The sequence below is a fragment of the Pseudonocardia sp. genome, from assembly GCF_050246655.1.
GTDB lineage: Bacteria > Actinomycetota > Actinomycetes > Mycobacteriales > Pseudonocardiaceae > Pseudonocardia.
On the sequence record NZ_JBFWVQ010000004.1, the window covers coordinates 1 to 57,671 of the forward strand.

The window sequence follows — 57,671 nt, forward strand, 5'->3', positions numbered from 1 at the left end:
ACCGGTCGATATGACGGCTGTCGCATCCACCACGGGCTACCGCCCGAACCACACCCTGCCGCTGCGGGTCGAGCTGGTGCGCCAGCTGCGCCGCCGCCGAACGCAGGTGACGTTCGGGCTGGTCGCGCTGCTGCCGGTGATCCTCTGGATCGCCTTCGAGCTGGCCGACGACGGCCCGCCCACCGGATCGCTCAACCTCGTCGACCTCGCGAAGGGCAGCGCCGCGAACTTCGCCGTCTTCGCGCTGTTCGCCTCGGCCGGGTTCCTGCTGGTCGTGGTCGTGGCGCTGTTCTTCGGCGACACGGTGGCCTCGGAGGCGTCCTGGTCGAGCCTGCGCTACCTGCTGGCGGCGCCGATCCCGCGAGCACGGCTGCTGCGGCAGAAGGCGATCGTCGCGGCGGCGCTGTCGCTGGCGGCGATCCTGCTGCTGCCGGTGGTGGCGCTGCTCGTCGGCTCGCTCGCCTACGGCACGGGCAACCTGGTGACACCCACCGGGGAGTCGCTGTCGTTCGCCACGGCCGCGGGTCGCGTGCTGCTCGGCGGTGTGTACATCTGGGTGCACCTGATCTGGGTGGCGGCGCTCGCGATGCTGCTGTCGGTGTCCACGGACGCCCCGCTCGGCGCGGTGGGCGGGGCGGTGATGGTGTCGATCGTGTCGCAGATCCTCGACCAGATCACCGCGCTGGAGGACCTGCGCAACGTCCTGCCCACGCACTACGCCAACGCGTGGGCGGCGCTCCTCGCCCAGCAGGTGGACTGGGGTGACATCACCCGGGGCGTGTTCTCCGCGGTGCTCTACGCGGCGGTGCTGGGGGCGGTCGCGGTCTGGCGCTTCGGCCGCAAGGACGTCACGAGCTGAGACGTCACGAGCTGAGGGCGAGCGGGGCGGTGGGCCGGCGGCGCCTCGATCGGTGGGACGCGGCGATCGTCGGGTACGCCCTGGTCGCGGCCCTGTTCCGGCCGCTGACGCTACCGGCGGCGGTCGCGGTGCTGGCGGCGGGCGCCGTGCTGCTGGTGGTGCGGGCGCGCCGACCTGTCGGCCCGCACCGGCCCGTGCCGCGGGCGGCGGTCGTCGCCTGGGCGGCGCTGCTGGCCGCAGGCGCCCTGTGGGAGGCCGTCGCCACGGCGTGGGGCAACGACGCCGACCACCCGACGCTCAGCCTGCTGCTCGACCCGGTCCTCGACACCTACCCCGGACGGCTCGCCGGCTACCTCGCATGGCTCACGACCGGCCGCTGGCTGGTGAACCGGTGACCGGGGCGCCGTGCCGCGGTAGGACGCGATGAGCCCGTACCAGGTGATCGCCACGGGCTTCGCCGCCCTGCTCGCGGCGATGCTCGTCCTCGACGCGGTGGGGCGCACCGGGTGGGCGTCCCTGCGCCCGGTGGGCGACGTCCTGCACGCCGCGCTCGCCCGGCGTGCGGTCCGCTGGCTCGTCATGGCCGCATGGCTGTGGCTGGGCTTCCACTTCCTCGCCCGCTGACCCCGGCCGGAGTGCAGGCTCGGCGAGGCGGCCGAGCATCGCGAAGCCAAACCTTGACATCCGATATCCGGGTTATAAGGTTTCCGCATGCGGATGGGCCAGGGCGTGGAGTGGACGCTGCACGTCCTGCTCGCGTTCGCCTGGCTCGACGACGACGAGCCGGTCACCGTGCAGCAGCTCGCGGCGAGCCACGAGCTACCCGTGGCCTACCTCAACAAGCAGCTCCAGGCGCTGGTGCGGGCCTCGATCCTCGAGTCGCTGCCGGGCGCCCGGGGCGGGTTCCGGCTGGCGCGCAGGCCGGAGGCGATCACGCTGATGGACGTCGTGGTCGCGATCGAGGGGACGCAGGCGGCGTTCCGCTGTACGGAGATCCGGCAGCGGGGCGCCGGGGCGGCGATGCCGGCGGCATCGTTCGCCGAGCCGTGCGCGGTCCACGCCTCGATGCAGCGCGCCGAGCTCGCATGGCGCCGCGAGCTGGCCGCACAGACCATTGCGGACCTGCGGGCCGACGCCGACCGGCACGCACCGGCCGCGGGCGCAGCCCTCCGCAGGGCACTCGGTCGCACCCCGCAGCGCACAACCACCTGAGTTCCGCCCGAGCCCGGGCACCGACACGGCGTTCTCCCATGGACGGCGCCGACGAGGAGGGTGAATCTGGATGGCAAAGGTCCTGATTATCGGAGGCGGGTTCGCGGGGATCTGGGCGGCCGCGGGTGCGGTCCGCGCCCGCCGCGCCGCCGGAGCGCCCGACGACACGGTCGCCGTGACCCTCGTCGACGCGGGTGACGACCTCGTGATCCGCCCCCGCCTCTACGAGGCAGGCCCCGAACGGATGCGGGTGCCCCTGGACCGGTTCCTGGGCCCGATCGGCGTTCGCCGGGTCGCGGCGACGGTCACGGACATCGACACCGCCGCGCGGCGGGTCACGGCGTTGACCCGCGACGGTGCCCCGACGCACCTGGACTACGACCGGCTCGTCCTCGCCGCGGGCAGCCGGTTGGTCACCCCCGGGATCGACGGCGCGCAGCACCTGTTCGACGTGGACACGCTCCCGGCGGCCGCCGCGCTGGACGCCCACCTCCGGCAGCTCCCCGGCACGCCAGCGGGCGAGGGCCGGTTCACGGTGGTCGTCGTGGGGGCGGGCTTCACCGGTCTGGAGGTCGCCACCGAGCTCACCGCCCGGCTGCGCACGGTCACCGACGAGCCGGTCCGGGTGGTGCTCGTGGAACGCCTGGCCGTGGTCGGCCCCGAGCTGGGACCCGGCCCGCGCCTGGAGATCTGCTCCGCGCTGGCCGGGACGGGCGTGGAGGTGCTGCTCGGCTCCGGGGTCGCGGCCGTCGATCCGGCGGGCGTCACGCTCGGCGACGGCACCCGGATCCCCGCCCGCACGGTGGTGTGGACCGGAGGCATGCGCGCCAGCGTCCTCACCGGGCGGATACCCGGGACGCGGGACGGGCTCGGCCGGCTGGAGGTCGACGAGCACCTGCGGGTGCGCGGCGCGGACGGCGTCTACGCGGCGGGCGACACCGCCGCGGCGGTCGCCGAGCCCGGCCACGTCGTCATGCAGAGCTGCCAGCACGCGGTGCCCCAGGGCAAGCACGTCGGTGCGAACGTCGCCGCCGACCTGCTCGGCCTGCCGCTCGTCCCCTTCGCCCCCGACCCCTACGTCACCTGCCTCGACCTGGGCCCCTGGGGCGCGGTGCTCACGACGGGCTGGGAACGCACCGTCGCCCTGACCCGCGACGAGGCCAAGCAGCTCAAGCGGAAGATCAACTCCGAGTGGATCTACCCGCCTCTCGACGACGCCGAGACGATCCTGCACCACGCCGACCACCGCACGACCTGGCCGACGGCCACGGTCGCCGGATCCGCGTGACCCCGGCCCGCACCCGGACCGCCGCGGACGGGCGGCACCCGCCGCCGTGACGTCGGCCGGACGGTCCTCCGCGGTGGTCCGGGCAGCGTATTCCGACCCTGCGCCGGAGCGAGGACCATCGTGGGCCGGGGGGCGCCGATGCGGGCACGGGAGCCGAGCAGTCGAGGCACTGTCGTGCGCGACGGGGTCCGGGTCGACTATGACGTGTACGTCGCTCTCGATCCTGCTACGCCAGCAGCGCCGCCGATAGTGCTGCTCACGTCCTGGGCGATCGTCCACATGCGGCAGTGGAAAGCTCAGGTGCCCTACCTCGCGCGGCACTTCACGGTCATCACGGTGGAGGGCCGCGGCAACGGGCGGGCCGGCAGGCCGCAGACCGCCGACGCCTACGCCGACCGCGAGTACGTCGCCGACGTGATCGCTGCGATGGACGCGACGGCCACCGAGCGCGCAGTGATCGTCGGGCTGTCGATGGGCGGGCGGCATGCGCTTCAGCTCGCCGCGTGGCACCCCGACCGCGTCGCGGGCGTCGTCGCCATCGGGACGGCGCTGCCCTGGCCGCTCCCGCCCGGCTTCGACGAGCCGCGGGCGAGCTACACCGGCTGGGAGAAGGCCAACCGGCACTACTGGGCGGCGGACTTCCGCGGCTGGGCCGAGTTCTTCATGTCGCAGGTCTTCACCGAGCCGCACTCGATCAAGCAGCGGGAGGACGGCGTCGGCTGGGCGCTGGAGACGGATCCACAGACGCTCGCGCTCACCACACCCGGGATCGCGGAGCCGTCGGCGGCGGACGCCGAGGCCATCTGCCGGGCCGTGCGCTGCCCGGTGCTGGTGGTGCACGGCGACGAGGACGGCATCGTCCCGTACCGGATCGGGGTGGACCTGGCCCGGTGGAGCGGCGGCGAGCTGGTCACGATCCGCCACGGGGGGCACGCGCCGACGCTGCGCGAGCCTGTGCTGACGAACCGGCTGATCCGCGGGTTCACCGAGTCCCTCGCGCCCGGCACGCGCCGCGCCGTCGAGTGGACCAGGGCCCGGCACCGGCAGCGTCGGGCGCTGTTCGTCTGCTCCCCCCTCGGGCTCGGCCACGTGCGGCGCGACCTCGCCGTCGCCGACGCGCTGCGCACCCGCCACCCGGACCTGGAGATCGACTGGCTCACCCAGCACCCCGTCACCCGCGTGCTGGCCGACCGCGGCGAGCGGGTCCACCCGGCGTCGCGGTGGCTGATCAGCGAGAGCGCCCACGTGGAGTCCGAGGCGGGTGAGCACGACCTCGCCGTGTTCGAGGCCGTCCGGCGGATGGACGAGATCCTGGTCAACAACTTCATGGTCTTCGCCGACCTCGTCGAGGCACAGCATTACGACCTGTGGGTGGTCGACGAGGGCTGGGATATCGACCACTTCCTGCACGACAACCCCGAGCTCAAACGCACCCCGTACGCCTGGCTGACCGACTTCGTCGGGTGGTTGCCGATGCCCCGGGGCGGGGCGTACGAGGCGATGCTCACCGGCGACTGGAACGCCGAACACCTCGAACGGCGCAGGCGGCTGCCCCGGCTGCGCGATCGGTCGATCTTCGTCGGGAACCCCGGCGACCTCGTCGACGACCCGCTCGGCCCGGGCCTGCCCACCGTGCGGGAATGGGGTCTCGAGCGCTACACCTTCGCCGGGTACGTCCACGGCTCGCCGACGCCGGCCGACCGGGAGGCGCTGCGGGCCGAGCTGGGCTACCGCCTCGACGAGGCGGTCTGCGTGGTGAGCGTGGGTGGCTCGGGCGTCGGCGGCCACCTGTTGCGCCGGGCGCTGGCCGCGTACCCGCTCGCCGAGAAGCGGATCCCGGGCCTGCGGATGGTCGTGGTCACCGGGCCGCGGATCGACCCGCGCACGCTGACCGCCCCGGACGGGGTGACGGTGCACGGCTACGTCCCGGAGCTGCACCGCCATCTCGTGGCGTGCGACGTCGCCCTCGTCCAGGGCGGGCTCACCACCACCATGGAGCTGACGGCCGCGCAGCGTCCGTTCCTGTACGTGCCTCTGGAACACCATTTCGAGCAGCAGATCCACGTGGCGCACCGGCTGCGCCGGTACGGGGCGGGCCGCCGGGTGGACTACGCCGACACCGATCCCGAGCAGCTCGCCGAGGCCCTCGCCGCGGAGATCGACCGGCCGGTCGCGTACCGGCCCGTCGAGTCCGACGGGGCGGACCGCGCGGCGGCGCTGCTCGCCGAGCTCTTGTAGGCATGACAGTCAGGACCGCCATGACCAGCAGCACCGCGACCCGGGGCGGCCCGCGTGTGCAGCTGTGCGGTGCGTTCGCCGTCAGCGGCGCGGACGGGCACCCGATCGCGGTCGGCAGCCCCAAGGCGCGGCTGCTGCTGACCCGGCTCGCCGCCGCCCGCGGCGCCACCGTCGGAGTCGAGGAGCTGGTCGAGCTGCTGTGGCCCGGGCAGCGACCGCGCCACCCCGAGGACAACGTCGCCACGCTGGTCAGTCGCCTGCGGGCGCTGCTCGGCGCGGACGTCGTGCTCGGCGGGCGGGCGGGTTACCGGATCGGGCCCGTCAGCGTCGACATCGACGAGGCCGGGACGCTCGCGGGCGAGGCGCGCCGCAGGCTCACCGCGGGCCAGGCGGGGCTCGCGCTGGCCGCGGCCCGCCGCGGGCTGGAGCTCCTGTCGGACGGGCGACCGGCGGCCGGCGAGGCGGCATGGCTGGACGTGCTCGGCATCGAGGTCGGCGAGCAGGTCAGGACGTTGCGCCACCTGGTCGCCGAGGCCGCCCCCGCCGCGGGTGAGCCCACGGTCGCGGTGGACGCGGCCCGCGCGGCCGCCGTCGCGGACCCGCTCGACGAGCGCGCCCACGAGCTGCTCATGCAGGCCTACGTCGCCGCCGGGGAGCCGCACCGGGCACTCGCGGTCTTCGAGGCGTTGCGCGGTGAGCTCGCAGCCGCGCTCGGCGTCGACCCGTGCGCCGCGGTACGAGACCTGCACGTGGCGATCCTGCAGGAGCGCGCGGTTCCCGAGTATCCGCCGAACCCCCAGGCGGCACGGGTCCACGAGGCCCCCGCGGGCCGGGAGGCGGAACTGTCCCGCCTCGCCGCGACCTGGTCCGCAGCCGCCGCAGGACACCCCGCGCTGCTGCACCTCGTCGGCGAGGCGGGGATCGGCAAGACCACGCTCGCCCAGGCCCTCGCGCGCATCGCCGCCGCCACGGGCGGTCTCGTGCTGCAGGCCCGCTGCTACGCCGCCGAGCGGTCGCTGTTCCTCCAGCCACTGCTCGACGCGATCGACCCGCTGCTCGACACGCTGACCGCCACGGAGATCCGGCGGCTGGCCGGGCCCGGCGGCCCCGCCCTCGCCGGGCTGCTGCCCGGGTACGCCGGGTTGCTCGGCGAGGCGCCACACGAGGAGATCGGCGCCGACCTGCAACGGCGCCGTGCCTACGACGCCCTGCGCGGCTTCCTGCACACCCTGGCCACGGACCGGCCGGTCCTGCTCCTGCTCGACGACCTGCACAACGCCAAGACGGCCACCCTCGAGATGCCGCACTACCTCGCCCGGCGGATGGGCGGCTCCCGGCTGCTGCTGCTCACCACGGTCCGCCAGGAGGAGGGCGCGACCGCGCTGGCCGATCTCGGGAGCGCCGGGTCCCGGCTCGACGTCGGACCGCTCGGACCCGAGGCGGTCACGCTGCTGGCCACCCGCGCCGGGATGCCCGGCCACGCCCGCGACCTCCTGCGCCGCACGCGCGGCCACACCCTCTTCGTCGTCGAGACGCTGCGTGCGCTGCGCTCCGGCGAGCAGGGCGTGCCGGCGTCCCTGCGGGACACCGTCGCCGCGCGGCTGCGCCACGCCGGGCCGGACGTCGAGCGCGTGCTGCGGGCCGGATCGGTGCTCGGCGCGTCCGTCGCGCCGGACCTGGTCGCGCAGATGACCGGCATGCCCGCCCCGGCCGTGGTGCAGCTCTGCGAGGCCGCGACCGCAGCGCGGCTCCTGGTCCCGGCGGGCGAACGGTACGAGTTCGCCAACGACCTCGTGCAGGAGGCGCTGTACGTCACGACGCCGCAGCCCACCCGGTTCGCCCACCACCGCAGCGCCGCGGACCTGCTGACCGACCGCCCGGAGAGCCTCGCCGGGCACGCCGAAGCCGTCGCGGACTGGCCCCGGGCGGCCGACGCCTGGCTCGCTGCGGGCCGCCGGGCGATCGAGCGCTCCGCCGTCGCGGACGCGCGGGTGCTGCTGGACCGGGCGTGGGCTGCGGCCCACCGCGTCGACGAGTCGGCGCTCACCGGCCGCGTGCACCTGGCCCGCGCGGACGTGCTCGCCGCGCAGGCGGACTACCCGGCGGCCGTCGCCGACCTGGGCTCCGCCGTGGCGGCGTTCCGGCTGGCGGGAGACCGCGATCACGAGATGGCGGCACTGCGCCGGTACGCGGGGGACCTGGGCGGGGCGCTTCGGCGCAGCGAGCTGGACGCGAACCTCGCCGTCGGAGCGCAGCTCGCCGAGGATCTCGACGACCCGTGCGCCCAGGCCGACCTGTACGCCGGGCAGGCGATCATCGCGGCGAACCGGCTGCGCTTCGTCGACGCCCTGGAGCTGGGCCACCGGGCCGCCGCGGCCGGCAGGCGGTCGGGCAGCGACACCGCGCTGGCCGCGGGTCTGGACGGGCTCAAGACCGCGTACGCGTACCTGGGCGACACCGCGACGCTGCGGGCCGTCCTCGCCGAGCTGGAGCCGCTGGTGCGCCGGCTCGGCAGCTCCTACGTGCTCAGCTGGCTGACGTTCGAGTCGGCGCTGCTCGCGATCGCCGACGCGGACTGGGAGCTCGCCGCCGACCGGATCGACGCGTCGGTGGAGATCAACCGGCGCAACGGGATGCGGGCGCAGGAGGCGTGGCTCGTCGCCCATCGCGGATGGGTGGAGCGGCTGCGGGGCAGGCTCGGCACCGCAGTGGACCACGGCAGGAGGGCCGTGACGATCGGGCGCGCCGCCCCGCACGGCTGGTGGGCCCCGACCGCGAACGCCCTGCTCGCGACGACGCTCCTGGAGCTCGACGAGACCGCGGAGGCGGTGCGGCTGCTCACCGAGGGCCGGGCGGTGGCCCAGGGCGGCGGTATGGAGGCCTACGTGCTGCGCTGCGCCGCGCCCCTCGCCGTGGCCACCGGCTCGCCCGACGACCTCGCCGTCGCCGACGCCCTGCTCGGCGGGATCCACACCCCGCCCGGCGGGGCCTGGCTGGCCGGCGGGGACGCCTACGTCAGCGTCGCGCGGGCCTGGCAGCGGCAAGGTGACGCGCGGCGGGCCCGCGCGGCGCTCGCCCCCCTGCTCGTGGCCGCGCGCCGGCACGGCTGGCGGCCCTGGCTCGATCTGCAGGACGCGAGCGCGACGCCGGGCGGCTGATCCGTGCTGCGCGCGGTCGACCCCGCGCCGCGCGCAATGCCCGCGCAACGGCCGGAGACACCCTCGTCCGGCGGCGCGCACGCGCCCGGACCAGCCTGGACGAGGAGACCGCGATGACGTACTACTCCGAGGAGACGCACGGCCCGCACGAGATCTTCGAGCTCGGGGACTACGAGCTGGAGAGCGGCGCGACGCTGCCCTCCGCCCGGCTCGCCTACAAGGTGCACGGGACGCTCAACGAGGACCGCAGCAACGCGATCCTCTTCCCGCACATGTGGTCGGGCACGCCGAAGGCGATGGAGATGTTCCTCGGCGAGGACCGCCCGCTCGACCCGAGCCGCTACTTCATCATCCTGCCCGGCCAGTTCGCCAACGGGTTCTCGTCCTCGCCGAGCAACACCCCGCCGCCGCTGGACGGCGGCAACTTCCCGAACGTCACGATCGGCGACGACGTCCGCGCGCAGCACCGGCTGGTGACCGAGCGCTACGGCATCGAGCGGCTCGAGCTCGTCCTCGGCTGGTCGATGGGAGCCGAGCAGACCTACGAGTGGGCCGTCCGCTACCCGGACATGGTCAAGCGGGCGCTGCCGTTCGCGGGCACCGCGAAGACGACGCCGCACGACTACCTCTGGGTGCGCGCGCACGAGAACGCCCTGAAGTCCGACCCGGCGTGGGACGGCGGGCACTACCGCGACCAGGCCGACGTGCGCGACGGCCTGCGCCGCCACGCCGAGCTGTGGTCGGTGATGGGGCTCTGCCCGAACTTCTACAAGGTCGAGGCCTGGCGCGGGCTCGGCTTCACCTCGCTCGACGACTTCGTCACGCGCTTCTGGGAGGCCTACTTCGCGCCGATGGACCCGAACAACCTGATCTGGATGGGCTGGAAGTGGCGCCACGGCGATGTCAGCCTGCACACCGGGGGCGACCTGGCCGCGGCGCTGGAACGCATCACGGCACGGACGCTCGTCGTGGCGTTCTCGGGCGACATGTTCTTCCCGCCCGAGGACCTCATGGCCGAACAGAGGCTGATCCGCAACAGCCAGTTCCGCATCGTCGACAGCCTCTGGGCGCACTTCGCGATGTTCTGCCTCGGCCAGACGGACCGCGAGCAGATCGACGCCTGCATCCGCGACCTGCTCAAGGAACCGGCCTGACGGGCGGCCGGGCCGGGCGCTCCCGCGTGCACAGCGTGCGCAAAACCCGCGCAACGCGTGCGCAACCACCTGCCACACGATCTGCGGTGCCCGCGGTGTCCCCCGCGGGCACCCGGACCGACGAGGAGCCCACCATGATCGACGTGATGAGCGAGCTGGACGCCGTCAAGACCAGGACCGGGGCCGCGCTGCGCGCGGCCGAGGCCGACCCGGACGCCTCGGTCGTGCTCGTCGCCGTCGTGCGCGAGTTCGACCAGAAGGCCGCCAAGGCCGGCCGGATCGCCGACGGCGACGGCGCGGCCCGCGACGCCGTGATCGAGCTGGAGCAGGCGGGCGACAGCGCCAAGGCCGCGGCGGAGGCCGACCCGGGACTCGGCGCGGAGGCGCTCCAGGCCGTACAGGACGCCCACCTCGCGATCTGCATCCTCAAGACCCAGGTCTGAGCGACCGCACCCGCCGCCGTGGATGCCGTACGCCGCTCCTCCCCGTCCGGAGGGTGCGCCGGCTGCGGCCAGACGGTAGGCAGGACTGGTCATCGTCGACGGAAGGACCCGCCATGCCCCGCTACGTCATCGAGCGCGACATCCCGCAGATCGGCAGCGCGGAGCGCGCCGCGCTGCGCGATGCGTCGGCCAAGTCCAACTCGGTGCTCGCCGACATGAAGGCCGAGCGCAAGAACATCCAGTGGGAGCACAGCTACGTCGCCGCGGACAAGACGTTCTGCATCTACGTCGCCGACAGCGAGGACCTCGTCCACGAGCACGCACAGCGCAGCGGCTTCCCGGCCACCGTCGTCACGGCGGTGACGGGAATGATCGACCCGGTGACGGCAGAGGGGTAGCCACCTGGTCGAGAGGGTCTGAGGTGCGCGCGCGCGATCCCGATCACGAGGGTGTCGTCGAGCGGGACGGGGTGCGGGTCGGCTACGAGGTCCACGGAACCACCGGGCCGTCGGTCGTCCTGCTCCCGTCCTGGGCGATCATCCACATGCGCCAGTGGAAGTTCCAGGTTCCCCACCTCGCCCGGCGCTTCCGCGTGGTCACCGTCGAGGGACGGGGCAACGGCCGGGCCGACCGGCCTGCGACGGACGCGGCCTACGACGACCGCGAGTACGTCGACGACGCGATCGCGGTCATGGACGCCACCGGCACCGACCGCGCCGTCGTGGCGGGCCTGTCCCTCGGCGGGCGGCACGCGCTGCAGCTCGCCGCGTGGTACCCGCGGCGCGTGGCCGGGGTCGTCGCGATCGGGACGGCGCTGCCGTGGTTTCGACCGCGGGGCTTCGACGAGCCGCAGGCGAGCTACGAGGGCTGGGCGAAGCTGAACCGGCACTACTGGAGCGCCGACTACCCCGGCTGGCTGGAGTTCTTCTTCTCCCAGGTGTTCAGCGAGCCGCACTCGACGAAGCACCACGAGGACGGGGTCGGCTGGGGGCTCGACACCGACGCCGCGACCCTGCTGCACACCGTCCCCGGGCTCTGCGCCCCGACGGCCGACGACGCCGAGGCGATCTGCCGGGCCGTCTCCTGCCCCGTGCTCCACGTGCACGGGGACGACGACCGGATCGTGCCCCACGCGACCTCCGTCCAGCTGGCCCGCTGGACGGGCGGCGACCTCGTGACGATCCGCGGCGGCGGTCATGCCCAGCCGATGCGCGAGCCGGTGCTGACCAACCGGCTGATCCGCGACTTCGTCGAGACCACGGCGTCCACTGTGTCCACTGTGTCCACAGCCCCGGCCCCGGGCCGCACGCGCGTCTGGACCCGGGCCCGCGGCCGCAGCAGGCGTGCGCTCTACGTCTGCTCCCCCATCGGGCTGGGCCACGTCCGCCGCGACCTCGCGATCGCGCGGGATCTGCGTGCCCACCACCCCGACCTGGAGATCGACTGGCTGACCGAACCCCCGGTCTCCGCGGTTCTGGAGGAGCACGGCGAACGGGTGCACCCGGCGGCACGGCACCTGGCCGGGGTGAGCGCGCACATCGACTCCGAGGCGGGCGAGCACGACCTGGCCGCCTTCCACGCCGTCCGGCGCATGGACGAGATCCTCGTGGCGAACTTCTCGGTGTTCGCCGACCTCGTGGAGGACGAGCCCTACGACCTGTGGATCGTCGACGAGGGCTGGGACGTCGACCACTTCCTCTTCGACAACCCCGAGCTCAAGCGCACGGCATACGCCTGGCTGACGGACTTCGTCGGCTGGCTGCCGATGCCCGAGGGCGGGCCCCGCGAGGCGTTCCTGACCGGCGACCGGAACACCGAACAGGTCATGCGGATGCGGCGCTATCCGCGGCTGCGCGACCGGTCGATCTTCGTCGGCAACCCCGGCGATCTTGTCGACGTCCCCCTCGGACCGGACCTGCCGACCGTGCGCGAGTGGGCCCTGGAGCGCTACGCGTTCGCCGGCTACGTCAGCGGGTCCACCCCGCCCGCCGATCGCGAGGCGCTGCGGGCCGAGCTGGGGTACCGGCCCGACGAGCGCGTCTGCCTGGTCACGGTCGGCGGGTCGGGCGTCGGAGGTCACCTCCTGCGCCGCGCCGTGGAGGCGTTCCCGCACCTCGAGAGGCGTGTGCCGGAGCTGCGGATGATCGCCGTCGCCGGACCGCGGATCGACCCCCGCTCGATCCCCGCCCCGGACGGCGTCGAGGTCCACGGCTACGTCCCCGACCTGCACCGCCACCTCGCGGCGTGCGACGTCGCGCTCGTGCAGGGCGGGCTCACGACGACGATGGAGCTCGTCGCGGCCCGCCGGCCGTTCATCTACGTCCCGCTCGGCCACCACTTCGAGCAGCAGGTGCACATCCCGCAACGCCTCGCCCGGTACCGCGCGGGACACCGCATGGACTACGCCGAGACCCGCGACCCGCAGGCGCTCGCCGCCGCGATCGCAGCACAGCTCGACCGGCCGGTGGACTACCGGCCGGTCGAGACCGACGGCGCCGCACGCGCCGCGGCGATGCTCGCCGAGCTGCTCTGATCCGCCGGGTCAGGACGGTCCCACGAGGGCGGCCGCCATCACGCCGACGCCGCCGACGAGCAGGGCGACGCCCACCGGGACGACCAGCCGCACCCCTCGACGGCCGGTCTTCTCGATCACCATCACGCCGGTGAGCAGGAGCATCCAGAGCAGGCCCGCGACACCGGTCACGAACATCACCAGCATCAGCGCCCAGCAACAGCCCAGGCAGGACAGCCCGTGGCGGGCCCCGACCGACCACCCGCCGCCGAACCCGCGGCGGTAGCCGTGCCACAGGAACGCCGCGGGGTTGCGGCACGCCGCCAGGCAGGCGTCCTTCAGCGGGCTGAACTGGTAGGCACCGGCGAGCACCAACGCGACGCCCAGCACCAGCCCGGGCCGGGTCGCGAGCGGCTCCCAGCGGCTCACGAGGGCGTGCACGCCCGCGGCGCCGAGCAGGGCGGCCGGCACGAACGCGGCCCAGACGGCGACGTAGCCCAGGTACAGGCCCGCCCGGGCGCGCCCCGGCTGCGGTGCCCGGGCGCTCACCACCGCGAACATCCGGACGAGTGGCGCGATGGTCGGGAGCATCATCGCCCCGATCATCACCAGCCACGCCGCCGCCGCACCGGCGAGGCCGGCCGCCGTGACGGGCACCGGACCGCCGTGACCACCCCCGTGATCACCGCCGAGCGCGAGGCCGAGGGTGATGGCCCAGCACACCGCCACGACGACGGCGAGCGGCGCGACCGGGTCGGTCACGCCCGGACGCGGCGGCGCCGCGGAGCTCCCGGTCACGGCTCACGCCGTGAAGCGGAAGGAGCCCTGCACCGAGTTCATCCCCGAGATGTCGATGTCCGGCCGGCCGAGCAGGCGCCCGTCGCGACGGTAGACGTCGGCGGTGCCCACGTACGCCGGCGAGCCGGGGATCGTGGAGAACACCGAGTCGGACAGCGTCGTCGGCCGTCCTGTGGCACCCATCAGCGGGGTGAGCTCGGCGTAGGCGACGGGACTGTCGGGCGGTCCGATGCGCAGCGTGCCCGCGCCCTCCTGCACCTCGGCGCTGACCGCCGTCCGCTCGACGGCCACCACCTCGCCGACCAGCGCGGCGAGGTCCGCGATCGCGCCGCCGAGCTTGCCGGTGAAGACGTTCAGCAGCGCCTCCTCCTGCTCCCCGCTGCACCGGTCGTCCACGTAGACGACCGCCTTCCAGTCGCCGGCAAGGACGTTGCCGGGGATGTGCACGACCAGGACGATCACCCGGTCCGACACGTCGACACCCTGCACCGTCCCGCGGTCGACACACCACGCGACGGTGCCCTGGCAGTTGCCCCCGTCCGGGTCCTGCCCGACCCAGCACGGGCAGACGGCGGCGCACGTGCACACCTCCAGCAGCCTGCCCTCGATGTCGTAGGTGGTCTCGACCGACGTGGTCATGGCGGCCCTCCTTCGCGATGTGCTCAGGTGTAGGCCGCGGCGGGCACCGGCGGTATCGGGAGAACCATGTAGGTGCTCAACCGGGGGCCGTCATGACCCGGGCCGCCACCTCGGCCCGGTTCTGGGCGCCGAGCTTGCGGATGATGTTGTGCACGTGCGTCTGCGCGGTCTTCTCGGCCATGCCGAGGGCGCGGGCGATCTGCCGGTTGGTGTGTCCGCGGGCCACGAGACCGGCCACCTCGCGTTCCCGGCGGGTCAGCCGGTCCGGCGGGGCCGCGAGCACGGCCCGGGCCAGCGCGACGGCGGCCTGCTGCGATGCTGCACGCCCGGCGCAGCGTTCCCGGTCGGCCACGTCCGACCCGAGATCGTGACGCACCCGCCGCACGACGGTCCCGTGCTCGTCGCGGTCCTCCTCGGGCAGCGGAGCGGCGATCCGCTCCCGCAGCGCCTCGGCCGCACCGAGCAGGCGGGCGGCGGTCCGTGCGCCCTGGCCGTGCGCGCAGCAGACGGCCGCCGTCGCCTCCAGGCACTGCGCGAGCCCGCGTGCGTCGTCGGCCGCCTCGTGCCCGCCGACGGCCTCGGTGAGCAGCGCCGCCGCGTCGGCGACGCGTCCACGCCGCAGCTCGACCGTGGCGAGCGCCCAGGCCGTGCAGCCGACGGCCCAGGCGTGCCCCGACTCGCGGAAGCACGGCAACGCCGCGCGCAGGTGCGCGAGAGCCTCGTCGGTCCGTCCCCGCTGGCGGGCGAGCATGCCGCGGTCGTACCGGGACCAGGCCACGCCGTTCGCGTTGCCCAGCCGCTCGTGCAGGAGCTCCGCGCGCCGGTAGTGGCGGATCGCAGCCGGGTGGTCGTGGCAGGTCCGGGCGGCATGGCCGAGGAACGCCTCCGCGGTCGCGGTGCGCCGGACATCGCCCGAACGCTCGCTGATCGCGATGCACGCGCCGAGCCGGGTCCGGGCGCGGTCGAGGTCGTCCGCCGCGACTGCGACCACGCCGGAGGCCAGGAGCACGGCCGCGAGCGGGTCGTCCGGCACCGTCACACCGCGGGCGGCCGCGGCCTCGACCGCGTCGACCGCCTGCTCGATCACCACCCGCCCTTCCCCGAGCCGGCCTCGGATGTAGGCGTCCCAGCCGAGCGTCGCCGCGAGCTGCATCATCGGGACGAGCTCGCCCGCCGTGCGGGTCCAGGCCAGCGCCGCCCGGAGGTTGCCCTCCTCGACGATCGCCTCGACGTCCGCCATGCTCTCGTGTGCGGTGTTCAGGCGCGCCTCGACCCGCGCGGCCCGCGCGGCGAAGTGGCGGGCGTGGCGCGCGCGGGTCTCGTCCGTCTCCCCGCTCGCGCCGAGCAGGTCCGCGGCGAACTCGCGCAGGCTCTCCAGCATCGCGAACTCCGCCACCTCCCCACGGCGCGTCCGGCGCTGCAGCAGGCTCTTGTCCACCAGCGACTGCACCACACCCTCGACGCCCTCAAGCGCGCACACCTGCCCGAGCGCGTCGAGGGTGGCGCCACCGGTGAAGACGGCGGCCCGCCGGAACAGCACCCGTTCGCGCGGGCCGAGCAGGTCGTGGCTCCAGCCGAGGGCGGCGCGCAGCGTGCGGTGGCGCTCCGGGAGGTCGCGGGCCGCGTCGGTGAGCACGGACAGCCGGCTGCGCAACCGGAACGTCAGCTCACCCGGGGTGAACAGCCGCAGCCGCGCGGCGGCGAGCTCCAGGGCGAGCGGCAGCCCGTCGAGCCGGATGCAGATCTCGGCGAGCGCGGCGGCGTTCGCCGAGGTCACGCGGAACCGCGGATCGAACGCGAGCACCTCGCCGACCAGCATCTGCACCGCCGGAGCCGCCGCGGTGCGCTCCGGGTCGTCCTTCGCGGCGGGCAGCGGGAGTGGCGGGACGGGCACCTCGTGTTCGCCCCGCAGGCGCAGCCGCTCGCGGCTCGTCACGAGCACCCGCAGCGCGGGGAACGCGGCGAGGAGGTCCGCGACGACCGGTGCCGCGTCGAGCACGTGTTCGAAGTTGTCGAGGACCGCGAGCACGGCGACGCCGCCGGATCCCGCGCCGGGACGGGCCCGGTCCGGCACTCCGAGCGCGCCCAGCACCGCGCCGCGCACGAGGGTCGGATCGCGGATCGTGGTGAGGTCGACGAACACCGCGGGATCGGGCGCCGCGGCCGCCGCCGCGATCGCGAGGCGGGTCTTCCCCACGCCGGGCGGCCCCGTGACGGTCACCAGCCGCCGCTCGCCCAGCACCCGCGCCAGCGCGGCGCAGTCCTCGGCGCGCCCGACGAGCGGGCCCGGCGGCACCGGCAGCCCTTTCCCGGGCGGCCTTCGACGGGCCGTCACGGCAGGTCCCCCCGGCTGGACGTCGCGGCCGACGCGAACACCCCGCCATTGCATCCGCCCGGCGGGCCCACCACATCCGCCGTCCGGCCGACACCGGCTCGATTCCGCACCCTCACCCGTCCGGGCGGCTCGACGGTCGGCTCGTGGCGGCCGGGGCGTGGCGACCGGGGCGTGGCGGCCGGGGCGTGGGGCCCGCCCGTCCGGCTGGTGGCACACACCCCGCCGCGCTCACACACACCGTCGGCGCTCGCACACACACCGTCGGCGCTCGCACACACCCCGCCGCGCCCGCACACACCCCGCCGCCACACCCGCACACACCCCATGGCGCTCGAACACACCCCGCGGCGCTCACACACACCCCGTCGGCGCTCGCACACACACCCCGCCGCGCCCGCACACACCCCGCCGCCACACCCGCACACACCCCATGGCGCTCGAACACACCCCGCGGCGCTCGCACACACCGTCGGCGCCCGCACACACCCCGCCGCGCCCGCACACACCCCGCCGCGCCCGCACACACCCCGCGGTGCTCGCACACACTGCCGGCGCTCTGTGCGAGCACCACCAGCACTGTGCGACCCACCGAACACACGTGCGAGCGACCGGGCCGGTGGCGGAACCGGCCCGGACCGGCGGCCCGGAACGGCGGCCCGGAACGGCGACAGGCCGCGGACGGCGCCCAGCCGGGGGCCTCCCCACGCCACCGGCACATCTCACCCTGCCGGCCATCGCGGCCCCATCGCCCGTGCCGCGATCGCCGTCTCCCCGGCACACCCACCCCGCGGCGCCCGCACACACCGCCGGCGCTCTGTGCGAGCACCACCAGCTCTGTGCGACCAACCGAACATATGTGCGAGCGCGGCGGGGACGCCGACGGCGCCGAGCACCGGGACCCGGGACGGGCGGGACGGGCGGGACGGGACGGGACGGGACGGGACGGGACGGGACGGGAACGAAACCCGAACGAAACCCAGGAAGTGAACCCGGGGACGAAACCCGGGAACGGAACGGCTACCTGACCCCAGAAACCCGGCCCGAGGCTGCCGTTACCGACCACGGTGGACCAATAAGTGGGTCACTTTAGGTCAGGATAGCCTATGGAGAATCACCCAAAGATGTGATCTCCTGTCGGGCGTTCGACCACGCCCGGTACTGACGGGCATGTCTCCGATGAAGGAGGCCATGTGCCGCTCGCTCCCCGCTACCGCCGGTCGGCGGGCCGCCGCCGCGTCCCCAACGGCGTCGTCCCCACCCGCCGCGTCCCCAACGGCGTCGTCCCCACCCGCCGCGTTTCCACCCGCGTCGTCCCCGCCCTCCTCGGCACCGCCCTCGCGGGCGCCGCTCTCGCCGGCTGCGCCACCAGCACGGCGACGGTGCCCCCGCAGGGCGTCGACGAGCAGCTGCGCTACGCCACGGAGCTCGACGGAGCGGCGACGACCTACCGCGCCTACGTCGCCGAGCAAGCCGACTTGCTCAGTACCCGGACGGCCCGGTTCGTGGACGCCGTCGAGGCCGGGGACGTCGGCACGGCCAAGTCGCTCTACGCTTCCGCGCGGGCCCCCTGGGAGCGCATCCAGGTGGCCGCCGAGGACATCGAGCTGGACTCTGCGATCGACGGCAGCGGCATCGGCCTGGACGCCGGCGAGAGCTTCACGGGCTTCCACCGGCTGGAGCAGGACCTCTGGGTGGACGGGCTCCAACCGGACAGCGACGACGTCGCGCGGGCCCTGCAGAAGGACGTGGACACGCTCGTCGCGGGCGTCGCGGACCTGGAGCTCGACGGGCACGCGCTCTGCGGCGGCGCCAAGGAGCTGCTGGACTTCGCGGTCGTCACCACCCTGGCCGGCGCGGAGAACCCGCACGCCGGCACGGACCTGTCGGACATGGCCGCGCGGGTCGAGGGCTCGCAGGCGGCGGTCGAGGCGATGCGCCCCCTGCTCACCCAGGTCGACCCGGCGCTGCTGGCGACGATCGACCGGCGGTTCTCCGAGCTGCGCACCGTCCTCGACACACACCGCAGCGGCACCGGCTACATCGGCTACGAACGGCTGACACCGGCGCAGCTGTCCGAGCTGGCCCACGCACTGGACGCCGTCGGCGAACCTGTCAGCAAGCTCGGCGGGACGGTGATGGTCTGATGACCGGGATGTCACGACGCACGGTGCTCGGCCTGGCCGGGGCGGGCGCGGCGATCGCGGGTGCGGGTGTCGCGGTGGGAGTGGGGATCGACCGGGCGGTGTCTGCGCCCGGGGGCCGCTCGGATGTCGTGCCGTTCCGCGACCCCCACCAGGCCGGGATCACCACCGAGGCTCAGGACCACCTCTACATCACCGCGTTCGACGTGAGCACGGCCGACCGCGCCGAGCTCGTCGCTCTGCTCCAGCGCTGGACGGCCGCGGCGGAGCGGATGACCCAGGGCGCCGAGGCGGCTCCCGACGGGGCGATCGGCGGGCATCCCGAGGCGCCGCCGGACGACACCGGTGAGGCGCTGGGCCTGCCACCGGCGCGGCTCACCCTCACGTTCGGCGTCGGGCCGAGCCTGTTCACCCGGTTCGGGCTCACCGCCGACCGGCCGGCGAAGCTCGCGGAGCTCCCGCTGTTCCGCGGCGACCGGATCGACCCGGCCATCAGCGGTGGCGACCTCGTCGTCCAGGCCTGCGCGAACGACCCGCAGGTGGCGGTGCACGCCGTCCGCAACCTGGTGCGCATGGGCTTCGGCACCGTGACCGTGAAGTGGTCGCAGCTCGGCTACGGCCGCACCTCGGCGACCGTCACGGGCCAGGAGACGCCCCGCAACCTCTTCGGCTTCAAGGACGGCACCCGCAACCTCCTCGCGGAGGACACGGATCTGCTGGAGCGCCACGTGTGGGTGCAGCCCGGCGACGGGCCGGACTGGCTCGCGGGCGGCAGCTACCTCGTCGCCCGCCGCATCCGCATGATGATCGAGCCCTGGGACCGCACGTCGCTGGCCGAGCAGGAGGAGATCATCGGCCGCTACAAGGGCAGCGGCGCGCCGATCGGCCAGGACGAGGAGAAGGTCGAGATCAACTTCGCCGCACTGCGGACGGACGGCGAGCCGAACATCCCGATGGAGGCGCACGTCCGGCTCGCCCACGCCGACAACCTCGGCGGCGTGCGGATCCTGCGCCGCGGCTACAACTTCGTGGACGGCGCGGACCAGCGCGGGCACCTCGACGCGGGCCTGTACTTCATCGCCTTCATGCGCGACCCGGTGGCGCAGTTCGTCCCCATGCAGCAGGAGCTGTCCACCAAGGACGTGCTCATGGAGTACATCGTCCACACCAGCTCGGCCGTGTTCGCCTGCCCGCCCGGACCGGCGGCGGGCGGGTACTGGGGCGACACGCTGTTCGCGTGACCGGGTCTCCCGCCGGCACCCGTCCGGCGGGAGACCCCGGCGGCGCTACAGCGCGGCGCGGATCGCGCGCACCACGTCGTTCGCCGCCTCCATGTGCAGCATGTGCCCGGCCTCGACCCGCTGCAGGTCGACGCCGTCCGGCACGGGCAGGATGCGGTCCGCGGAGCCCCAGACCACGGTCACCGCAACCCCGGAACCGGCGAGCAGGCCCGGCGTGTCGATGGCCTGCCGGTCGCCGTCCAGCAGGGTGGCGAGCAGGGCCGCCAGGGCCTTGTCCACCCCGTCGATGCGCTTGTAGCGCAGCAGGTCGTCCACGAGCTGGCGGGTGACCAGCGCGTCGTCGGCGAACAGGCGCCCGAGCAGGGGCTTGAGCTCGCGCCGGGACGTCGCCGCGGCGAAGCCGCGCAGGTACTCGGCGTCCGCGTCGGCGGTGTAGCCCACCGGGGCGAGCAGCGTCAACGACGCCACCCGCTGCGGCGCCGCACCTGCCGCCGCGGCGACGACGGCACCGCCGAGGGAGTGCCCGACCAGGTGCGCCCGGTCGATCTCGAGCGCGTCGAGGAAGCCGACCACCGTGTCGGCCAGCATCCGCAACGAGCCGTCGCCCACCTCCTTGTCCGACGCACCGTGCCCGGGCAGGTCGAGCGCGTGCACGGTGTGCACGTCGGCGAGCGGCTGCTGGACGAACAGCCAGGAGTTCTTGTCCCCGCCGAAGCCGTGCACGAGCACGACCGGGTCGCCCGACGGCGCCTCCGCGGCGAGCGTCAGGTACGAGATCGACCGCCCGCCGATCTCGACGACCTGCGGCGCAGGCTCGTCGGAGACCTCCAGCGCTCCGGACTCGACGGCCGCCCGCGCCTCCTCGACGACGGCGTCGATCTCCTCGTCGGGCACCTCGGCCGGAGCGAGGACGGCGAGGACGGCGCCGACCGGGAGATCGGCCCCGGGCTCGGCGACGATCCGGCGGAGCAGCCCGCCGACGGGCGACTCCAGCGTTCCGGCGATCTTGTCGGTCTCGATGTCGACGACGTCGTCGCCCTTGGCGATCTCGTCCCCGGGCGAGACGAACCACTCGACGATCTTCCCGGTGGTCATCGAGAGGCCCCACTTCGGCATCGTCACCCGCTGGATGCGCTCGTCGCTCATGAGCACCTCCGCAGGCTCGGGTCACCGGCCATCGGCTGCGTCACCCCCGGTACTCCACGGCCGTCTTCACCGCGTTGGCCACCCGCTGGGCGTCCGGGATGAACAGGTCCTCGAGCGCGCCGGTGAACGGCACGGGCGTGTGGGGCCCCGTCACCAGCTGGACCGGCGCGCGCAGCGAGGAGAACGCGTCCTGCGCGACGACCCCGGCGATGTCGGTGGCCAGCGAGCAGCGCGGCGTGGCCTCGTCGACCACGACCAGCCGCCCGGTGTTCTCGAGCGACTCGAGGATCGTGTCCCAGTCCATCGGGCTCACCGTCCGGGGATCGATGATCTCGGCCTGCACACCCGCCGTCGCGAGCTCGTCGGCGGCCGCCTGCGCCATCGCCACCATCCGCCCGATCGCCACGATCGTGACGTCCGACCCCTCGCGCACGATGTTCGCCTCGCCGAACGGGATGGCGTAGCTCTCCTGCGGCACCTCGGCCGCGGTGTCGTAGAGCATCTTGTGCTCGGCGAAGATCACCGGGTCGTCGTCGCGGATGGCCTGGATCAGCAGCCCCTTGGCGTCGTAGGCGTTCGACGGCGCCACGACCTTGAGTCCCGGGATGTGGGTGAATACCGACAGCAGCGACTGCGAGTGCTGCGCCGCCGCCCTCAGGCCCGCGCCCCACATCGTGCGGATCACGACCGGGGTGACGGCCTTTCCCCCGAACATGTACCGGAACTTCGCGGCCTGGTTGAAGATCTGGTCGAAGCAGACGCCCATGAAGTCGATGAACATCAGCTCGGCCACCGGCCGCATCCCGCCGGTGGCGGCGCCGATCGCCGCCCCGATGAACGCGGACTCCGAGATCGGGGTGTCGAGCACCCGGCCGGGGAAGCGGTGGTAGAGGCCCTTGGTGACCCCGAGCACCCCGCCCCAGGCGTCCATCTCCCCCGGCGAGCCCTCGCCGCCCGCGTTGTCCTCCCCCATCACGATGACGGACGGGTCGCGCTCCATCTCCTGGGCCAGTGCCTCGTTGATCGCCTCGCGGTAGGTGATGCTCCGATGTGCCTGTGTCATCGCTGCGCTCCCTTCAGTACGAGACGTAGACGTCGGTGAGCAGGTCGTCCGCGCCCGGCTTCGGCGCGGCCTTGGCCTCGGCGACCGACTCGTCGATCAGCCGCGCGACGTCGGCGTCCACCCGGTCGAGGTCGCCGTCGGAGACCTGGCCGCCCTCGGTGACCCGGGCGCGGAAGCGCTTGAGGCAGTCCAGCTTCTCGCGGGCCTCGGCGACCTCCCTGCCTCGGTAGAGCTGCTGGTCGCCCTCGAAGTGCCCGTAGTAGCGGGTGAACTTGACCTCGATCAGCGTCGGGCCGCCGCCCTCGCGGGCCCGGGCCACGGCCTCGCCCGCCGCCTCGTGCACGGCGAAGAAGTCGAAGCCGTCCACGATCACGCCGGGCATGCCGAACGCGGCCGCACGGTCGGCGATGTTGTCGCTGGCCACCGACCAGGACGACGACGTCGACTCCGCGTAGCCGTTGTTCTCCGCGACGAAGATCGCCGGCAGGTTCCAGATCGTCGCGAGGTTCATCGACTCGAAGGTCGTGCCCTGGTTGGAGGCGCCGTCCCCGAAGAACGCCACGGCCACGCCGCCGTCGCCCTTGTACTTCGACGCGAGGGCACGCCCGCAGATCAGCGGCGGCCCACCGCCGACGATGCCGTTGGCGCCGAGCATGCCCTTGGCCACGTCGGCGATGTGCATCGAGCCGCCCTTGCCGCGGCACGAGCCGGTGGCCTTGCCGAAGATCTCGGCCATCATCTCCTTGACGTCGACGCCCTTGGCGATGCAGTGGCCATGCCCCCGGTGGGTGGAGGCGACGGCGTCGCGGCCGTCGAGGTGCGCGCACACGCCCGCCGCCGAGGCCTCCTCCCCCGCGTACAGGTGCACGAACCCGGGGATGTCGCCACCCGCGAACTCGTCGTGCACCCGCTCCTCGAACGCGCGGATGGTGCGCATCACCCGGTAGGCGTCGAGCAGTTGCTCCGCCGACAGGTCGGTGCCGGTGGACAGCGTGCCGGTCATACCATCACGATCCCTCCGTCGATCACGACCGACTGCCCGGTCATGTAGTTCGAATCCGGTCCGGCGAGGTAGGAGACCAACCCCGCGACGTCCTCGGGTGTCTGCACCCGGCCCAGCGTGATGAGCTGGGAGTACTGCTTCATGGCCTCGCCCTTGGCGGTGCCGAGGTAGCCGCCGAGCTGGTCGTCGATGAGCTCCCACATCGCGGTGTCGACGATCCCGGGGCAGTAGGCGTTGACGGTGATCCCGTGTGGGGCGAGCTCCTTCGCCGCGGCCTGGGTGAGGGCGCGGACGCCGAACTTCGTCGCGCTGTAGTGGCCCAGCCGGTCGAACCCGGAGTGCCCGGCGATCGACGCCGCACTGATGATCTTGCCGCCCGTGCCCTGGGCGATCATCTGTTCGGCGGCCGCCTGCAGGCACCAGACGACGCCGAAGACGTTCACCTCGAACATGCGTTGCAGGTCCGCGGCCGTCAGCTCGCGCAGCGTCTTGACCTGGGCGATCCCGGCGTTGGCGACCATGACGTCGACGCTGCCGAACGCCGCGACGGCGCTCTCGACCATGCCGAACACGGCGTCCCGGTCGGTGACGTCGCCCGCCACCGTGGCGGCCCTGCCGCCCGCCTCGGCGATCTCGGCGGTGACGGCCTCCGCGGTGGCCTTGTCCACGTCGTTGACGGCCACGGCGTGCCCGTCGGAGGCCAGGCGCAGCGCGATGGCGCGGCCGATCCCCCGGCCCCCTCCCGTGACGACGGCGGTACTCACGCGACCTCCTCGCCGACGCTCGTCGCGCGCGTTCGCGGAGCTGCTGTGTGGGACGGTGAGCTCGCGAGCTCGTTCACGTCATGACCTCCTCGATGGGTCCTCGATGGGTTCTCGATGGGGCTCTGGCCCGCTGCTCCCGTTGTGGACCTCGACCGGGCCGGCGCGGCGAGTCGCCGCGGAGACCAGCAGCCGCCCGGCCGCGGCGGCCGCCAGGACGGCACGCACGTCGAGGACGCGGGGCCCGTCGTGCGCGAGGGTGACGGTGACGGGGGTCGCCGGGCCGAACTCGATCTCGCGCTCACCGTCGACCGCGACCGTGCCACGCTCGACCGCGACCCGCTGCGGCTGCCCGGCGAGCAGGCTGCGGATCTCCTGGATGCGCACCGGGGCGATGACCCCGGGCGCGATCGGCGCCAGCACCGTCGACGTGGCGGCCTCCGGCCCGGCCAGGCGGACGGCGACCCCGGAGGGCGCCGTGCGGGTCACCGGGTGCATCAGCCCCGCGATGCTGGACAGGCCGATGGCGTGCGGCTCGGCGAACGCGCAGTACAGCTCGCGGAACGTGGCCGGCTGCCACAGCGCCCGCGAGCCGACGTGCGTCACCGTCGAGACGCACACGTCGACCAGCGCCGTCTCGCGCGCCGGGCCGGCCTCGACGCGCAGCACCTTCGCCCGGTAGGTCGCCTCGTCGGCGGCGACCCGGCCGGTGGCGAGCAGGCCCGCCGCGGTGCCGGCGACGGTGGCCTCCCACATCTCGGGGAAGGCGTTGTTGGTGCCGGTCGACAGCGGCAGCAGCGCGACGTCGCCGGAGGCGTCCGACGCGGCGCGCACCGTCCCGTCCCCGCCGAGCAGCACGATCACCGTCGCACCGCGATCGCGCATGGACCGCACGAGCGAGCGGGTGTCCTCGGCCGTCCCGAGGATGGGGGTCAGCTCGACGAACTCGACGTCCGGGCTGCGCCCCTCGCCCGCCCGCCGCCGGTCGTGGGCCCGCAGGACCCCGCCCGCGACGCCCATCGCATCGGTCGACATGAGGATCCGGTCCACGCCGGTGGCGCCACAGGCTGCCACCAGCCGCAGCACCATGTTCGTCTTCTCCGTGTTCGGGAAGACCGACGCCTGGGCGACGAGCCTGCGGATGTCCCGGCCGGACATCGGGTTCGCGACGATCCCGACCGTCGCACCGGGCACGACCGGCAGCGTGCCTCCCGGCACGACCTGCCCGTTCGCCGCCTCTGGCTGCACGCCTGCCCTCCGTCGTCGACCCCGCACCGGATCGGGAGCACCTTCGCGTGACCCACCTCACCGCTCCTCGCCGGTGCGGGCAACCGTTGCAGCGAGGTTGCGAACGCGTGGGCACGCTGCGGCGTCCGCGGCTAGGACGGCAGCCGCTCCGCCACGGCACCGGGCACGCCGCGCAACCCGGGCGCCGTGGAGCTCTCCAGCAGGGCCGAGCCGGCGAGCCCGTGCACGATCACCTCGGTGTCCGGGTCGAGGCGGTACGGCCGCGCCAGGAGCAGGCCCCCGAAGGTGCGCCGCAGCCGCGACATCTCCGCCCGCACCGTGATGACGTGCGCCCGGTCGCCGTACAGGGCCGCGGACAGCGCCGCCGCGTCCATCCCCGGGACACCGGCCCGGGCGAGCAGCACCAGCACCTCGGCGTGGCGCGTCGAGAGCGGGTGCACCCAGCGGGTGGAACCGTCCACCACGGCCCGCGGTGGACGCGACGCCAGGTCGAGGGTGAGGCGGATCCGGTGCGGCTGCGTGCCCGCGCGCAGCAGCCACCCGCCCGGCACCGGCTCGGGCACGCACACCCCGATCCCGTGCACCGAGATCGGGCGGTCCGGGCGGGGTGCGGCGATCCGCTCCACGCTCGGCATCCCCGTCACCGCCGCGACCCATCCGTGATCGTCGACCACGAGCCCGGCACCGCGGACGCCGGCCAGCAGGGGTGCCGCCATCGTGCGCAGCGCCTCCAGCCGCGACTCGTGCTGGCGCCACAGGCTCGCCTCCGCGAGCTTCACGGCGGTGCCGACCAGCGCGACCGTCGTCGGGTGCACCGTCTCGGCCGGGCCGCTCACGTCCACCACCCCGAGCAGCTCGCCGGTGCGCGGGTCGTGCACCGGGCACGCCGTGCACGTCCACACGTGGTGGCTGCGGACGAAGTGCTCGGCCGCGAACATCTGCACCGGCGCGCCCTCGGCGAGCGCCGTGCCGATCGCGTTGCTGCCGACGACGCCCTCCGACCAGTTCGCGCCCTCGGCGAAGCGCAGGTGGTCGGCCCGCAGGCGCACCGAGGTCGCACCCTCCCGCCACAGCAGCACGCCGTCCGCGTCCGTGACGACCATGATGTGGCGGGCGTCCTCGGCCACCGACGTCAGCGCCGCCCGCAGCTCCGGCAGCACCCGCCCGAGCGGCGAGCGCGCCCGCCGCCGTTCCACCTCCGCCGGGCCGAGCGGGTCCGGAGGATCACCGAGGTCGGGGTCGACGCCCTGGGCGCGCACCCGTTGCCACGAGCGGGCCACCAGGCGACGCGGATGCGCGGGCGGGCGGTCGCCCGAGAGCAGGGCGTCGTGTACCCGGGCGAGCAGGTGCGCGTACCGGGCGACGTCCATACCCGGCCGGATCGCGCAGACGGCCTCGTCCACCCTCGCTCCTCCGCTCACCTCCGGCCAGCGTAGGCACGGGTGAGGGCGGGCACCACAGCCACGCGGACGAGGCTCGGCGCCGGATCAGCCGACGGAGCCGGCCGCCGCACCGTCCGGGCGGCCGGGAGCGGCCGGGGCGGGCGCGGCAGGCACGCCGGCGGCCACGGGGGCGGGCCGCCTGCGCCATGCGAAGTACAGCGCGACGAGCAGCAGCACCGTGAACCAGGTGAACGTCGATCCCCACACCTGCTGCAGCGGCGTCCAGGCCAGCTCGCGCCCGTCCGCCCGCGGCAGGCCCCACACATGGGGGGCGCCGACGAACACCCCCACCGACAGCAGTGTCACCAGGACCCAGCGCCGCGACCGGGTGCGCCACGCCGTGACGGCGAGCACCATCATCGCGGGCGCCACCCACACCCAGTGGTGCGACCACGACGTCGGCGATACCAGGAGCGCCACCGCGGCCGTGGCGACCATCGCGAGCGGGGCGGGCGCGCGCCGGATCGCCGGGGCGGCGAGCAGCAGCACGGCCAGCGACAGCACCAGCCACGCCGCCGTCCGTGCCACGCCGTCCACCCCGGCGCGCACGAGCACCGCCTGGAACGTCTGGTTCGTGTAGAACGGCGCCGCGCTGACCCCACCGGCCGGGTTGTCCAGCCAGAACCGCAGCGACGCCGTGGGTGCCAGCGCGAACGCGACCAGCGTGGCGATGCCGCCGCTCACCGCGGCGGTGACGGCGGCCTTGCGGTCCCCGCGGAGCAGGAAGAACAGCACGAACGCGGCCGGGGTGAGCTTGATGGCCGCGGCGATCCCGACCAGCACGCCGCGCGGCCAGCGCGGACGGGCGACCAGACAATCCGCCGCGACCAGCGCCATCAACAGAAGGTTGACCTGCCCGAAGTCGATCGTCGAGTGCACGGGCTCGAGCGCGAACGACAGCGGCAGGGCCAGCGCCGCCGCCCCCAGCGCGCCCCGGCGCCCGCCGGACGGCCACAGCGCCCGCGCCGTGACGTAGAGGGTGACCGCGAGCGCCACCGTCGACGCCGCCATCAGCGCGGGCCACGCCACCTCCCACGGCACCAGCGCGAACGGCATCAGCACGAACGCCGCGAACGGCGGGTAGATGAACGGCAGCACGGCGCCGACCGCGGTGGGCGGCAGCGTCACGTACGGGTCGCCGCCGTCCAGGAGCGCCCACACCCCGAACCGGTAGACCTCCAGGTCGATGTGCCGGCCACCGAACTTCTCCACGAGGACGACCATCGCGACGGCGAGCAACGCCGCTCCGATCGGGAGCGCGAGGCGTGGACTCCGGGCGATCCGGAGCAGACCCGCCCCGGCGATTCGCGACCCGGGGCGTGTCGCGACGTCCGTCACCCTGCCTCCCCTTCGATGTGGGACCTCCGACGTTGGCCCGTCGACGTGAGCCCTGCCGGACCCCACGGTAACCGGCCGCCTCTGAATCCATCCGGGCGGGCGCGGCACCCGGCCCGGATGTCGCGTCCGCCATGACGGAATGCCGCCGCGACCGAGCACGCTCACCTACACCTCGGGAGCGACACCGCGCACCCGGGACGATCCGCCCGCACTCGCGGTGTCCGCGGCCGCGGCGCCTCCTGCGACCTAGCGCCCGGCGGCGCCAGGGGAACGTCCTGCAGCCCCGGTGTCCCCGGCGGGCTCGGCGCCTCCCGCTGTCCCGGTTCCCCGAGTGGCCCCAGTGCCGGCGGCCGGTTCGGTCTCGTCGGTGACGGCTGCGCCGTTCCCGGCCCCTGTGTTGTCAGCCCCCGTGTCGTCGGCCCCCCTGTCGTCGGCCCCCCTGTCGTCGGCCCCAGCGTCGTCGGCCCCAGCGTCGTCGGCCTCCGTGTCGTCGGCGCCCTCCGCCGGCTCCAGACCGGACCGGTCCACGTGGCTCTTCTGGCTGTTGCAGGCCTGCCGTGCCGACGCCTCGTCCGGCGAGCTGCCGAGCCCCAGCCCGGCCAGCGGCGACCGGGTCGGCGCGGGCTCGGTGCAGGCCGCCTTCTCGGGCTCGCCGTCCGTCGACGACGCCGCGAGCGCGGGGACGCTCCACAGTCCTGCAGCGGCGATGCTCACCGTCGCCACGGCAAGAAGCCGGCGTGCGAACCTCCCGGTCACGAGATCTCCGATCGGTCGATGATGATCTGCCGATCGGTTCAACGGATAATCGGTCGTCGAGATACGACCGATATCTGCCGAATGCCCTATTCACCACGACCAGCCGGCTTCCGCCGCGGAGCTGCCGACCCCGGCCGGGTGTCAGCGGATGCCCGCCGCGTCCATCCCGCGCAGCTCCTTCTTGAGATCGGCGATCTCGTCACGCAGCCGCGCCGCCAGCTCGAACTGCAGATCCCGCGCCGCCGCGAGCATCTGGTCCGAGAGCTGCTGGACGAGATCGGCGAGCTCCGCACGGGGCATCGCCGAGGTGTCCCGGCCGGCCACGATGCCCGAGCTGGCCGACGCCCGCCCCGGCTCCCCCGCCGCCCGCTTGCCCCGGGACTGGTTGCGACCCGACCCGCCGACCGGCACCTCGTTCTCGTCCGCCTCGCGGTACACCTGGTCGAGGATGTCCGCGATCTTCTTGCGCAGCGGGGTGGGGTCGAGCCCGTGCTCGGTGTTGTAGGCGATCTGCTTGGCGCGGCGACGCTCCGTCTCGTCGATGGCGTGGCGCATGGACTCCGTGACCGAGTCCGCGTACATGTGCACCTCGCCGGACACGTTGCGGGCCGCGCGCCCGATCGTCTGGATCAGCGACTTGTCCGACCGCAGGAAGCCCTCCTTGTCGGCGTCCAGGATCGCGACCAGCGACACCTCCGGCAGGTCCAGCCCCTCGCGCAGCAGGTTGATGCCGACCAGCACGTCGAACTCGCCCAGCCGCAGCTGGCGCAGCAGCTCGACCCGGCGCAACGTGTCGACCTCCGAATGCAGGTAGCGCACCCGGATGCCCAGCTCCAACAGGTAGTCCGTGAGATCCTCGGCCATCTTCTTGGTGAGCGTGGTGACGAGGACCCGCTCGTCGCGCCCGGTACGCACCCGGATCTCGTGCACGAGGTCGTCGATCTGGCCCTTCGTGGACTTGACGACCACCTGGGGGTCGAGCAGGCCGGTGGGCCGGATGACCTGCTCGACGAACTCGCCGCCGGTGCGGGAGAGCTCGTAGTCGCCGGGTGTGGCCGACAGGTACACCGTCTGCCCGATCCGGTCGGTGAACTCCTCCCAGGTGAGCGGCCGGTTGTCGACCGCCGACGGCAGGCGGAACCCGTACTCGACGAGGTTGCGCTTGCGCGAGATGTCGCCCTCGTACATGCCGCCGATCTGGGGCACCGTGACGTGCGACTCGTCGATGACGAGCAGGAAGTCCTCGGGGAAGTAGTCCAGCAACGTGGCGGGCGCCGAGCCGGGGCCGCGGCCGTCGATGTGGCGCGAGTAGTTCTCGATTCCCGAGCAGGACCCGACCTGGCGGATCATCTCGACGTCGTACTGCGTCCGCATCCGCAGGCGCTGCGCCTCCAGGAGCTTGCCCTGCCGCTCCAGCTCGGCGAGGCGCTCGACCAGCTCGGCCTCGATGTCGCGCACCGCGCGCTCCATCCGCTCCGGGCCCGCGACGTAGTGCGTGGCCGGGAAGATCCGCACGTCCTCGACCTGACGCAGCACCTCTCCGGTGATCGGGTGCAGGTAGTAGAGCGCCTCGATCTCGTCGCCGAAGAACTCGATGCGGATCGCGAGCTCCTCGTAGGCGGGGATGATCTCCACCGTGTCGCCCCGGACCCGGAACGTGCCACGGTTGAACGCCATGTCGTTGCGCACGTACTGCACGTCCACCAGGGCCCGCAGGAGCTGGTCGCGCTCCACCTCCTGGCCGACCGTCAGCTGCACCGACCGGTCCAGGTAGCTCTGCGGCGTGCCCAGGCCGTAGATGCACGACACCGACGCCACCACCACGACGTCACGCCGCGAGAGCAGGTTGGACGTGGCCGAGTGCCGTAGCCGCTCGACGTCCTGGTTGATCGAGGAGTCCTTCTCGATGTAGGTGTCGGTCTGGGCGATGTACGCCTCGGGTTGGTAGTAGTCGTAGTACGACACGAAGTACTCGACGGCGTTGTTCGGCAGCATCTCGCGCAGCTCGTTCGCGAGCTGCGCCGCCAGGGTCTTGTTCGGCGCCATGACCAGTGTGGGCCGCTGCATCCGTTCGATGAGCCACGCCGTGGTGGCCGACTTCCCGGTGCCCGTGGCGCCGAGCAGCACCACGTCCTCCTCGCCCGCCGTCAACCGGTGTTCGAGCTCGTCGATCGCCGCGGGCTGGTCGCCCGCCGGCTCGAACTGGCTGACCACCTGGAACGGCTTCCCGGTGCGGGGGATCTCCCCGACCGGGCGGAACTCCGAGTGCGCGGTGGGCACGCCGTCGTGGGGGCCGACCGCGGCACTCCCGGGAACCTCAGTCGCGAACGCCACGGGAACCACTGTACGAGCGGGCACCGACAGAACCGGGCGCGCGGCTGGGACGATGCCGGACGTGCACCCGCCGAAGTTCTCCACCTTCGACGTCCCCGGCCACGTCAACATCGACAACAAGGGAATCGTGCGGGCGGTCGACGAGTACCGCGTCACCTCGTTCGGCCTGTACATGAGCCGCGCGATCGTGCAGCGGCCCACCGCCCACTGGATCGAGTCCTGGCTGCTTCCGGACCTGGGCCTGTGCGTGAGCGACTGGTGGTGGAACCCCGGTCACGAGCGCGACCAGGACTTCTACCTCGACGTGTGCACGATCGAGCGGGGTGGCGGGCGGTGGACGCTCACCGACCACTACCTCGACATCGTGGTCCGCAGCGGCCGGGACTCCACCGTGATCGACGTCGACGAGTTCGTGTCGGCCGTTGCCACCGGTGTGATGCCGCCCGCGACCGCGGAGGCCGCCCTGCACACCACGTACGCGGCGGTGGCCGGCCTGGCGGCCCACGGCCACGACCTGGACGCGTGGCTGGCAGGGCTGGGGATCAGCCTGTCCTGGCGCCCGCGGGAGTGAGCGCGGGCCCCGTCAGCGAAGGCCGCGGGCGCGCAGGTTCGCGAGCAGCTCCGCGATCTGCTCCTGGGTGAGGCCGGCCGGGAGGTTCTCCGGGTTGAGACCCCGAGGGAGCACGACCTCGTCGTCGTCAGGCGCCGAGGTGCGGGGAGACGAGGTGCGGGGAGACGTCGTCCGCGGTTCGGTCGTGCGCGGATTCGTCCGGGAAGTCCGTGGGCCGGTCACCCGAGGCCTCGACGACCGCGGCGACGTCGCGCTCGGCGGCGAGGGCTGGTCGATATCCTCGCTGGTCGGCAGCTTCGGGATGTTCGGCACGTTCGGCACGGTGAAGTCCGGCAGGTTCGGGACCGTCGTGTTCGGGACCGTCGGGCGCGTGGTGGTGCCGCCCTCGTCGTCACCGTCGTTGTTGCCGCCGCCGTTGTTGTTACCGCCGCCGCCGCCGCCGTTGTTGTTACCACCGCCGCCGCCATTGTTGTTGCCGCCGCCGTCACCGCGGCCCCCACCGTCGCCACGGCCACCACCGTCACCACGGCCACCGCCGTCACCACGACCGCCGCTACCGCTGCCGGAGTCGTCGGACTCCTGCGAGCCGGTCTCCTCGTCCGTGTCCGGCGCAGGACGCGGCTTGACGGACGTGGACTCCGGCTCGGACTTCGGCTCGACCTTCGGCGCCGCACGGACCACGGTCTTCGGCGCCGCCGGTGCGGGCGGAGGCACCGCGACGGGCGCGGGGAGCGGAAGCGCGAAGAGGGGGAACTGCGGCGCCGCAGCCGGCGGCGGGCCGGCCTGCGGGCCGTCCGCGACCAGCTCCGTCGCGTTCGCCTCGTCGCCGAGGGATGCAGCCTGCGCGAACGCGGTGACGGTGCCGAGCGCGCCGACGGTGAGCACGGCGGCCGCGGCCGCGGTGCTCGCCCGGTTGAGCGTTCCGGCACGCCTGATGACGGCGTCCACCGACGGAAGGGTCACGCTCTCCGACAGCGAATCGTCCAGCCACCGGAAGTCGTCGGTCATGCGGTCGAAGCCCGCGCTCATCGCCTGTCCTCGCTGTCGCCCTCGGTTCCCTGCTCCCTGGCCGTGATGCCCGGACCACCGCCGGGGCGCACCCCGGAGACGGTCGGACCGTCGCGCTCCACCGCAGGCGGGTTCGCCGCCGCGGTCACGAGGGTGCCGTCAGGCGCCACCGTGTCGTACTCGTCGAGCAGCACTCCGCCGTCGTGTGACGGCGCGCCGTTCCACACCCGATCATCGTCGTCGTCGGCGGCCGCGTTACGGGACTCGTCCGACGTGAGCTGGGCGCCACTCACGGAGATCCCCTCGGTGGCCTCTCGGGCGCCGGGATCCGGCCACGGATCGGAGTTCGGTGTCTCCCACGGGGGCGCCTCGGACATCGGCCAGGATCCGTCCGGTCCGCCGTTCCACGTGTCGGTCCGTTCCCAGCGGTCGTCGAGATGTGCACCCGCGCCGCCGATGCGGCCCGCGTCCCCGTCCGCAGGCGGCATCGTCATCTCATCCACGTACCCGCGGTCGTCGTGCAGCGGCACACCCGCCAGCTCGATGTCCCCGCTGAGGAGATCGCCGGTGCCGCCGAGCACGCTGCGCCTGCCGCGGTCCAGCCGGGAGCTGATCGTCGTCGGCGACACCTGCTCCACCGAGGCGATCTCGGTGGTGGACAGGCCCGCCATGTGGAACAGCACGACGGCCCGCCGCTCCGGGGCCGACAGCCTCCGCAATGCCGTGAGCAGCTCGGTCGTCCGCTCGTCCAGACCCTCGGCCACCGGCGGTGCGGGGCGGGTCAGGCCGAAGCGGGAGAGGAGGTGCCGCCAGCTGCGCATCGTGGTGCGGACCGCGACGCGGCGCACCCACCCCGTCGGATCCGCGGACCGGCCGATGATCGACCAGTTCCGCCACGCCCGGGAGTAGGCGTCCTGGACGACGCTGTGCGCCTGGTCGGGGCTCAGCGTGATCGCGTAGAGCTGTGCCACCAGGCGCTGGTAGTTCGCCTCGAGATGGGCGCCGAAGTCGACGCGCAGCTCGGACTGCGACATCTCCGCCGGGCCGTCCTGCACGACGTACGAGCCGGTGACCTCGTCGAACGCCGGCCGGGGCACGACTGCCGTCGGCGCGACCGACCCGTCCGCGTCCGGCGCGATCATGCGCGTGGCGTCAGCGTCGGCGGCATCGTCGTCGGCACCGTCGGCACCAAGGGCGGAGCCGCCCGTTTCGGAGGACGGGCCCTCCCCCGCTCCGGGCTCGTCGACGTCGCGCCGGACGGCGGTGGTGGGCTCGTCCGCGCCGGCGTCCGTCCCGGCGCTGCGGGCGATCTCCGGGACGTCCCTCACGTCGATGAGGCTCGTCTCCGCGGCGGTGTCGTCGATGTCGTCGATGCCGTCGGGGTCGTCCCGGTCCAGCTCGTCGACGGGATCATCAACGGGCCGACCGGGGTCGCTCGACGCCGAGGCGTCGGATCCCTTCCTGCCATGCACCGCGATCCTCACCGCCCCGCCTTCCCCGTCGGCATCTCCGGTCTCGGCCCCGCCGGGCAGCGCCGCATCGGGCACGGGCATGGCAGGCCCTGGCACCTCATCGCGCTTCACGTCGTCTCCGTTACCGCGTACGTCCCTCGGGGTGGATCTGTTCAGGTCAACGACGGCTCCCACCCGGTCGATGCGGTCCATGCGAGGACGCGCCGACGGACCTCGTGCACCCAACCGGCGACCTCGATCGGGGTGCCGCCGCGCTCGGCGATGCCACAGTACTCCGTTCGCGCGGACGGCTCCGACCGAAGCCAGTCCCGCAGCGCCAGCGCCTCCCGCCATTCGGGCGAATCCGGTAGGCAGAGGTCCAGGGTGGCCGGGCGGCCCGGATCGGCCCCCGCGTAGCGGTCAGGCGGCCCGGACGGCACCAGCCCCGCCGCGGCGAGCGGGCCGCGCAGCGGCTCGCACGCCGTGTCGTTCGTCACGACCGCGACCAGCTCCAGGACGTCCGGCGCGGCCAGGCCCGCGACGGCCGTCGCGCCGACGTGCGCGACGGCCCGGATCCGGTCACCACCCGCCGCGGCGACCCGGGCCGCCGCGCGGGCGCCCTGCGCGGCCCATCCGGGGTCCGCGGCCGTCCATCCCGGCGGGGCCGCAGCGGGCCGCCCGCGGCGGAGGTTCTCCTCGAACGGCACCAGGCGGTCGTCCCAGAGCGTGTCCACGGCCGCGAGGAGCACATCCGGGCTGCCGGAGTTGTCGAGCCAGACGTCGGCCACTGCGTGGCGCTGCCGGTCGGTGGCCTGGGCGGCGATCCGGGCGCGGGCGTCCGGCTCGGCCATCCCCCGGTCCCGCACGAGGCGGCGGACGCGCACCTCCGCGTCGGCGTGCACGACGACCACCAGCGGGAACCCGGCCGCCATCCCGCCCTCGACGAGCAACGGCACATCCTGGACCACGATGGCGTCCGCGGGTGCGGCGGCCACCAGCTCGGCGGATCGCGCGCGCACGCGGGGATGCACGATCGCGTTGAGCCGCGCACGGGCCCCTCCCCCGTCGCCGCCCCCGCCGCCGAAGACGACGGCTGCGAGGGCGGCCCGGTCCAGCTCGCCGTCCGCACCGAGCACCCCCGGCCCGAACTCGTCGACGATCGCGGCGAGCCCGTCCGTCCCGGCGGCGACCACCTCGCGGGCCAGGACGTCCGAGTCGACCAGCACCGCACCGCGGGCGACCAGCCGCCGCGCGACCGTCGACTTGCCCGATCCGATCCCGCCGGTCAGCCCGATCCGCAGCACGGCCGACACGGTAGCGGCGCGGCGATCAGCCCGCGGACACCCGCAGCTCGGCGGGCGGGGCGGGCACGAGGTTGGCGAGCACCCGGACGGCCAGGTCGGAGAGGGTGTCGGCCCCGCTGCGGCCGGGCGCGTGAGGCGCACCGGGCGGCAGGACCAGCGTGACCGCGACATCGGAGTGCACCACGCTGAGCAGCGACGTGGCCGGACCGTCGCGCACGACGGCCGCGGCGGTGCCGATCCGCAGCTGCTGCGTGGGGCCGCCCACGGCCGCGACGTTGACCGTCCACTGTCGCGAGGCGGCGGCGCCGTCGACGTAGCGACCTGCGTTGAGCTCCAGCAGCGTGACGCCCTGAACCCGGCCCGAGATGCCGGTGTAGCGGCACGCGACCCGCTCCACCCGGCCGACGGACGGCTCGGGGACGCCGACGGTGGTGCGGACGGCGACGGAGCCGAGCGGCAGGCCGAGGACGGCGACGAGATCCTCGGGCGCCATGATCCGCTGGCAGTCGTCCGGCATGCCGGGGTCGTTCAGGCCGGCAGCGGGGGCGCTGGCGGCAGCGGTGCCCGCCGGGAAGGTGGGGATGGGTATCTCGGGCGGAGGCGACCCGCCGCACCCGGCGACGGCCGAGCCGATCGCGAGCGCCACGGCCAGCACGGGGATCACCCGCACCGATCTCCGGACAGATCCCTGGACCCCGACCCCCCGCACGGGATCCACGGTAGGGCTGCGACGGTGGTGCCCTCACTCGATGTGCCGGGATCGTGACCTGGGGTCGATCGATTGGTGCAGTGACCCGATCGGGTGGCGCCGACATGGGGGACGGCCCCGGTGAGCAATCACCGGGGCCGTCCGCCGAGGTCGTGCTGTCAGGTACCGCTGTCAGGCACCGCCGGAGAGCTTCTCCCGCAGCGCGGCGAGCTGCTCGTCGCTGGCGAGCGAGCCGCCCGACTCCGACGAGGAGCCCTGCGAGGAGTAGTTGGCCGGCACGCCCTCGGCGCCGGCCTCCGCGTCGGCCTCGGCGGCCTTGCGGATCTGCGCCATGTGCTGCTCGAAGCGGGCGTGGGCCTCGGCGTACTCCTTCTCCCAGGCCTCGCGCTGGGCCTCGAAGCCCTCCTGCCAGTCCCCGGTCTCGGGGTCGAAGCCCTCGGGGTAGATGTAGTTGCCCTGGTCGTCGTACTCGGCGGCCATGCCGTAGCGGGTGGGGTCGAACTCGGAGTCGACCGTCATGCCCTCGTTGGCCTGCTTGAGCGACAGCGAGATCCGGCGGCGGTCCAAGTCGATGTCGATGACCTTGACCATGCAGTCGTCGCCGACCTGCACGACCTGCTCCGGGATCTCGACGTGGCGCTCGGCCAGCTCGGAGATGTGCACCAGGCCCTCGATGCCCTCCTCGACGCGCACGAACGCGCCGAACGGCACCAGCTTGGTGACCTTGCCCGGCACGATCTGGCCGATCGCGTGGGTGCGGGCGTAGAGCCGCCAGGGGTCCTCCTGGGTGGCCTTGAGCGAGAGCGACACCCGCTCCCGGTCCAGGTCGACGTCGAGGACCTCGACGGTGACCTCCTGGCCCACCTCGACGACCTCGCTCGGGTGGTCGATGTGCTTCCAGGACAGCTCGGAGACGTGCACCAGGCCGTCCACCCCGCCGAGGTCGACGAAGGCACCGAAGTTGACGACCGACGAGACGACACCCTTGCGGACCTGGCCACGGGCGAGCTGGTTGAGGAACTCGCTGCGCACCTCGGACTGCGTCTGCTCCAGCCAGGCGCGGCGCGACAGGACCACGTTGTTGCGGTTCTTGTCCAGCTCGATGATCTTGGCTTCGATCTTGCGGCCGACGTAGGGCTGCAGGTCGCGGACCCGGCGCATCTCGACGAGCGAGGCGGGGAGGAACCCGCGCAGGCCGATGTCGAGGATCAGGCCGCCCTTGACGACCTCGATGACGGTGCCCTCGACGGGCTCGTCGGCCTCCTTGAGGGCCTCGATCGTGCCCCAGGCGCGCTCGTACTGGGCGCGCTTCTTGGACAGGATCAGGCGACCTTCCTTGTCCTCCTTCTGGAGGACGAGCGCCTCGACGTACTCGCCGACCGACACGACCTCGGCCGGATCCACGTCGTGCTTGATCGAGAGTTCCCGGGAGGGGATGACCCCCTCGGTCTTGTAGCCGATGTCGAGCAGGACCTCATCCCGGTCCACCTTCACGATGGTGCCCTCGACGATGTCGCCATCGTTGAAGTACTTGATCGTCTGATCGATGGCGGCGAGGAAGTCGGCTTCCGACCCGATGTCGTTGACGGCGACCTGAGGGGTGTTCGGGGCGGTGGTGATGCCGGTGGTGTCGGTGGACATGTAGTGGGGTGCTCCGGTAGTGGATGTGGTCATGTCGGTGTACTGGTGTGGTGCGTGACGAGATGACGTCACCTGTGCGCTGCGATCCTTCTGGTTGACTTCATAGGTCGTGCGAGCCGTGGAGTGACGGAACGCGCGACGAACCGGCGACGTTGACCACGGTGCTGGGTCGATGCTACGCGGGTCGAGATCAGCCGGGCAATCGGGTCCCGTCGTCGACCTGGAACGATCCCCTTCGTGAACGTCGACGCCACCCCCGGTGTTCCCGGCGCGAGCGCCGAGTCCGTCCTCGGTACTGCAGGGATCGCGCGGCGGGCCGTCGGAGCGGCCGAGTCGGAGCGGGCCAGCAGGGCGTGGTGGGACGCCGACGCGGACGCCTACCTGGCCGAACACGGCCACGACATCGGCGACGTCGAGTTCCTCTGGTGCCCCGAGGGACTGCGCGAGGACGACGCCCGCCTGCTCGGCGACGTGCGCGGCAGGCGGGTGCTGGAGGTGGGCGCCGGCTCGGCGCCGTGCTCGCGCTGGCTGGCCGCCCAGGGTGCGTCCCCGGTCGCGCTGGACCTGTCCGGGGCGATGCTGCGCCACGCCGCCGCGCTGAACGCCCGCACCGGGATCGACGTCCCGCTCGTGCAGGCGGGCGCCGAGCACCTGCCGTTCGCCGACGCCTCGTTCGACCTCGCCTGCTCCGCGTTCGGTGCGGTGCCGTTCGTGGCGCAGCCGCAGCGGGTCATGGCCGAGGTCGCGCGCGTACTGCGTCCGGGCGGGCGGTGGGTGTTCGCGGTCAACCATCCGATGCGCTGGATGTTCTCCGACGACCCCGGCCCCGCCGGGCTCACCGTCACGCAGTCCTATTTCGACCGCACCCCCTACGTGGAGGTGGACGCCCGCGGCGCGGCGACCTACGTCGAGCACCACCGGACCCTCGGCGACCGCGTGCGCGACCTCGTCGCCGCCGGCCTGGTGCTCGAGGACCTGGTCGAGCCGGAGTGGCCGGAGGGCCGCGGGACGGTCTGGGGCCAGTGGTCCCCGCTGCGGGGCGCCCTCTTCCCGGGCACCGCGATCTTCGTGACCCGTCGGACCTGAGCCCGGCCTGCTGTCCGTAGGGTGCCCTGATGCCGATCGATCCTGCGGAGCTGCACGCCCTGCCCGCGCTGCCCGAGCACCTCCGTGGGGAGCAGCTCACCGACCGGATGGGGATCGAGCTCCTCACCGTCACCCACGAGGAAGTGGTCGGCCGGATGCCCGTCGCCGGGAACCGCCAGCCCTTCGGCCTCCTGCACGGCGGGGCGAACGCGGTGCTCGCCGAGACCCTCGGATCGGTGCTGTCCGCGCTGCACGCGCTGCCCGAGCGCTTCCCGGTCGGGCTGGAGCTGGCCTGCACCCACCACGGGTCCGCCACCGCGGGCCACGTCGTCGGCACGGCACGGCTGCTCCACATCGGTCGGAGCACCTCCACGAGCGAGATCGTGATCGTCGACGACCGCGGGAAACGGACCTGCACGGCCCGGCTCACCTGCCTGCACCGCGACACGCGGCCGATCCCGCGATGAACTCTTCGGGGGAGTGGGAATGGTTCGCAGATCCGTTCCGGAACCGGCCGTGACGGCGATGTGGGTCGACCGAACGGGTCGATGAATCATACGCCGAACCCGACCGGCAATACTTCCCCGTGCCCGGACTCGAGGACATTCTCCGGCAGCTGCTCCGGATGGAGGGCGTGCTCTGCGCAGGCGTCGCGGAACGCGACTCAGGACGCCTCCTCGCCGCTGCGGGCAACGGCTCCCTGCCGAACGTGATGGGTCCGTCGATCGCCGCGCTCGCGCGGCTGAGCGGACAGCTCGACGGCCCCGCCGGCCGGGACGCGGGCACCGCCGACATCATCGACGGCGACCTCGAAGACGTGATGATCACCTCGGAGCGGCTCTTCCACGTCCTCCGCCAGGTCGACGTCGCCGGCAGCGGCCCCGTCCTCGTCTACGTCCGGCTGCGCCGCGGGCACGGCAACCCCGCCACCTGCCGCCGCGAGCTCGCCTCGGCCGAGCTGCGCGACTCCGTCGCCGCGGCGTGCGGTCCGCCCCGACCTGCGGCGATACCAGGTGCGATGGCGGGCAACGGCACCGTGGCCCCGCGCCTGGACACCGGCTCCCACCCGGCGCTCCCGGCCGTCGAGCCGCCACGACGACCGGCACCGCCCCGCACATCCCGTCCGGCCGCTGCGGACGGGCCCGCAACGACCCGGCTGCCGGCGCCCCGGGCCACCCCGGCTTCCCGGGGCGTTCCATCCCCCGCCGCGCCGGAGCTCCCGCGGCGGGTGCGCGGCAGCCACCTCGTCGGCGTCCCCGACCCGGTCGACCGGTCCGGCCGGCCACCCGCGACGTCCGGGGTACTCCAGCAGGGTTGGGCGAAGGACGGCCGAACGCTGCGCAGGCTGCTCGCCGGTCTACGTCGTCTGGGCTGACCGGCACCCTGCTCTCCGGCCGCAGACCGAATCGGCCGAGAATGCCGGGCACCCGGCTGCGCTACGGTCCTCCACCTCGCGGCCGGAAAAGCCGGTCACGAAATGCCCGATGGCGATCGACACACCGATTCAGGAGGACCCCGCGTGAGCAATATCGAACGCTCGCTGGACATGGCGGCCAACATCAAGGGCGCCTTCGCCGTGGCGATCGTCGACTACGAGAGCGGCATGTCTCTCGGATCGCGCGGCGGGAGCAGCGAGTTCGACCTCGACGTCGCCGCTCCGGGCAACAGCGACGTCGTCCGCACGAAGCTCGAGGTGATCCAGAAGCTCGGCCTGCGCGAGAGCATCGAGGACATCCTGATCTCGCTCGACACCCAGTACCACCTCATCCGCCTCATCCGGGGCGTGCCGGACGAGAAGCTGTTCATCTATCTCGTGCTCAACCGGGCACAGGCGAACCTCGCCATGGCGCGGCGGGACCTGCGGGTCATCGAGCAGGAGTTCCACATGGCCCACCCGTCGGCGGGCAGCCCGCGGCCGATGGCGGACGCGCAGTACTTCCAGGCCAACCCGCGCTGACCCCAGGAAGCTCCCGAAGTTGTGAGCACGTCGCACGTGGCCCGGTGGATCCACCGGGCGATGGGCGGGTGGGGCGACGCCCCGCCGTCCCCCCTCGCCCGTCTCCTCGACGACTGGTCGGTCCTCGGCGCGGTGCTGGTCGACGTCGACAGCGGCATGACGCTGACGTCCTTCCAGGGGCGCGGCGGTGGCTTGGATCTGGAGCTGCTCGGCGCGTCCCACGCGGACCTCGTCCGGGGCGCGGTCGACGCGCTCGGGTCCCTGCACCCGGTAGGCCCGCCCACCGAGCTCGTCCTCAGCCACGACGGCGAGCTCCACCACCTGATGCGCACGGTGGCCGACCCGTACGGCGGGACGCTCGTCCTGGCCGTGGTCGTGGCGGGCCCGGCGCGCACGGTGGCCCGCATGCGGCAGCGGATGCGCCGCATCGACGCGCGGACACTCGTCCCCCGACCGGTGTCGGCCCGGCCGGCGCACAGCGCGGCGCCGCCCGCCCGGAGAACGCCCGCCACGCCGATGCTTCCGGCCGCACGCGCACCCGTCGACGCCCTCACGGCGGGCGGCGACCAGGTGCTGCCGGTCGAGCCCATCGCCGCGTACGGCGGCGCCGCACGGCACCCGGATCCACCCGTCCCGGCGACCGTGCTCTCGACGGCAGGCGCGGCCCCGTCCGGAGCCCCCCATCCCGCGCTGCGAACCCTGCCGCTGCCGCCGGTGCCCTCGGCGGGACCGGACGGCGCGGAGCCGGCGCGGGACGACGAGCCGACGTGGTTCACCCCCGGCGCCACACCGCCGCACGTCGCGGCGCCCGTCCCGCAGCCCCCGCCCTGGACGACCACCTCGGACGGCTACCCGCCGCCGGACCCGCCGGCCCCCACGGCGGGCACGTCGCCCGACACCACGTGACCGCGCCCGCGCGGCTCAGCCGCTGACCGACTCGCCGAGGTACGCCTCCTGCACGCGGCGGTCCGCGAGCAGCTCCTGGCCGGTGCCCGACAGCGTCGTGCGGCCCAGGTCCACCACGTAGCCGTGGTCGGACTGGGCGAGGGCGGCCAATGCGTTCTGCTCCACGAGCAGCACCGTGGTGCCCTCGGCGCGCAGCTCCGCGATCGTCGTGAAGATCCGCTGCGTCATGATCGGCGACAGCCCCAGCGACGGCTCGTCCAGCATCAGCAACCGGGGTCGCGACATCAGGGCCCGCCCGATGGCGAGCATCTGCTGCTCACCGCCGGAGAACAGGCCCGCCTTCAGGTGGCGGCGCTCACCGAGGACGGTGAACAGCTCGTAGACGCGGTCCATGTCCTTGCGGATCTCCGGCTCGTCCGAGCGCGTGTAGGCACCCAGCCGCAGGTTCTCCTCGACGGTCATGCGACCGAAGAGCCGCCGCCCCTCCGGGGAGTGGGCGATGCCGCGGGCCAGGATCTCGTGCGCCGGCAGCCGGTCGATCCGCTGGCCGTCGAAGTGGATCTCGCCCGCGACCGGGCGCAGCAGGCCGGAGATCGTGCGCAACGTCGTCGTCTTCCCGGCGCCGTTGCTGCCGATGAGGCACACGATCTGGCCGGATTCGACGGTGAACGACACCTTCGACACGGCATTGATCGCCCCGTACGCGACGGCGAGGTCGCGCACCTCGAGCAGCGGGCTCATGCGGAGCCTCCGTCCGTCGTGCCGCCGTGGTCGCCACCGGCGTGCAGCTGTGCCTCCACCTCGTCCGGTGGCGCGCCCAGGTAGGCCTCGACCACCCGCGGGTCGCCGCGCACCTCGTCCGGGCTGCCCTCGACGAGCAGCTCGCCCTGGACGAGGACCAGCACGCGGTCGCAGAGGCTGAAGATGAACTTGGTGTCGTGCTCGATGACGATGATCGAGACGCCGGTGTCGCGGATGTCGAACAGCAGCCGCCGCGTCGCATCGGTCTCCTGCGGGTTCATGCCCGCGGTCGGCTCGTCCAGCAGGAGCACCGTCGGCTCGGTGGCGAGCGCCCGCGCGATCTCCAGGCGCCGCTGGTCGCCGTAGGGCAGGTTGCGCGCGAGCTCGTCGGAGAACCTCAGCAACCCGACGAACGAGAGGAGCTCCTCCGCCCGCTGGGCTGCCTCGGCCTCGCTGCGGCGAAACCGCGGACCGTGCAGGAGCGACGACACCGGCCCCTGCTTCATCCGCAGCCCCCGGCCGACGAGGACGTTCTCCTGGGCGGTCATGCTCGGGAACAGCCGGATGTTCTGGAACGTGCGGGCGACGCCGCGCTGGGTGACGTGCGCCGGATCGTCCGGCAACCGCGTGCCGCGCAGCGACACCGTGCCCTCGGTGGGGCTGTAGAGCCCCGTCAGGCAGTTGAACAGGGTGGTCTTGCCCGCCCCGTTCGGCCCGATCAGGCCGATGATCTCGCCCTCGTTCAGGTTCAGCGACACCCCGCTGAGGGCGCGTAGACCGCCGAACACCATCGAGACGCCGTCGACCTCCAGCAGCGCGCTCACGACGTCCCCGCCTTCGGTTCGGCGGCCGCCCCGTCGACGCCTCCGGGTGGTGGTTGGTCCGGAGCCAGCTCGGCGCGCCGGTGGCGGTCCGCGACCAGGCCCTGCGGGCGGAACCGCATGATCAGCACGAGCGCGAGCCCGAACAGCAGCAGCCGGTACTCGGAGAACTCGCGCAGCTTCTCCGGCAGCACGAACAGCAGCGACGCGCCCAGCACGGCGCCGGGGATCGTGCCCATGCCGCCGAGGATGACGGCCGCGAGCAGCGTGACCGACTCCAGGAAGCGGAAGCTCTCGTAGGAGACGGTGGCGACCTTGTGGGCGAAGAACGCCCCGGCGACCCCGGCGAGCATCGCGCCGATCACGAATGCGAGGATCTTGACCTGCCCGGTGCGGATGCCCATCGCGCGCGCCGCGTCCTCGTCCTCCCGGATCGCGATCCAGGAGCGGCCGAGCCGGGAGTACTTCAGGTGGGCGAACACCAGCATGACGGCGGCCACCAGCAGCACGATCATGATGTAGTAGATGACCCCGGCGGGCAGTTCCACGGCACCCAGCGTGATCTGGTCGTTGAACGGGACGCCGAGCATCTGGAGTGGGGGGATACCGGGGATCGCGTTGGCGCCGCCGGTGAGCTCGCCGATGTTGTTCTGGGCGCTGCGGACGAAGATCTCGCCGAACGCCAGGGTGACGATGGCCAGGTAGTCCCCGCGCACCCGCAGCGTCGGCGAGCCGACGATCCCGCCGAAGATGCCGGCGACCACCGCGCAGATCACGATCACCACGAGGAACGGCAGGTGGATGTCGAACTGCGAGGCCGCCGCGCCGGACAGGTTGGCTGCGACGAACGCGCCGATGCCGAGGAACGCGACGTAGCCCAGGTCCAGCAGGCCGGCGAGGCCGACGACGATGTTCAGCCCGATCGCGGTGGCCGCGTAGATGCCGATGTTCGTCGCTACGGTCATCCAGTACTCGGTGCCCGCGCTGGTCAGCGGGAGCAGCAGCGCCGCGCCGAGCAGCACGATGACGCTGAAGACCCGGTGGCGTTCCGAGACGTCCGCGATCCAGGCGAGCAGTCCGGACGCCGAGAGCGCGGCGAAGGTGCCGCCGAGCGCAGCGAGCAGGGACAGGAACACCGCCCCCGAGTACGGGTTGACGACACCGCCCTGCCCGCCGCTGGTGAGCACCGCGGCCACGAGCAGCAGCATGATCGCGTAAGAGACCAGCAGGATCAGGTACTCGATCCAGACCGGCAGCCGCCACTTCGGCCGTGGCGTCGGCTCCAGGCCTGCTGCCGACCCGGCGTAGATCAGTGCGATCCCGCCGAGCAGCGCCACGATCGAGCCGAACGCCACCGCACCACCGCTGACGGTGATCGCGCCCAGCCCACCGCCCTCGACGGTGATGTAGAGGCCGTTCACGACGCTGACCGCGACGACGCCCCAGCCGAGCGCCTTCACGATCCGCCCGTACGCGGGCAGCTTGAGCAGCGCCACGGCGATCGCGGCCAGCGCCAGCAGCACCAGCTGGAGCCGGAAGCCGGTGACGCCGAACGGCTCGACGAAGAAGTTGAGCGTCGCCTGCTCCGGGTAGGGGCCTTCGTTCAGTACGAACGTCGCCCACGGCAGGTACGAGCCGACGATCGTCAGCACGCCGGCGGCGGGGATCAGCCAGACCGGTGGTGTCCGGCGGCGCGGCTCGCTGGGGTCGGCCGTCTGCTCGGCCGGACTCGTCGTGCGGGCGGTCATGCGCGCACCCTTTCCGTCTCGCCGAAGAAGCCCTGTGGCCGGAAGACCAGCACCACGATCAGGACCACGAAGATCCAGACGTAGTCGTAGGCGGTGCCGCCGGGCAGGTACTGGCCCCCGAGGGCTTTCACCAGCCCGATCGCCAGGCCTCCGACGACGGCACCCCGGATGCTGCCGATGCCGCCGAGCACGGCGGCGGTGAACGCGAAGATGCCGTTCTGGAAGCCCATGTCGATGTTGATGTTGTTGAGGTACCCGCCGTAGAGGACGCCGCCCACGCCGGCGAGCGCACCGCCGAGCAGGAACGTCAGGACGATAACGCGGTCCGGGTCGATACCCATCAGGCGCGCGATGTCGCGGTCCTGCGAGGTCGCCCGCATCGCCCGGCCCATCCGGGAGCGCTCGACGAAGCTGTTGAGCGCGTACGCGAGACCGAGCGACACCACCACGAGCAGGACGCCCGACCAGCGCAGGAACACGGTGCCGTCACCGATCGGGATGGAGGCGCCGCCCGGGATGAAGATCGACGGGAAGGGCAGGGCGGAGGTGGCGTTCGGGTAGAAGACCCGCACCGCCTCCTGGAGGAACACCGAGACGCCGAGGGCGGTGATCAGCGGCGCGAGCCGGGGAGCGCCCCGCAGGGGCCGGTAGGCCAGCCGCTCCACCAGCACCGCCACCCCGGCGGAGACCAGCGCGCCGCCGATCAGCAGCAGCGGCAGGACGTAGTACCACTCCAGTGCCAGCGCCGTGGGCAGCAGGTAGGTGAAGGTCGCGAGCCCCCCGTAGGCGCCGACCATGAAGATCTCTCCGTGCGCGAAGTTGATCAGCTGGATGATGCCGTAGACCATCGTGTACCCCAGCGCGATCAGCCCGATCAGCGAGCCGAGCACCACGCCGTTCACGATCTGTTGCAGGAACGTGGCCAGCACGTCGACGCCCTTCCACGCCGACGGGGGCGGGTTTTCCACCCGCCCCCGTCGTGTTGCCGTCCGCCGCCGGAAAGCGGCGGGGATGCGGATACTAGCCCTGGAAGCTGCCGGTGGAGCCTTCCACCGCAACCCAGTCGCCGTCCTTGACCGTGTAGACGGTGAGCACCTTGTTCGTCGTGTCGCCGAACTCGTCGAACTTGAGCGGGCCGCTGGCGCCGGCCAGATCGGTCTTGCCGACGTTCTCGATCAGCGTGGCGCGGCTCGCGTCGCTCCACGTCCCGGTCCCCACGGTCTTGGCGAGACCGTCGATGATCACGTTCGCGGAGTCGTAGGTGAACACGCCGTACGCGCTGAACGGCTCGGCGTAGCCGGCGGCGTTGTAGGCGTCGATGAACGCCTTCGCGCTGGCCAGCGACTCGGCGGGCGCGCCGACGCTGGTGGCGAGGTCGCCCGGACGGCCACCCAGCTCGATGAACTTGGCGTCGTAGATGCCGTCGCCACCCATCAGCGGCACCGGCAGGCCGTTGGCGGCCAGCTGCGCCGACAGCGGACCCGCCTGCGGGTACTCACCGCCGTAGTAGACGGCGTCCGGATTCAGCGGCTTGATCGTCGCGATCACGCCGGAGAAGTCCGTGTCCTTCTCGCCGACCTTCTCCTGCGCGACGATCGTGGCGCCGTCCTTCTGCGCCTGCTTGGCGAACTCGGCGGCGAGCTGCGCACCGTAGGTCTTGCCGTCGTCGATCACCGCGATGTTCTTCTTACCGGCCGTCTTGACCAGGTACTGCGCGGCGAACGGGCCCTGGATGAGGTCGGTGGTGGCCACACGGAAGTAGTTCGGGAACGGCCGCACGGGGTTGGCCGGGTCCGGGCCGATCGTCAGCGTCGGGTTCGTGTTCGCCGGCGAGACCATGACGATGCTCTTGCCCGCGAGGATCGGCTGCACCGTCTGTGCTGTCGACGAGTTCAGCGTTCCGACGACGCCCACGACGTTGGGGTCCGAGGCGAGCTTCGTGGCCGCCTGGTTCGCGACCTGCGGGGTCGCCTGGTCGTCCTCGGGCTGGAACGCGAGACGGTAGCCGGGCACGGTGCACTGCTCGTTGGCCTGCTTGACCGCCAGATCGGCCGAGTTGCGCATGCCGAGGCCCAGTGCCGAGAGGCCGCCGGACAGCGGGGCGATCATGCCGATGACGAGCGTGCCCTTGCTGGTGTCGCACGATCCACCTGCGGCACCACCGGATTCCGTACGGTTCGTGCCGCAGCCTGCGAGCACCAGCGCGCCCGCCAGGACCGCGGCGGTCGCGGCGACCGTCCGCCTGCGAGTCATCCTCAAGGTTCCTTCCCTGCTGTCGCCCCGGCCGACGCTCGGCGTTCACCCGACGTTCGTGAGGGAGATGGCGTCGGCCAGCCCTCCTGCTGAGAGCGTCGCGACGCTAAGGCACCGCCGCGTCGGTGCGCAGCGGGCAGGCCGCCAGCTTTACCAGACCGCAACCCGAACGAGCGATGCGTGAAGGTGCGGGCACGCTGAGCACACGGCGCGACCACGGCAAGATCACAATGCGGACTCGAACGGATTGCGGTGCCGGTCAGGCAGGGGCGGCGAGGCCCTCGACGATGGCCTGGGCGACGGCCTTCATGGTCGTGCGGCGGTCCATCGCCGTGCGCTGGATCCAGCGGAACGCATCCGGCTCGGACATGTTCTGCCGCGACATGAGCAGGCCCTTCGCCCGGTCCACGAGCTTGCGGGTCTCCAGCCGCTCGTTGAGGTTCGCGACCTCGTCCTCCAGCGCGCGGCGCTCGGCGAAGCGCGACACCGCCAGCTCGATCGCCGGCACGAGCTCGTGGCGTGCGAAGGGCTTCACCAGGTAGGCCATCGCGCCCGCGTCGCGCGCACGCTCGATGAGATCGCGCTGGCTGAACGCGGTGAGCATCACGACGGGCGCGATCCGCTCCTCGACGATGGACGCCGCGGCGTCGATCCCGTCCACCTTCGGCATCTTCACGTCCATGATCACGAGGTCCGGCTTGAGCTCGCGGGCGAGGACGACGGCCTGCTCGCCGTCGCCCGCCTCCCCCGCGACGGCGTAGCCCTCTTCGCGCAGCATCTCGGTGAGGTCGAGACGGATCAGCGCCTCGTCCTCCACCACCAGCACGCGCAGGCCCCCGGCCGCGGTGTCCGCGGCGGCGGTCTCGTCCGAAACCTGCTGGGTCACGGGGCGTCTCCTCGTTCGTCCGGGTCGGGCGGAGGTGTTCAGGCTACCGGGCTAGGCTGGGTGCTCCGGTGTGATCCCGTGGTGTGCGACCTCGCACAACGGGTTGCCCCGCCGCGCCCTCGTAGTCCAACGGCAGAGACGATGGATTCAAAATCCATGCAGTGTGGGTTCGAATCCCACCGAGGGCACGACAACGTCCGTGGTGGTGGCCATGATCCGGGCCGGTGCCGGTCGACGAAGCCTGCCAGCCCGGGGGCGCGGTCTCACGGTCCGCGGCGTCCTCCCTGTCGGGGGGAGCTGTCAGCGGTGCGCGTCACCCCAGGGCACTGTGCCCAGGATCTCCGCTTCCGGTGCAGATGTACCGATCCGAACGGACAGGGCCACGCCTGCTCGCCCGGTGCCCTGTGCCGGCGATGACCACATCACCGTGCATCGCCGTGGCATCCGCCCGCGACGTCGGCGCCGTCGTCTCGGGTCCGCGTCGTTCCGCGGGTCGCGGCTGCACCGAGGGCGAGCCACTCCATGCTCCCCTAGCACGCCCCGGAGAATGAGGCGCACCCTCCGGATCGCGCTCCTCGCAGAGCGCCCAGCCGCACCTCGCAGACCCCAGCCGCACCTCGCAGACCCCAGCCACGCCTCACAGGCGCCGCAGCCCCTGCGAACCGTGCCCACCCCTTGTGAAGCCCCCGACGCAGACCACCGGCGCGCCCCCGGAACCAGGCCCGGCCGCCCTCGCAGACCCCGGCCACCGTTCGCAGACCCCAACCGCACCTCGCCAGACCCCAAGGGCCACCTCGCAGAGCGCCCCGCAGCACCTCGCAGACCCCAAGGTACGCCTCACAGGCGCCGCAGCCCCTGCGAACCGTGCCCACCCCCTGCGAAGCGTCCGCCGAGGGCCCGTGACGAACGGTCATCTGCCGCACGGACGCCGCGATGGCCGCGACAGCAGCGACCAGCAGCGTCCGACGGTGAACCGACGGTGATCAGCAGCGACCAGCGGTCAACCCTCGGCGGACCTCACCGCCCCACCACGTGCCACGAACCCCGCCCCGCAACCACCGGACCACGCGGACGCGCCGAGCAGATCAGGCGCCGAGACGGTGACCGGCTCAGGTGGCCGGGGTCAGCTCTGCGGCACCGAAGGAGACGTTGAAGCGGTCGCACCAGATGCTCACGCTGTTCAGCTGGGAGATGTCGACGTCGTCGGGCAGCGGGTAGTTGGAGCTGCCGATGTTGCCCTTGAGGTCGCCGAGGTCGACGTAGCGGCCGTCGTCGAAGACGTTCCACCCGTCGAGGCCCTCGATGACGGGCGCGTCGGTGATCCACACCTTGAGCGCCGGGCCGTTGCTGGTCCGCAGGTCCTCCAGGCGCACGACGCGTGAGCCGTCGGGCAGGCGCAGCACCTCGACGGTGCCGGTGGTCTCGTGCTCGTGGGTGATGAGCTGCCCGGACGCGAGGACCACCGGCTCCGTCGCGGATGCTCCGGAGGCCGTGCTGGGCAGGCCCTCCTCCACGGTCTGGTCCACGAAGAGCTTCCAGGGCTGGAAGATCGGCAGCGCCACGGCGAGCAGCACCACGAGGGCCGCACCGAGCGCCACCCACGTGGAGCGCCGCCTCAGCAGCGGACGCCGGGTGCGGAGGCGGACGGTCGGCTGCTCTCTCATGTGTCCATGGTGACCTTTACCCGGGCTTGACAACACCGCCCTCCGGTGACGAATCACTAACGCGTGCGGATCGTGACGAGAAGGCCGCGGTGGTCCGTGTGAGGGACGTCGACCAGCGCGTAGCCGGTGACCTCGCCGGCACCCGGGGTGAGCAGCACGTGGTCGATCGGCACGCGCAGCGGCCTGGCCGTTCTCGCAGGCCACGTGCCCGCGAGGCCGCGTCCGGCGATCTCGCCCGCATCGCGGCAGCCGGCGGCGAGGATCGCGCGCATCGGGGATTGGTCGAGCGTGGAGTTGAAGTCGCCGACCAGCAGGAGCGGGCCGCCGCGGGCACACTCCGCAACCAGCGGCGCATGGTCGTCCCGCCAGGCCTGCTCGGCCCCGGGGACGGGGGCGGTCGGGTGGACGGCGGTGACGGTGACCGGGCCGACGACGGCGCTGACGGTGCCGTAGCGCAGGGGCGGGCCGGGCACGAAGCGCGGTGCGCGGTCGGCACGCACGAGCATCGAGGTCGGGAACGGGCCGCCCCCGTCCGCCGGCATGTCCGGGCCGCCGGTCTCGGACAGGTAGGCGACGCCGTCCGCGGCGGCGAGCCGGACGACCTCGGCGGCGAAGGGGGCGCTGCCCTCCGGCAGGGCGACGACGTCCGCCTCGTGGCCGACCGCGAGCCGCGCCACCGCGGCGGCATCGGCCTGGCTGAGGAAGACGTTGACCGACAGCACGGTGAGGTCGGCGGGACCTGCGGCGAGATCCGCGACGGCCCGGGGTGCGATCTGGGGCACCGCGCTGGCCGCGACGAGCGCGCAGGCCAGCCCGGCGATCCGGGCGGGTCGCCACGGGACGAGCACCGCGCAGACGCCCGCGGTGAAGGCCACGAACGCGATCTGCGGCCGGAACGCGCCGAGCTGCGCGAGCGGGGTGCGGACGTCCAGCCCGGCGGCAGGTGCCCACAGCACGGCGCCGAGCGCGAGCACCACCGGCGTCGCGACGGCGCCGAACAGCGCCGCGGGCCACCACCTCCGGACGGGGCTCACCGTTGCTGGCTGGGCAGCTCGCCGCGCTCCATCCGGCGGGCGACCTCGCGGCGGAACAGCAGCAGCCCGATCCACACGAGCCCGAACACCACGCCCAGCGCACCCAGCACGGGGACGAGGAGCCCGCAGGCGATCATGGCCACCTGCAGGGCGAGAGCCAGGGCGAGGCCCCACGAGCGCCGCTGCAGCCCCGACGCGACGATCATCGCAAGCGCGAGACCGACGATCGCGGTGAGGCCGCCCGCCGTGGCTCCCTCGCCGAACTTGCTGAGCACGAGCAGCGACAGCAACACGACGATCGACTCGAGGATCAGGGTCGCGGCGAAGACGCCGCGGATACCCTTCATGGGATCCGGCGGCAGCGCACTCACACGGCACCCCCCGTCGAGAACGACGTTCTGCTGATCGACACGGCCGTTTCGGCTGCGCAACGTCGTTCTCGACGGTACCTCGCGGTCACACGGGCTCCTTGCCGAACAGCGTGCGGGCCTCCCCCGCGGTGACGACCGACCCGGTGACGACGACCCCGACCCCGGACTCACCGCCCTCCTCGGCCAGCTCGCGGGCCTGCTCGACGGCATCGCCGAGCGACGGCTCGACCACGACCCGCTCGGCGCCGAAGATCTCGACGGCGAGCGCGGCCAGCTCGTCCGGGTCCATCGCCCGTGGCGAGGCGTTGCTGGTGATGACGACCTCGTGCAGCACCGGCTCCAGCTCCGTGAGGATGCCGCGGACGTCCTTGTCCCGCAGGACCGCGAGCACGCCGATCAGCCGCGTGAACCGGAACTCCCCGAGCAGCGCGGCGGCCAGCGCACGGGCGCCGTGCGGGTTGTGGGCGGCGTCGACGAGCACCACCGGCGCGCCCCCGCCGCCCGCGACGCGCTCCAGGCGGCCCGGCGATACGACCCCGGCGAACGCGGCGTGCACGGCCTGCGGGTCGAGCGGCTGGCGCGGCCCGGCGCCGACGAGTGCCTCGGCGGCGGCGAGGGCGAGCGCGGCGTTGTCGGCCTGGTGCTCGCCGTGCAGGGGCAGGAACACCTCGTCGTACGTGCCGGAGAGGCCGCGCACCGTGAGGCGCTGCCCGCCGACCGCGATCTCGCGGTGCACCACGGAGAACTCGCTGCCGGCGCGGGCCACCTGCGCGTCGACCTCCACGCAGCGTTCGAGCAGGATCTGCGCGACGGCGGGCTCCTGCGCCGCGAGCACGGCGACCGCGCCCGCCTTGATGATCCCCGCCTTCTCGGCGGCGATGCCACGCACGTCCGTGCCCAGGTACTCGGCGTGGTCCAGCCCGACCGGGCCGATCACCGCGACGGCACCGTCCGCGACGTTCGTGGCGTCCCAACGCCCGCCCAGCCCGACCTCGACGATCGCCGCCTCGACCGGCGCGTCGGCGAACGCGGCGAACGCCATGGCGGTCAGCACCTCGAACTTGCTGAGCGCCGGGCCGCCCTGCTCCCGGGAGCGCCCGTCCACGAGCTCCACGAACGGGACGACGTCGCGGTAGACCTCGACGTAGCGCTGCGGGGTGACCGGCCGGTTGTCGACGTTGATCCGCTCGGTGGCGCGCTGCAGGTGGGGGCTGGTGTAGCGGCCGGTGCGCAGCCCGATCTCGGTGAGCAGCGCGTCCAGCATGCGTGCGGTGGACGTCTTGCCGTTGGTGCCCGTGAGGTGCACGACGGGGTAGCCGCGCTGGGGCTCGCCGAGCAGTTCCACCAGCGCGGTGATGCGCTCCAGGGACGGCTGCATGACCGACTCCGGCCAGCGCCGGTCCAGCTCCGCCTCGACCGCGAGGAACTCCGCGAACGACACGACCGACGACCCGGCCGGGACGACGTCGGGCGACTCGCCGCCCCGGATGGCGTCCAGGACGTGCGCGACCACCGCATCCTCGGGATCGGGGAGCGCACCCTCGCCCTCGGGCCCGTCGCCGGCGTGACGGCTCACGATGCCGGCAGCATCGCCAGCCGGGCGGTGACCCGTTCGATGTCCGCCGCGGCGGAGGCCCGCCGTGCCCGGATGCCGTCCACCACCTCGGCGGGCGCCTTCTCGACGAACTTCGGGTTGCCGAGCTTGCGGTCGGCCTGCGCGAGCTCCTTCTCCGCGGCGGCCAGGTCGCGGCCCAGCCGGGCCCGCTCGGCGGCGACGTCGATCGCGCCCGAGGTGTCCAGCTCGACGTGCACCGTGCGCGCCGACGCGCCTGCCTGCGCGGAGACGCCGTCGGCTCTGCCCGGCAGCGCCACCTCGACCGTCGCGGTGGCCACGAAGTCCGGCCCCGGTTCCTCCAGCCGCACGAGGGTGTGCAGCGCGGCGCGGGTACCGCCGGGGCCCGCGCCCGTCCCGGCGGCGTCCAGCCCCGTGATCCGGGCGGCCACCCGGCGGCGGTCCGGCAGGCCCTGCTCGGTGCGGAAGCGGCGGATCTCGGTGATGAGCTTCTGCAGGTCGGCGACGCGCGCCTGCGCGTCGGCGTCCGGTGCCGCCCCGGCCTCCGACGGCCACGCCGCGACGACGACGGACTCCCGGCCCGTGAGTGCGGTCCACAGCGCCTCGGTGACGAACGGCATCACCGGATGCCACAGGCGCAGCAGGGCGTCCAGGACGTGGCCGAGCACCGCGCGGGTGCCGTCCGCCGTGGCGGCGTCGACCCCGTCGGCGAGCTGGGCCTTGGCGAGCTCCAGGTACCAGTCGCACAGCTCGTCCCACGTGAAGTGGTAGAGCGCCTCCGTCGCCTTCGCGAACTGGAAGTCCTCCAGCAGCGCGTCGACCTCCTCGCAGACCTCGCGCAGGCGTCCGAGGATCCAGGCGTCGGCGTCGGTCGGGGAACCGGGCAGCGGCAGGTGCGGGGACGCCCCGTTGGCGAGCGCGAAACGGGTGGCGTTCCACAGCTTCGTGGTGAAGTTGCGGGAGGCGGCGACCCACTCGGCGGACAGCGCCATGTCCGCGCCCGGGTTCGAGCCCCGCGCGATGGTGAAGCGCAGGGCGTCCGCGCCGAACTCGTCGATCAGCTCCAGCGGGTCGATCGTGTTGCCGCGCGACTTCGACATCTTCTTGCCGAACTGGTCGCGGATGAGCCCGTGCAGGTAGACGTCGGTGAACGGCGGTGCCCCGTCCATGGCGTAGAGGCCGAGCATCATCATCCGGGCGACCCAGAAGAAGAGGATGTCGTAGCCCGTGACCAGCACCGACGTCGGGTAGTAGCGCCGAAGGTCGGCGGTGTCGTCCGGCCAGCCGAGCGTGGAGAACGGCCACAGGCCCGAGGAGAACCAGGTGTCGAGGACGTCCGGGTCCTGCGTCCAGCCCTCGCCCGACGGCGGCCGCTCCCCCGGCCCGACGCAGACGACCTCGCCCTGCGGGCCGTACCAGACCGGGATGCGGTGGCCCCACCACAGCTGCCGGCTGATCGTCCAGTCGTGCATGTTGTCGACCCAGTCGAAGTAGCGCTTCTCCAGCTCCATCGGATGGACCGTGGTGCGCCCGTCGCGCACGGCGTCCCCCGCGGCCTGCGCGAGCGGGCCCACGCGGACGAACCACTGCAGGCTCAGCCGCGGCTCGATGACGGTGTCGCAGCGCGAGCAGTGCCCGACCGAGTGCAGGTAGGGCCGCTTCTCCGCGACGATGCGGCCCTGCGCGCGCAGCTCCTCGCGGACGGCCTCGCGCGCTGCGAAGCGGTCCATCCCGTCGAAGCGCGTGCCCGTGTTCACCACGTGCGCACCCTCGTCGAGGATCGACGGCATCGGCAGACCGTGGCGGCGGCCGATCTCGAAGTCGTTCGGGTCGTGCGCCGGCGTGACCTTGACGGCCCCGGTGCCGAAGGACGGGTCGACGTGCTCGTCGGCGACCACCGGGATCATCCGGTCCACGATCGGCAGCCGGAGGGTGCGGCCGACGAGATGCGCGTAGCGCTCGTCGTCCGGGTGCACGGCGACGGCGGTGTCGCCGAGCATCGTCTCGACGCGGGTGGTGGCGACCACGACGGCGTCGTCACCGTCGCCGTAGCGGATCGAGACCAGCTCACCCTCGTCCTCGGCGTGGTCGACCTCGATGTCGGACAGCGCCGTGTGGCACCGCGGACACCAGTTGATGATGCGCTCGGCGCGGTAGATCAGGTCGTCGTCGAAGAGCCGCTTGAAGATCGTCTGGACGGCGGCCGACAGCCCGTCGTCCAGCGTGAACCGCTCTCGCGACCAGTCCACGCCGTCACCGAGGCGGCGCATCTGGCCGAGGATCATGCCGCCGGACTCGGCCTTCCACTGCCAGACGCGGTCGACGAACACGTCGCGGCCGAGGTCGTGGCGCGAGCTGCCCTCCTCCTTGGCCAGCTGGCGCTCGACGACGTTCTGCGTGGCGATGCCCGCGTGGTCCATGCCGGGCAGCCACAGCGCGTCGTAGCCCTGCATCCGGCGGCGCCGGGTGAGGATGTCGATCAGCGTGTGGTCCATGGCGTGGCCGAGGTGCAGGCTGCCGGTGACGTTGGGCGGCGGGATGACGATGCAGAACGGCGGCTTCCCGCTCTCCGGGTCGGCCTCGAAATACCCTGCCCGGACCCAGCGCTCGTACATGCCGGCCTCTACCTCGCCCGGGTTCCACTGCGCAGGCAGGGAAGGCCGGGGGAGATCGGTGCGCGGCGGCAGGGTCTCAGTCACGTCGGGGTGTCCTCGGTCGTGCGGGGATGGTGGTGCGGGCACGGGTGCCACGGCATTCCATCCTACGAGCGGCGGCGTCCGGGCCGGTCGGCCGGGCATCAGGCGGGCAGGAGCGCCGCGTGCAGGCGGTCCCAACCCAGCGCGGTGCCGAGCCGCCGGCCGCCGGCCAGTGCGGGATCGACGACGCGGACGGCGCCGCCGGTCGGCTCGTAGATCCGCCACTCGCCTCCGCCGTGGTGGCCCACGGCCAGCACATAGTGGCGGGGCACCGTCGAACCGACGAGCAGCGGCACCGGCCGCCCGGCGGCGAGGGCGGCGTCGATCCGCGCCCGCACCGACGCCACGTCGGCGGCGTCGAGGTCGTCGACCAGCCGCACCCGGTAGCGGCCAGCCGCCGGGACGTTGCGGCGCAACCACGCCACCATCGCCCACGGCGTGGTGCCGAACGCCCGCGGCCAGAACCGGTTGGTCTGGCGGTGGACCTGGCGCTGGCGCTCGTCGTAGCGCTCACCGAAGCCGCGCACCCGCCCGCCGGACAGTTGCCCGAGCTCGAGGCGGTCCAGCTCGGCCGGATCGGCCCACGCCGCGAGCGCGACCAGCACGGCGCTGCCGCAGGTCGTGGTGTCGACCTGGTCGAGGCGGCATCCGGACCGGCGCTGCTCCCCCGGCTCGCCCGAGAGCAGCGGGCGCCCGGCGGCGACGGGTCGCGCGTACGCCACCGGGCGCACCGCGGGTGCCCGCCGACGCAGCGGCCTGCCCAGCAGGCGAGCCCAGCCGCAGACCGTCCTCACGCGGGCGGCTCGTCGAGCAACCTCGCCAGCCGCTTCGGCGCGACCATGCGGTACGACGTCGCCACCCACTCCGCGATCTCCGCCCACTCCTCGTCGGTCGGGGCAGCGGGGACCACGATGTTGACCCAGCCGTGCCTGCCCAGCCCGTACCCGGCCGGTGTGGCGCCGTCGCGGGTGGCGACCACCGCCTCGGCCTCGTCGTGGGCGAGCTTCACCGTCATCGAGGTGGCGTCGGCGGAGCTGAACACGAACGTCTTGTCCCGCACCCGGAACGTCGGGTGGTCGCCCCACTCGACGACGTCCACGCGCTGCGTCTCCGGAAGCCGCGCGACGAGGTCAACGAGCCGGTCCATCGCGGTCGCCACGGCCACATCGTGGGCGCCGGACGCCCGCGCGGCAAGCGGGTGCGGGCCATAGAGTGCGTCCGGTGACGAGTCTGAGCCCGGAGGTCCGCACGTTCCTCTCCGCCGGCACCCGCACCGGGATGCTCGGTTTCACCGCAGCGGACGGCCGCCCGCTCGTCGCACCGGTGTGGTTCGTGGTGGACGGGGACGCCCTGGTGTTCAACACGGGCGCCACGACGGCGAAGGGCCGCGCGATCACCCGCGATCCCCGGCTCGCCGTGTGCGTCGACGTGCCGGAACCGCCGTACGCGTTCGTGCAGGTGCAGGGGGTGGCCGAGGTGTCGGAGGATCCGGGCGAGCTGCTGCGGACCGCCACGGCGATCGCCGCCCGCTACATGGGTGCCGGGCGTGCCGACGAGTTCGGGCGGCGCAACGCGGTGCCCGGCGAGCTCGTGGTGCGCCTGCGCCCGACGAAGGTCATCGCCAACTTCGACGTGTCGGGCTGAGCCCGTCCTACCGCGGCGCTGGTCAGTCGGTGCGCGCGGACCAGGTGCGCGCCATCTCGGACACCCGGGCGGCGAGCTCCGGGACCGCCGCCGCGCCGCCCGCACCACCGGCGGCGAGCCCGACCAGGAACGCCGTCACCGGTGCCGCAGGGCGCGCCACCTCGTGCGCGACGTCCTTCGTCATGTCCAGGACGACCGCGGTGAGCGCCGCGGTGTCGGTCGACTCGGGCAGGCCCAGCTCCCGGCACACGGCCGCGGTCCACTCCGTCATCGTGCTCATGATCGTCGGGTGGATCCTCAGGCGGACCGGTCGCGACGCTCCCGACGCGACGGCACGCGCGGCACGATCGTCGGGTTGACGTTCTCGCGGACGTTCTGCTCCTTGATGACGACCTTGGCCACGTCGTCGCGGCTCGGGATGTCGTACATCACCGGCAGGAGCACCTCTTCCATGATCGCCCGCAGGCCGCGCGCCCCGGTGCCGCGCAGGATCGCCTG

General features: G+C 73.3%; 51 protein-coding genes and 1 tRNA gene (1 of these 52 running past the window's edge). 21 read left to right on the forward strand and 31 right to left on the reverse strand.

Annotated elements, in window-relative coordinates:
• The first annotated feature begins 10 nt into the window (after window positions 1–10).
• From AB7J25_RS02250 to AB7J25_RS02300, 11 genes are all read left to right on the forward strand, one after another.
• A complete protein-coding gene (locus AB7J25_RS02250; RefSeq protein ID WP_428504668.1) occupies window positions 11–859 on the forward strand; it encodes an ABC transporter permease in 849 nt (282 codons plus the stop codon).
• Window positions 860–888: 29 nt separating this feature from the next.
• On the forward strand, window positions 889–1,254 hold the full coding sequence (locus AB7J25_RS02255; protein WP_428504443.1) for a hypothetical protein: 366 nt from the start codon (window positions 889–891) through the stop codon (window positions 1,252–1,254).
• A gap of 28 nt (window positions 1,255–1,282) precedes the next feature.
• Window positions 1,283–1,483 (forward strand): DUF6186 family protein, encoded by a 201-nt coding sequence (locus AB7J25_RS02260; protein WP_428504445.1) that lies wholly within the window; start codon window positions 1,283–1,285, stop codon window positions 1,481–1,483.
• An 87-nt stretch (window positions 1,484–1,570) separates the two neighbouring features.
• The gene (locus AB7J25_RS02265; protein WP_428504446.1) at window positions 1,571–2,071 is read left to right on the forward strand and encodes an RrF2 family transcriptional regulator; all 501 of its coding nucleotides are present in this window, start codon (window positions 1,571–1,573) and stop codon (window positions 2,069–2,071) included.
• 70 nt (window positions 2,072–2,141) lie between these two features.
• On the forward strand, window positions 2,142–3,359 hold the full coding sequence (locus AB7J25_RS02270) for an NAD(P)/FAD-dependent oxidoreductase (RefSeq protein ID WP_428504448.1): 1,218 nt from the start codon (window positions 2,142–2,144) through the stop codon (window positions 3,357–3,359).
• Window positions 3,360–3,533: 174 nt separating this feature from the next.
• On the forward strand, window positions 3,534–5,597 hold the full coding sequence (locus tag AB7J25_RS02275; RefSeq protein WP_428504450.1) for an alpha/beta fold hydrolase: 2,064 nt from the start codon (window positions 3,534–3,536) through the stop codon (window positions 5,595–5,597).
• A 20-nt stretch (window positions 5,598–5,617) separates the two neighbouring features.
• Window positions 5,618–8,755: an ATP-binding protein gene (locus tag AB7J25_RS02280; protein WP_428504452.1), complete on the forward strand. Its 3,138-nt coding sequence runs from the start codon at window positions 5,618–5,620 to the stop codon at window positions 8,753–8,755.
• 113 nt (window positions 8,756–8,868) lie between these two features.
• Complete coding sequence (locus AB7J25_RS02285) at window positions 8,869–9,909, forward strand: alpha/beta fold hydrolase (RefSeq protein WP_428504454.1); 1,041 nt, start codon at window positions 8,869–8,871, stop codon at window positions 9,907–9,909.
• Window positions 9,910–10,043: 134 nt separating this feature from the next.
• The gene (locus AB7J25_RS02290) at window positions 10,044–10,352 is read left to right on the forward strand and encodes a hypothetical protein (RefSeq protein ID WP_428504456.1); all 309 of its coding nucleotides are present in this window, start codon (window positions 10,044–10,046) and stop codon (window positions 10,350–10,352) included.
• A 113-nt stretch (window positions 10,353–10,465) separates the two neighbouring features.
• Window positions 10,466–10,750 carry a DUF4242 domain-containing protein gene (locus tag AB7J25_RS02295; protein WP_428504458.1) on the forward strand — a complete coding sequence of 95 codons (285 nt, stop codon included), beginning with the start codon at window positions 10,466–10,468 and terminating at the stop codon, window positions 10,748–10,750.
• Between the two features lie 23 nt (window positions 10,751–10,773).
• Complete coding sequence (locus AB7J25_RS02300) at window positions 10,774–12,885, forward strand: alpha/beta fold hydrolase (protein WP_428504460.1); 2,112 nt, start codon at window positions 10,774–10,776, stop codon at window positions 12,883–12,885.
• Window positions 12,886–12,894: 9 nt separating this feature from the next.
• On the opposite strand, the gene AB7J25_RS02305 is transcribed toward AB7J25_RS02300, so the two are convergent.
• The 3 genes from AB7J25_RS02305 to AB7J25_RS02315 form a co-directional block, all read right to left on the reverse strand.
• Window positions 12,895–13,626, reverse strand: a complete 732-nt coding sequence (locus AB7J25_RS02305; RefSeq protein ID WP_428504463.1) for a DUF2182 domain-containing protein — start codon at window positions 13,624–13,626, stop codon at window positions 12,895–12,897.
• Window positions 13,627–13,665: 39 nt separating this feature from the next.
• Window positions 13,666–14,301 (reverse strand): DUF1326 domain-containing protein, encoded by a 636-nt coding sequence (locus AB7J25_RS02310; RefSeq protein WP_428504465.1) that lies wholly within the window; start codon window positions 14,299–14,301, stop codon window positions 13,666–13,668.
• A gap of 76 nt (window positions 14,302–14,377) precedes the next feature.
• Entirely contained in the window at window positions 14,378–16,597 is a 2,220-nt protein-coding gene (locus AB7J25_RS02315) for an ATP-binding protein (protein ID WP_428504467.1), read from the reverse strand.
• Window positions 16,598–17,826: 1,229 nt separating this feature from the next.
• Here AB7J25_RS02315 and AB7J25_RS02320 point away from each other — a divergent pair.
• Both AB7J25_RS02320 and efeB read left to right on the forward strand, forming a co-directional pair.
• A complete protein-coding gene (locus tag AB7J25_RS02320; protein WP_428504469.1) occupies window positions 17,827–18,780 on the forward strand; it encodes an EfeM/EfeO family lipoprotein in 954 nt (317 codons plus the stop codon).
• Window positions 18,780–20,018: an iron uptake transporter deferrochelatase/peroxidase subunit gene (gene efeB, locus AB7J25_RS02325; RefSeq protein ID WP_428504471.1), complete on the forward strand. Its 1,239-nt coding sequence runs from the start codon at window positions 18,780–18,782 to the stop codon at window positions 20,016–20,018. The genes AB7J25_RS02320 and efeB overlap by 1 nt, the downstream gene beginning before the upstream one ends.
• Window positions 20,019–20,063: 45 nt before the next feature.
• Here the strand turns inward: efeB and AB7J25_RS02330 are convergent, their stop codons facing one another.
• The 8 genes from AB7J25_RS02330 to uvrB form a co-directional block, all read right to left on the reverse strand.
• Window positions 20,064–21,164 (reverse strand): acetoin dehydrogenase dihydrolipoyllysine-residue acetyltransferase subunit, encoded by a 1,101-nt coding sequence (locus tag AB7J25_RS02330; protein ID WP_428504473.1) that lies wholly within the window; start codon window positions 21,162–21,164, stop codon window positions 20,064–20,066.
• A gap of 40 nt (window positions 21,165–21,204) precedes the next feature.
• Window positions 21,205–22,227: an alpha-ketoacid dehydrogenase subunit beta gene (locus tag AB7J25_RS02335; RefSeq protein ID WP_428504475.1), complete on the reverse strand. Its 1,023-nt coding sequence runs from the start codon at window positions 22,225–22,227 to the stop codon at window positions 21,205–21,207.
• A gap of 13 nt (window positions 22,228–22,240) precedes the next feature.
• The gene (locus AB7J25_RS02340) at window positions 22,241–23,230 is read right to left on the reverse strand and encodes a thiamine pyrophosphate-dependent dehydrogenase E1 component subunit alpha (protein WP_428504477.1); all 990 of its coding nucleotides are present in this window, start codon (window positions 23,228–23,230) and stop codon (window positions 22,241–22,243) included.
• Complete coding sequence (locus AB7J25_RS02345) at window positions 23,227–23,994, reverse strand: acetoin reductase (RefSeq protein ID WP_428504479.1); 768 nt, start codon at window positions 23,992–23,994, stop codon at window positions 23,227–23,229. Before AB7J25_RS02345 ends, AB7J25_RS02340 begins: the two co-directional genes overlap by 4 nt.
• 78 nt (window positions 23,995–24,072) lie before the next feature.
• Entirely contained in the window at window positions 24,073–25,239 is a 1,167-nt protein-coding gene (locus AB7J25_RS02350; RefSeq protein WP_428504481.1) for an ATP-NAD kinase family protein, read from the reverse strand.
• A 131-nt stretch (window positions 25,240–25,370) separates the two neighbouring features.
• Window positions 25,371–26,642: a GAF domain-containing protein gene (locus AB7J25_RS02355; protein ID WP_428504483.1), complete on the reverse strand. Its 1,272-nt coding sequence runs from the start codon at window positions 26,640–26,642 to the stop codon at window positions 25,371–25,373.
• An 84-nt stretch (window positions 26,643–26,726) separates the two neighbouring features.
• Window positions 26,727–28,019, reverse strand: coding sequence for a glycosyltransferase 87 family protein (locus AB7J25_RS02360; RefSeq protein WP_428504485.1), 1,293 nt, complete (start codon window positions 28,017–28,019; stop codon window positions 26,727–26,729).
• An 897-nt stretch (window positions 28,020–28,916) separates the two neighbouring features.
• A complete protein-coding gene (gene uvrB, locus AB7J25_RS02365; RefSeq protein WP_428504487.1) occupies window positions 28,917–31,109 on the reverse strand; it encodes an excinuclease ABC subunit UvrB in 2,193 nt (730 codons plus the stop codon).
• Window positions 31,110–31,161: 52 nt separating this feature from the next.
• On the opposite strand from uvrB, the gene AB7J25_RS02370 reads away from it, so the two are divergent.
• Complete coding sequence (locus AB7J25_RS02370; protein WP_428504489.1) at window positions 31,162–31,680, forward strand: DUF402 domain-containing protein; 519 nt, start codon at window positions 31,162–31,164, stop codon at window positions 31,678–31,680.
• A gap of 12 nt (window positions 31,681–31,692) precedes the next feature.
• On the opposite strand, the gene AB7J25_RS02375 is transcribed toward AB7J25_RS02370, so the two are convergent.
• From AB7J25_RS02375 to rpsA, 5 genes are all read right to left on the reverse strand, one after another.
• Window positions 31,693–32,709 (reverse strand): hypothetical protein, encoded by a 1,017-nt coding sequence (locus tag AB7J25_RS02375; RefSeq protein WP_428504491.1) that lies wholly within the window; start codon window positions 32,707–32,709, stop codon window positions 31,693–31,695.
• Window positions 32,706–34,241: an RNA polymerase sigma factor gene (locus tag AB7J25_RS02380; RefSeq protein WP_428504493.1), complete on the reverse strand. Its 1,536-nt coding sequence runs from the start codon at window positions 34,239–34,241 to the stop codon at window positions 32,706–32,708. The genes AB7J25_RS02375 and AB7J25_RS02380 overlap by 4 nt, the downstream gene beginning before the upstream one ends.
• 71 nt (window positions 34,242–34,312) lie before the next feature.
• The gene (gene coaE, locus AB7J25_RS02385; RefSeq protein ID WP_428504495.1) at window positions 34,313–35,443 is read right to left on the reverse strand and encodes a dephospho-CoA kinase; all 1,131 of its coding nucleotides are present in this window, start codon (window positions 35,441–35,443) and stop codon (window positions 34,313–34,315) included.
• A gap of 25 nt (window positions 35,444–35,468) precedes the next feature.
• Complete coding sequence (locus AB7J25_RS02390) at window positions 35,469–36,113, reverse strand: hypothetical protein (RefSeq protein WP_428504497.1); 645 nt, start codon at window positions 36,111–36,113, stop codon at window positions 35,469–35,471.
• Window positions 36,114–36,323: 210 nt separating this feature from the next.
• The gene (gene rpsA / locus AB7J25_RS02395; RefSeq protein WP_428504670.1) at window positions 36,324–37,793 is read right to left on the reverse strand and encodes a 30S ribosomal protein S1; all 1,470 of its coding nucleotides are present in this window, start codon (window positions 37,791–37,793) and stop codon (window positions 36,324–36,326) included.
• 237 nt (window positions 37,794–38,030) lie between these two features.
• Here rpsA and AB7J25_RS02400 point away from each other — a divergent pair, with 237 nt between their 5' ends.
• From AB7J25_RS02400 to AB7J25_RS02420, 5 genes are all read left to right on the forward strand, one after another.
• Complete coding sequence (locus AB7J25_RS02400) at window positions 38,031–38,879, forward strand: class I SAM-dependent methyltransferase (RefSeq protein WP_428504499.1); 849 nt, start codon at window positions 38,031–38,033, stop codon at window positions 38,877–38,879.
• 29 nt (window positions 38,880–38,908) lie between these two features.
• Window positions 38,909–39,346, forward strand: a complete 438-nt coding sequence (locus tag AB7J25_RS02405; protein WP_428504501.1) for a PaaI family thioesterase — start codon at window positions 38,909–38,911, stop codon at window positions 39,344–39,346.
• Window positions 39,347–39,465: 119 nt separating this feature from the next.
• A complete protein-coding gene (locus AB7J25_RS02410; protein WP_428504503.1) occupies window positions 39,466–40,254 on the forward strand; it encodes a hypothetical protein in 789 nt (262 codons plus the stop codon).
• A gap of 144 nt (window positions 40,255–40,398) precedes the next feature.
• The gene (locus AB7J25_RS02415; protein WP_428504505.1) at window positions 40,399–40,836 is read left to right on the forward strand and encodes a hypothetical protein; all 438 of its coding nucleotides are present in this window, start codon (window positions 40,399–40,401) and stop codon (window positions 40,834–40,836) included.
• Window positions 40,837–40,857: 21 nt separating this feature from the next.
• Complete coding sequence (locus tag AB7J25_RS02420) at window positions 40,858–41,742, forward strand: hypothetical protein (protein ID WP_428504507.1); 885 nt, start codon at window positions 40,858–40,860, stop codon at window positions 41,740–41,742.
• A 15-nt stretch (window positions 41,743–41,757) separates the two neighbouring features.
• Here AB7J25_RS02420 and AB7J25_RS02425 read toward each other — a convergent pair whose 3' ends face one another.
• The 6 genes from AB7J25_RS02425 to AB7J25_RS02450 all read right to left on the reverse strand — a co-directional run bounded on the left by AB7J25_RS02425 (window position 41,758) and on the right by AB7J25_RS02450 (window position 48,191).
• On the reverse strand, window positions 41,758–42,483 hold the full coding sequence (locus AB7J25_RS02425) for an ABC transporter ATP-binding protein (RefSeq protein ID WP_428504509.1): 726 nt from the start codon (window positions 42,481–42,483) through the stop codon (window positions 41,758–41,760).
• Window positions 42,480–43,307, reverse strand: coding sequence for an ABC transporter ATP-binding protein (locus AB7J25_RS02430; RefSeq protein ID WP_428504510.1), 828 nt, complete (start codon window positions 43,305–43,307; stop codon window positions 42,480–42,482). The genes AB7J25_RS02425 and AB7J25_RS02430 overlap by 4 nt, the downstream gene beginning before the upstream one ends.
• A complete protein-coding gene (locus AB7J25_RS02435; RefSeq protein WP_428504512.1) occupies window positions 43,304–45,052 on the reverse strand; it encodes a branched-chain amino acid ABC transporter permease in 1,749 nt (582 codons plus the stop codon). Before AB7J25_RS02435 ends, AB7J25_RS02430 begins: the two co-directional genes overlap by 4 nt.
• Window positions 45,049–46,020, reverse strand: a complete 972-nt coding sequence (locus AB7J25_RS02440; RefSeq protein WP_428504514.1) for a branched-chain amino acid ABC transporter permease — start codon at window positions 46,018–46,020, stop codon at window positions 45,049–45,051. Before AB7J25_RS02440 ends, AB7J25_RS02435 begins: the two co-directional genes overlap by 4 nt.
• A gap of 52 nt (window positions 46,021–46,072) precedes the next feature.
• Window positions 46,073–47,305, reverse strand: a complete 1,233-nt coding sequence (locus AB7J25_RS02445; protein WP_428504516.1) for a branched-chain amino acid ABC transporter substrate-binding protein — start codon at window positions 47,303–47,305, stop codon at window positions 46,073–46,075.
• A 259-nt stretch (window positions 47,306–47,564) separates the two neighbouring features.
• Entirely contained in the window at window positions 47,565–48,191 is a 627-nt protein-coding gene (locus AB7J25_RS02450) for an ANTAR domain-containing response regulator (RefSeq protein WP_428504518.1), read from the reverse strand.
• A 115-nt stretch (window positions 48,192–48,306) separates the two neighbouring features.
• On the opposite strand from AB7J25_RS02450, the gene AB7J25_RS02455 reads away from it, so the two are divergent.
• A tRNA-Leu gene (locus AB7J25_RS02455) sits at window positions 48,307–48,379 on the forward strand.
• A 921-nt stretch (window positions 48,380–49,300) separates the two neighbouring features.
• Here AB7J25_RS02455 and AB7J25_RS02460 read toward each other — a convergent pair.
• From AB7J25_RS02460 to AB7J25_RS02490, 7 genes are all read right to left on the reverse strand, one after another.
• Entirely contained in the window at window positions 49,301–49,855 is a 555-nt protein-coding gene (locus AB7J25_RS02460) for a DM13 domain-containing protein (RefSeq protein ID WP_428504520.1), read from the reverse strand.
• A 56-nt stretch (window positions 49,856–49,911) separates the two neighbouring features.
• The gene (locus tag AB7J25_RS02465) at window positions 49,912–50,889 is read right to left on the reverse strand and encodes an endonuclease/exonuclease/phosphatase family protein (RefSeq protein WP_428504523.1); all 978 of its coding nucleotides are present in this window, start codon (window positions 50,887–50,889) and stop codon (window positions 49,912–49,914) included.
• Entirely contained in the window at window positions 50,886–51,236 is a 351-nt protein-coding gene (locus AB7J25_RS02470) for a DUF4233 domain-containing protein (RefSeq protein WP_428504525.1), read from the reverse strand. Before AB7J25_RS02470 ends, AB7J25_RS02465 begins: the two co-directional genes overlap by 4 nt.
• A gap of 109 nt (window positions 51,237–51,345) precedes the next feature.
• Window positions 51,346–52,839 (reverse strand): bifunctional folylpolyglutamate synthase/dihydrofolate synthase, encoded by a 1,494-nt coding sequence (locus AB7J25_RS02475; RefSeq protein ID WP_428504672.1) that lies wholly within the window; start codon window positions 52,837–52,839, stop codon window positions 51,346–51,348.
• Window positions 52,833–55,532, reverse strand: coding sequence for a valine--tRNA ligase (locus tag AB7J25_RS02480; RefSeq protein ID WP_428504527.1), 2,700 nt, complete (start codon window positions 55,530–55,532; stop codon window positions 52,833–52,835). The genes AB7J25_RS02475 and AB7J25_RS02480 overlap by 7 nt, the downstream gene beginning before the upstream one ends.
• 98 nt (window positions 55,533–55,630) lie before the next feature.
• Window positions 55,631–56,323 (reverse strand): hypothetical protein, encoded by a 693-nt coding sequence (locus tag AB7J25_RS02485; RefSeq protein ID WP_428504529.1) that lies wholly within the window; start codon window positions 56,321–56,323, stop codon window positions 55,631–55,633.
• A complete protein-coding gene (locus AB7J25_RS02490; RefSeq protein ID WP_428504531.1) occupies window positions 56,320–56,688 on the reverse strand; it encodes an MmcQ/YjbR family DNA-binding protein in 369 nt (122 codons plus the stop codon). Before AB7J25_RS02490 ends, AB7J25_RS02485 begins: the two co-directional genes overlap by 4 nt.
• A gap of 62 nt (window positions 56,689–56,750) precedes the next feature.
• On the opposite strand from AB7J25_RS02490, the gene AB7J25_RS02495 reads away from it, so the two are divergent.
• The gene (locus AB7J25_RS02495) at window positions 56,751–57,173 is read left to right on the forward strand and encodes a PPOX class F420-dependent oxidoreductase (protein ID WP_428504533.1); all 423 of its coding nucleotides are present in this window, start codon (window positions 56,751–56,753) and stop codon (window positions 57,171–57,173) included.
• A gap of 22 nt (window positions 57,174–57,195) precedes the next feature.
• Here AB7J25_RS02495 and AB7J25_RS02500 read toward each other — a convergent pair whose 3' ends face one another.
• Window positions 57,196–57,444: a DUF6457 domain-containing protein gene (locus tag AB7J25_RS02500; protein ID WP_428504535.1), complete on the reverse strand. Its 249-nt coding sequence runs from the start codon at window positions 57,442–57,444 to the stop codon at window positions 57,196–57,198.
• Window positions 57,445–57,470: 26 nt separating this feature from the next.
• Window positions 57,471–57,671 carry the end of an ATP-dependent Clp protease ATP-binding subunit ClpX gene (gene clpX, locus AB7J25_RS02505; protein WP_428504537.1) on the reverse strand. 1,077 nt of this gene lie beyond the right edge of the window, so only the last 201 of its 1,278 coding nucleotides appear in the window; its start codon lies beyond the right edge, outside the window; the stop codon is at window positions 57,471–57,473.

Excerpts from the sequence above, each read along its gene's own strand:
- AB7J25_RS02500 (WP_428504535.1), bottom strand. The coding sequence starts at position 57,444 with ATGACGGAGTGGACCGCGGCCGTGTGCCGGGAGCTGGGCCTGCCCGAG.
- AB7J25_RS02330 (WP_428504473.1), bottom strand. The coding sequence starts at position 21,164 with ATGAGCGACGAGCGCATCCAGCGGGTGACGATGCCGAAGTGGGGCCTC.
- AB7J25_RS02470 (WP_428504525.1), bottom strand. The coding sequence starts at position 51,236 with ATGAAGGGTATCCGCGGCGTCTTCGCCGCGACCCTGATCCTCGAGTCG.
- AB7J25_RS02435 (WP_428504512.1), bottom strand. The coding sequence starts at position 45,052 with ATGACCGCCCGCACGACGAGTCCGGCCGAGCAGACGGCCGACCCCAGC.
- AB7J25_RS02335 (WP_428504475.1), bottom strand. The coding sequence starts at position 22,227 with ATGACACAGGCACATCGGAGCATCACCTACCGCGAGGCGATCAACGAG.
- AB7J25_RS02425 (WP_428504509.1), bottom strand. The coding sequence starts at position 42,483 with ATGAGCCCGCTGCTCGAGGTGCGCGACCTCGCCGTCGCGTACGGGGCG.
- AB7J25_RS02265 (WP_428504446.1), top strand. The coding sequence starts at position 1,571 with ATGCGGATGGGCCAGGGCGTGGAGTGGACGCTGCACGTCCTGCTCGCG.
- AB7J25_RS02250 (WP_428504668.1), top strand. The coding sequence starts at position 11 with ATGACGGCTGTCGCATCCACCACGGGCTACCGCCCGAACCACACCCTG.
- AB7J25_RS02270 (WP_428504448.1), top strand. The coding sequence starts at position 2,142 with ATGGCAAAGGTCCTGATTATCGGAGGCGGGTTCGCGGGGATCTGGGCG.
- AB7J25_RS02405 (WP_428504501.1), top strand. The coding sequence starts at position 38,909 with ATGCCGATCGATCCTGCGGAGCTGCACGCCCTGCCCGCGCTGCCCGAG.
- AB7J25_RS02380 (WP_428504493.1), bottom strand. The coding sequence starts at position 34,241 with ATGCCCGTGCCCGATGCGGCGCTGCCCGGCGGGGCCGAGACCGGAGAT.
- AB7J25_RS02370 (WP_428504489.1), top strand. The coding sequence starts at position 31,162 with ATGCCGGACGTGCACCCGCCGAAGTTCTCCACCTTCGACGTCCCCGGC.
- AB7J25_RS02285 (WP_428504454.1), top strand. The coding sequence starts at position 8,869 with ATGACGTACTACTCCGAGGAGACGCACGGCCCGCACGAGATCTTCGAG.
- AB7J25_RS02310 (WP_428504465.1), bottom strand. The coding sequence starts at position 14,301 with ATGACCACGTCGGTCGAGACCACCTACGACATCGAGGGCAGGCTGCTG.
- AB7J25_RS02340 (WP_428504477.1), bottom strand. The coding sequence starts at position 23,230 with ATGACCGGCACGCTGTCCACCGGCACCGACCTGTCGGCGGAGCAACTG.
- AB7J25_RS02375 (WP_428504491.1), bottom strand. The coding sequence starts at position 32,709 with ATGAGCGCGGGCTTCGACCGCATGACCGACGACTTCCGGTGGCTGGAC.
- AB7J25_RS02295 (WP_428504458.1), top strand. The coding sequence starts at position 10,466 with ATGCCCCGCTACGTCATCGAGCGCGACATCCCGCAGATCGGCAGCGCG.
- AB7J25_RS02280 (WP_428504452.1), top strand. The coding sequence starts at position 5,618 with ATGACCAGCAGCACCGCGACCCGGGGCGGCCCGCGTGTGCAGCTGTGC.
- AB7J25_RS02460 (WP_428504520.1), bottom strand. The coding sequence starts at position 49,855 with ATGAGAGAGCAGCCGACCGTCCGCCTCCGCACCCGGCGTCCGCTGCTG.
- AB7J25_RS02290 (WP_428504456.1), top strand. The coding sequence starts at position 10,044 with ATGATCGACGTGATGAGCGAGCTGGACGCCGTCAAGACCAGGACCGGG.
- AB7J25_RS02260 (WP_428504445.1), top strand. The coding sequence starts at position 1,283 with ATGAGCCCGTACCAGGTGATCGCCACGGGCTTCGCCGCCCTGCTCGCG.
- AB7J25_RS02445 (WP_428504516.1), bottom strand. The coding sequence starts at position 47,305 with ATGACTCGCAGGCGGACGGTCGCCGCGACCGCCGCGGTCCTGGCGGGC.
- rpsA (WP_428504670.1), bottom strand. The coding sequence starts at position 37,793 with ATGTCCACCGACACCACCGGCATCACCACCGCCCCGAACACCCCTCAG.
- efeB (WP_428504471.1), top strand. The coding sequence starts at position 18,780 with ATGACCGGGATGTCACGACGCACGGTGCTCGGCCTGGCCGGGGCGGGC.